The 56,369-nt window shown below is 48.9% G+C and carries 58 protein-coding genes, 2 tRNA genes, 1 other RNA gene, 2 pseudogenes and 1 riboswitch (2 of these 64 running past the window's edge); of the genes and pseudogenes, 37 read left to right on the top strand and 26 right to left on the bottom strand.

The genetic code is table 11. The annotated features are described in order from the left end of the window. Positions 1 to 218, bottom strand: the 5' end (the start) of a protein-coding gene (locus QUE61_RS05760; RefSeq protein ID WP_286306310.1) for an SDR family NAD(P)-dependent oxidoreductase. The gene continues 478 nt to the left of window position 1, outside the view; the window shows 218 of its 696 coding nt (coding positions 1-218); the start codon lies at positions 216 to 218; its stop codon lies beyond the left edge, outside the window. Between the two features lie 47 nt (positions 219 to 265). Here QUE61_RS05760 and QUE61_RS05755 point away from each other — a divergent pair, with 47 nt between their 5' ends. The 9 genes from QUE61_RS05755 (at position 266) to QUE61_RS05715 (ending at position 6,718) form a co-directional block, all read left to right on the top strand. Continuing rightward, entirely contained in the window at positions 266 to 520 is a 255-nt protein-coding gene (locus QUE61_RS05755) for a TIGR03643 family protein (RefSeq protein WP_286306309.1), read from the top strand. 4 nt (positions 521 to 524) lie between these two features. Beyond that, on the top strand, positions 525 to 902 hold the full coding sequence (locus QUE61_RS05750) for a DUF4149 domain-containing protein (protein WP_286306308.1): 378 nt from the start codon (positions 525 to 527) through the stop codon (positions 900 to 902). Between the two features lie 139 nt (positions 903 to 1,041). Then, entirely contained in the window at positions 1,042 to 1,929 is an 888-nt protein-coding gene (gene htpX, locus QUE61_RS05745; RefSeq protein WP_286306307.1) for a protease HtpX, read from the top strand. A gap of 51 nt (positions 1,930 to 1,980) precedes the next feature. Next, the gene (locus QUE61_RS05740) at positions 1,981 to 2,679 is read left to right on the top strand and encodes a pirin family protein (protein ID WP_286306306.1); all 699 of its coding nucleotides are present in this window, start codon (positions 1,981 to 1,983) and stop codon (positions 2,677 to 2,679) included. Positions 2,680 to 2,716: 37 nt separating this feature from the next. Next, positions 2,717 to 3,388: a DUF502 domain-containing protein gene (locus tag QUE61_RS05735; protein ID WP_286306305.1), complete on the top strand. Its 672-nt coding sequence runs from the start codon at positions 2,717 to 2,719 to the stop codon at positions 3,386 to 3,388. Between the two features lie 59 nt (positions 3,389 to 3,447). Continuing rightward, positions 3,448 to 3,777 (top strand): ArsR/SmtB family transcription factor, encoded by a 330-nt coding sequence (locus QUE61_RS05730; RefSeq protein WP_286306304.1) that lies wholly within the window; start codon positions 3,448 to 3,450, stop codon positions 3,775 to 3,777. Continuing rightward, on the top strand, positions 3,768 to 4,256 hold the full coding sequence (locus QUE61_RS05725) for an arsenate reductase ArsC (protein ID WP_286306303.1): 489 nt from the start codon (positions 3,768 to 3,770) through the stop codon (positions 4,254 to 4,256). The genes QUE61_RS05730 and QUE61_RS05725 overlap by 10 nt, the downstream gene beginning before the upstream one ends. After that, the gene (locus QUE61_RS05720; RefSeq protein ID WP_286306302.1) at positions 4,253 to 4,906 is read left to right on the top strand and encodes an aquaporin; all 654 of its coding nucleotides are present in this window, start codon (positions 4,253 to 4,255) and stop codon (positions 4,904 to 4,906) included. Before QUE61_RS05725 ends, QUE61_RS05720 begins: the two co-directional genes overlap by 4 nt. Positions 4,907 to 5,023: 117 nt before the next feature. Next, positions 5,024 to 6,718 carry a GMC family oxidoreductase gene (locus QUE61_RS05715; protein WP_286306301.1) on the top strand — a complete coding sequence of 565 codons (1,695 nt, stop codon included), beginning with the start codon at positions 5,024 to 5,026 and terminating at the stop codon, positions 6,716 to 6,718. On the opposite strand, the gene QUE61_RS05710 is transcribed toward QUE61_RS05715, so the two are convergent. After that, positions 6,715 to 6,987 (bottom strand): hypothetical protein, encoded by a 273-nt coding sequence (locus QUE61_RS05710; RefSeq protein ID WP_286306300.1) that lies wholly within the window; start codon positions 6,985 to 6,987, stop codon positions 6,715 to 6,717. The genes QUE61_RS05715 and QUE61_RS05710 overlap by 4 nt on opposite strands. A gap of 279 nt (positions 6,988 to 7,266) precedes the next feature. On the opposite strand from QUE61_RS05710, the gene QUE61_RS05705 reads away from it, so the two are divergent. From QUE61_RS05705 to QUE61_RS05690, 4 genes are all read left to right on the top strand, one after another. After that, positions 7,267 to 8,034 (top strand): substrate-binding periplasmic protein, encoded by a 768-nt coding sequence (locus QUE61_RS05705; RefSeq protein WP_286306299.1) that lies wholly within the window; start codon positions 7,267 to 7,269, stop codon positions 8,032 to 8,034. A gap of 251 nt (positions 8,035 to 8,285) precedes the next feature. Beyond that, the gene (locus QUE61_RS05700) at positions 8,286 to 9,533 is read left to right on the top strand and encodes a tyrosine-type recombinase/integrase (protein WP_286306298.1); all 1,248 of its coding nucleotides are present in this window, start codon (positions 8,286 to 8,288) and stop codon (positions 9,531 to 9,533) included. Between the two features lie 16 nt (positions 9,534 to 9,549). Continuing rightward, the gene (locus tag QUE61_RS05695) at positions 9,550 to 9,753 is read left to right on the top strand and encodes a hypothetical protein (RefSeq protein ID WP_286306297.1); all 204 of its coding nucleotides are present in this window, start codon (positions 9,550 to 9,552) and stop codon (positions 9,751 to 9,753) included. A 580-nt stretch (positions 9,754 to 10,333) separates the two neighbouring features. Then, positions 10,334 to 12,538: a beta strand repeat-containing protein gene (locus tag QUE61_RS05690; RefSeq protein ID WP_286306296.1), complete on the top strand. Its 2,205-nt coding sequence runs from the start codon at positions 10,334 to 10,336 to the stop codon at positions 12,536 to 12,538. A 120-nt stretch (positions 12,539 to 12,658) separates the two neighbouring features. On the opposite strand, the gene QUE61_RS05685 is transcribed toward QUE61_RS05690, so the two are convergent. Genes QUE61_RS05685 through QUE61_RS05675 form a run of 3 tightly spaced genes read right to left on the bottom strand, consistent with a single transcriptional unit; the run spans position 12,659 to position 14,690 of the window. Further along, positions 12,659 to 13,717 (bottom strand): hypothetical protein, encoded by a 1,059-nt coding sequence (locus QUE61_RS05685; RefSeq protein ID WP_286306295.1) that lies wholly within the window; start codon positions 13,715 to 13,717, stop codon positions 12,659 to 12,661. Between the two features lie 48 nt (positions 13,718 to 13,765). Beyond that, positions 13,766 to 14,236 (bottom strand): hypothetical protein, encoded by a 471-nt coding sequence (locus QUE61_RS05680; protein ID WP_286306294.1) that lies wholly within the window; start codon positions 14,234 to 14,236, stop codon positions 13,766 to 13,768. 40 nt (positions 14,237 to 14,276) lie between these two features. Next, positions 14,277 to 14,690, bottom strand: a complete 414-nt coding sequence (locus tag QUE61_RS05675) for a hypothetical protein (protein ID WP_286306293.1) — start codon at positions 14,688 to 14,690, stop codon at positions 14,277 to 14,279. Positions 14,691 to 14,975: 285 nt separating this feature from the next. Here QUE61_RS05675 and QUE61_RS05670 point away from each other — a divergent pair, with 285 nt between their 5' ends. Further along, the gene (locus tag QUE61_RS05670) at positions 14,976 to 15,311 is read left to right on the top strand and encodes a Rap1a/Tai family immunity protein (RefSeq protein ID WP_286306292.1); all 336 of its coding nucleotides are present in this window, start codon (positions 14,976 to 14,978) and stop codon (positions 15,309 to 15,311) included. Between the two features lie 213 nt (positions 15,312 to 15,524). Beyond that, positions 15,525 to 16,391, top strand: coding sequence for a YDG/SRA domain-containing protein (locus tag QUE61_RS05665; protein WP_286306291.1), 867 nt, complete (start codon positions 15,525 to 15,527; stop codon positions 16,389 to 16,391). 196 nt (positions 16,392 to 16,587) lie between these two features. On the opposite strand, the gene QUE61_RS05660 is transcribed toward QUE61_RS05665, so the two are convergent. The 6 genes and pseudogenes from QUE61_RS05660 to ltnD all read right to left on the bottom strand — a co-directional run bounded on the left by QUE61_RS05660 (position 16,588) and on the right by ltnD (position 21,836). Then, positions 16,588 to 16,663, bottom strand: a tRNA-Asn gene (locus tag QUE61_RS05660). 169 nt (positions 16,664 to 16,832) lie between these two features. Continuing rightward, positions 16,833 to 17,798: a Bug family tripartite tricarboxylate transporter substrate binding protein gene (locus tag QUE61_RS05655; RefSeq protein WP_286306290.1), complete on the bottom strand. Its 966-nt coding sequence runs from the start codon at positions 17,796 to 17,798 to the stop codon at positions 16,833 to 16,835. Positions 17,799 to 17,888: 90 nt separating this feature from the next. Beyond that, positions 17,889 to 18,548 carry a class II aldolase/adducin family protein gene (locus tag QUE61_RS05650; RefSeq protein ID WP_286306289.1) on the bottom strand — a complete coding sequence of 220 codons (660 nt, stop codon included), beginning with the start codon at positions 18,546 to 18,548 and terminating at the stop codon, positions 17,889 to 17,891. Continuing rightward, positions 18,541 to 19,901: pseudogene (gene otnK / locus QUE61_RS05645) on the bottom strand (3-oxo-tetronate kinase). Before otnK ends, QUE61_RS05650 begins: the two are co-directional and overlap by 8 nt. Before the next feature lie 2 nt (positions 19,902 to 19,903). Beyond that, positions 19,904 to 20,917 carry a D-erythronate dehydrogenase gene (denD, locus tag QUE61_RS05640; RefSeq protein ID WP_286306288.1) on the bottom strand — a complete coding sequence of 338 codons (1,014 nt, stop codon included), beginning with the start codon at positions 20,915 to 20,917 and terminating at the stop codon, positions 19,904 to 19,906. A 10-nt stretch (positions 20,918 to 20,927) separates the two neighbouring features. Further along, positions 20,928 to 21,836: an L-threonate dehydrogenase gene (gene ltnD / locus QUE61_RS05635; protein ID WP_286306287.1), complete on the bottom strand. Its 909-nt coding sequence runs from the start codon at positions 21,834 to 21,836 to the stop codon at positions 20,928 to 20,930. A 201-nt stretch (positions 21,837 to 22,037) separates the two neighbouring features. On the opposite strand from ltnD, the gene thiD reads away from it, so the two are divergent. Next, complete coding sequence (gene thiD, locus QUE61_RS05630; RefSeq protein ID WP_286306286.1) at positions 22,038 to 22,913, top strand: bifunctional hydroxymethylpyrimidine kinase/phosphomethylpyrimidine kinase; 876 nt, start codon at positions 22,038 to 22,040, stop codon at positions 22,911 to 22,913. Positions 22,914 to 22,918: 5 nt separating this feature from the next. On the opposite strand, the gene QUE61_RS05625 is transcribed toward thiD, so the two are convergent. The 10 genes from QUE61_RS05625 to QUE61_RS05580 all read right to left on the bottom strand — a co-directional run bounded on the left by QUE61_RS05625 (position 22,919) and on the right by QUE61_RS05580 (position 31,907). Further along, positions 22,919 to 23,830: a thiamine phosphate synthase gene (locus QUE61_RS05625; RefSeq protein ID WP_458574732.1), complete on the bottom strand. Its 912-nt coding sequence runs from the start codon at positions 23,828 to 23,830 to the stop codon at positions 22,919 to 22,921. A 27-nt stretch (positions 23,831 to 23,857) separates the two neighbouring features. After that, a complete protein-coding gene (locus QUE61_RS05620; protein ID WP_286306283.1) occupies positions 23,858 to 24,670 on the bottom strand; it encodes a thiazole synthase in 813 nt (270 codons plus the stop codon). A gap of 18 nt (positions 24,671 to 24,688) precedes the next feature. Then, positions 24,689 to 24,889: a sulfur carrier protein ThiS gene (thiS, locus tag QUE61_RS05615; protein ID WP_353506484.1), complete on the bottom strand. Its 201-nt coding sequence runs from the start codon at positions 24,887 to 24,889 to the stop codon at positions 24,689 to 24,691. Then, positions 24,886 to 26,001, bottom strand: a complete 1,116-nt coding sequence (locus QUE61_RS05610; protein WP_286306282.1) for an FAD-dependent oxidoreductase — start codon at positions 25,999 to 26,001, stop codon at positions 24,886 to 24,888. Before QUE61_RS05610 ends, thiS begins: the two co-directional genes overlap by 4 nt. Before the next feature lie 8 nt (positions 26,002 to 26,009). Further along, positions 26,010 to 27,911 carry a phosphomethylpyrimidine synthase ThiC gene (gene thiC, locus QUE61_RS05605; RefSeq protein ID WP_286306281.1) on the bottom strand — a complete coding sequence of 634 codons (1,902 nt, stop codon included), beginning with the start codon at positions 27,909 to 27,911 and terminating at the stop codon, positions 26,010 to 26,012. Between the two features lie 41 nt (positions 27,912 to 27,952). Then, positions 27,953 to 28,049: riboswitch (TPP riboswitch) on the bottom strand. Positions 28,050 to 28,097: 48 nt separating this feature from the next. Next, positions 28,098 to 28,922, bottom strand: coding sequence for an NUDIX hydrolase (locus QUE61_RS05600; RefSeq protein WP_286306280.1), 825 nt, complete (start codon positions 28,920 to 28,922; stop codon positions 28,098 to 28,100). A gap of 256 nt (positions 28,923 to 29,178) precedes the next feature. After that, a tRNA-Arg gene (locus QUE61_RS05595) sits at positions 29,179 to 29,253 on the bottom strand. A 6-nt stretch (positions 29,254 to 29,259) separates the two neighbouring features. After that, positions 29,260 to 29,418, bottom strand: a complete 159-nt coding sequence (locus QUE61_RS05590) for a hypothetical protein (RefSeq protein WP_286223082.1) — start codon at positions 29,416 to 29,418, stop codon at positions 29,260 to 29,262. 51 nt (positions 29,419 to 29,469) lie between these two features. Then, on the bottom strand, positions 29,470 to 30,693 hold the full coding sequence (locus QUE61_RS05585) for an MFS transporter (protein WP_458574707.1): 1,224 nt from the start codon (positions 30,691 to 30,693) through the stop codon (positions 29,470 to 29,472). Then, a complete protein-coding gene (locus QUE61_RS05580; RefSeq protein WP_286308304.1) occupies positions 30,690 to 31,907 on the bottom strand; it encodes a CaiB/BaiF CoA transferase family protein in 1,218 nt (405 codons plus the stop codon). The genes QUE61_RS05585 and QUE61_RS05580 overlap by 4 nt, the downstream gene beginning before the upstream one ends. A 59-nt stretch (positions 31,908 to 31,966) precedes the next feature. Between QUE61_RS05580 and QUE61_RS05575 the strand changes: the two genes are divergently transcribed. Next, a complete protein-coding gene (locus tag QUE61_RS05575; RefSeq protein ID WP_286306279.1) occupies positions 31,967 to 33,955 on the top strand; it encodes a DNA topoisomerase IV subunit B in 1,989 nt (662 codons plus the stop codon). An 8-nt stretch (positions 33,956 to 33,963) separates the two neighbouring features. Continuing rightward, positions 33,964 to 36,321 carry a DNA topoisomerase IV subunit A gene (gene parC / locus QUE61_RS05570; protein WP_286306278.1) on the top strand — a complete coding sequence of 786 codons (2,358 nt, stop codon included), beginning with the start codon at positions 33,964 to 33,966 and terminating at the stop codon, positions 36,319 to 36,321. Between the two features lie 43 nt (positions 36,322 to 36,364). Here the strand turns inward: parC and QUE61_RS05565 are convergent, their stop codons facing one another. From QUE61_RS05565 to QUE61_RS05555, 3 genes are read right to left on the bottom strand one after another with little or no spacing between them, the layout of a single operon-like run. Beyond that, positions 36,365 to 36,811, bottom strand: coding sequence for a hypothetical protein (locus QUE61_RS05565; protein ID WP_286224889.1), 447 nt, complete (start codon positions 36,809 to 36,811; stop codon positions 36,365 to 36,367). Next, positions 36,811 to 37,164, bottom strand: a complete 354-nt coding sequence (locus tag QUE61_RS05560) for a DUF6152 family protein (protein ID WP_286306277.1) — start codon at positions 37,162 to 37,164, stop codon at positions 36,811 to 36,813. The genes QUE61_RS05565 and QUE61_RS05560 overlap by 1 nt, the downstream gene beginning before the upstream one ends. A 45-nt stretch (positions 37,165 to 37,209) precedes the next feature. After that, a complete protein-coding gene (locus QUE61_RS05555) occupies positions 37,210 to 38,187 on the bottom strand; it encodes a helix-turn-helix transcriptional regulator (RefSeq protein ID WP_286224887.1) in 978 nt (325 codons plus the stop codon). Between the two features lie 130 nt (positions 38,188 to 38,317). Here QUE61_RS05555 and QUE61_RS05550 point away from each other — a divergent pair, with 130 nt between their 5' ends. Beyond that, a complete protein-coding gene (locus QUE61_RS05550; RefSeq protein ID WP_286306276.1) occupies positions 38,318 to 38,800 on the top strand; it encodes a TlpA family protein disulfide reductase in 483 nt (160 codons plus the stop codon). A 313-nt stretch (positions 38,801 to 39,113) separates the two neighbouring features. On the opposite strand, the gene ffs is transcribed toward QUE61_RS05550, so the two are convergent. After that, positions 39,114 to 39,211: signal recognition particle sRNA small type (gene ffs, locus QUE61_RS05545), an RNA gene on the bottom strand. 33 nt (positions 39,212 to 39,244) lie between these two features. On the opposite strand from ffs, the gene dnaX reads away from it, so the two are divergent. The 9 genes and pseudogenes from dnaX to QUE61_RS05500 all read left to right on the top strand — a co-directional run bounded on the left by dnaX (position 39,245) and on the right by QUE61_RS05500 (position 47,007). Next, the gene (dnaX, locus tag QUE61_RS05540) at positions 39,245 to 40,909 is read left to right on the top strand and encodes a DNA polymerase III subunit gamma/tau (RefSeq protein ID WP_286306275.1); all 1,665 of its coding nucleotides are present in this window, start codon (positions 39,245 to 39,247) and stop codon (positions 40,907 to 40,909) included. Between the two features lie 23 nt (positions 40,910 to 40,932). Next, positions 40,933 to 41,256: a YbaB/EbfC family nucleoid-associated protein gene (locus tag QUE61_RS05535; protein WP_286224883.1), complete on the top strand. Its 324-nt coding sequence runs from the start codon at positions 40,933 to 40,935 to the stop codon at positions 41,254 to 41,256. A 6-nt stretch (positions 41,257 to 41,262) separates the two neighbouring features. Beyond that, positions 41,263 to 41,895 carry a recombination mediator RecR gene (gene recR / locus QUE61_RS05530; RefSeq protein WP_286223071.1) on the top strand — a complete coding sequence of 211 codons (633 nt, stop codon included), beginning with the start codon at positions 41,263 to 41,265 and terminating at the stop codon, positions 41,893 to 41,895. A gap of 20 nt (positions 41,896 to 41,915) precedes the next feature. Beyond that, positions 41,916 to 42,701 (top strand): 5'/3'-nucleotidase SurE, encoded by a 786-nt coding sequence (gene surE, locus QUE61_RS05525; protein ID WP_286306274.1) that lies wholly within the window; start codon positions 41,916 to 41,918, stop codon positions 42,699 to 42,701. A 26-nt stretch (positions 42,702 to 42,727) separates the two neighbouring features. Next, positions 42,728 to 43,351: pseudogene (locus QUE61_RS05520) on the top strand (protein-L-isoaspartate(D-aspartate) O-methyltransferase); the annotation flags it as partial. After that, the gene (locus QUE61_RS05515) at positions 43,348 to 44,181 is read left to right on the top strand and encodes a peptidoglycan DD-metalloendopeptidase family protein (protein ID WP_286306273.1); all 834 of its coding nucleotides are present in this window, start codon (positions 43,348 to 43,350) and stop codon (positions 44,179 to 44,181) included. The pseudogene QUE61_RS05520 and the gene QUE61_RS05515, both read left to right, overlap by 4 nt. Positions 44,182 to 44,207: 26 nt before the next feature. Continuing rightward, the gene (locus QUE61_RS05510; protein WP_286308302.1) at positions 44,208 to 45,020 is read left to right on the top strand and encodes a 3'-5' exonuclease; all 813 of its coding nucleotides are present in this window, start codon (positions 44,208 to 44,210) and stop codon (positions 45,018 to 45,020) included. Between the two features lie 35 nt (positions 45,021 to 45,055). Beyond that, entirely contained in the window at positions 45,056 to 46,453 is a 1,398-nt protein-coding gene (gene rlmD, locus QUE61_RS05505) for a 23S rRNA (uracil(1939)-C(5))-methyltransferase RlmD (protein ID WP_286306272.1), read from the top strand. Beyond that, positions 46,450 to 47,007 (top strand): peroxiredoxin, encoded by a 558-nt coding sequence (locus tag QUE61_RS05500; protein ID WP_286306271.1) that lies wholly within the window; start codon positions 46,450 to 46,452, stop codon positions 47,005 to 47,007. Before rlmD ends, QUE61_RS05500 begins: the two co-directional genes overlap by 4 nt. A gap of 45 nt (positions 47,008 to 47,052) precedes the next feature. Here QUE61_RS05500 and QUE61_RS05495 read toward each other — a convergent pair whose 3' ends face one another. Beyond that, positions 47,053 to 47,754, bottom strand: coding sequence for a Bax inhibitor-1/YccA family protein (locus QUE61_RS05495; RefSeq protein ID WP_286223063.1), 702 nt, complete (start codon positions 47,752 to 47,754; stop codon positions 47,053 to 47,055). Positions 47,755 to 48,023: 269 nt separating this feature from the next. On the opposite strand from QUE61_RS05495, the gene ndk reads away from it, so the two are divergent. The 9 genes from ndk to hflX all read left to right on the top strand — a co-directional run. Beyond that, entirely contained in the window at positions 48,024 to 48,449 is a 426-nt protein-coding gene (ndk, locus tag QUE61_RS05490; RefSeq protein WP_286306270.1) for a nucleoside-diphosphate kinase, read from the top strand. Between the two features lie 7 nt (positions 48,450 to 48,456). Further along, positions 48,457 to 49,611, top strand: a complete 1,155-nt coding sequence (gene rlmN / locus QUE61_RS05485; RefSeq protein ID WP_286306269.1) for a 23S rRNA (adenine(2503)-C(2))-methyltransferase RlmN — start codon at positions 48,457 to 48,459, stop codon at positions 49,609 to 49,611. A gap of 18 nt (positions 49,612 to 49,629) precedes the next feature. Next, the gene (gene ispG, locus QUE61_RS05480; protein ID WP_458574706.1) at positions 49,630 to 50,907 is read left to right on the top strand and encodes a flavodoxin-dependent (E)-4-hydroxy-3-methylbut-2-enyl-diphosphate synthase; all 1,278 of its coding nucleotides are present in this window, start codon (positions 49,630 to 49,632) and stop codon (positions 50,905 to 50,907) included. Beyond that, a complete protein-coding gene (gene hisS / locus QUE61_RS05475; RefSeq protein ID WP_286306268.1) occupies positions 50,894 to 52,180 on the top strand; it encodes a histidine--tRNA ligase in 1,287 nt (428 codons plus the stop codon). Before ispG ends, hisS begins: the two co-directional genes overlap by 14 nt. 50 nt (positions 52,181 to 52,230) lie before the next feature. Continuing rightward, on the top strand, positions 52,231 to 52,884 hold the full coding sequence (locus QUE61_RS05470; RefSeq protein ID WP_286306267.1) for a YfgM family protein: 654 nt from the start codon (positions 52,231 to 52,233) through the stop codon (positions 52,882 to 52,884). Then, positions 52,884 to 54,014, top strand: a complete 1,131-nt coding sequence (bamB, locus tag QUE61_RS05465; RefSeq protein ID WP_286306266.1) for an outer membrane protein assembly factor BamB — start codon at positions 52,884 to 52,886, stop codon at positions 54,012 to 54,014. The genes QUE61_RS05470 and bamB overlap by 1 nt, the downstream gene beginning before the upstream one ends. 12 nt (positions 54,015 to 54,026) lie before the next feature. Next, a complete protein-coding gene (gene der / locus QUE61_RS05460) occupies positions 54,027 to 55,385 on the top strand; it encodes a ribosome biogenesis GTPase Der (protein ID WP_286224873.1) in 1,359 nt (452 codons plus the stop codon). 114 nt (positions 55,386 to 55,499) lie between these two features. Continuing rightward, the gene (gene hfq, locus QUE61_RS05455) at positions 55,500 to 55,748 is read left to right on the top strand and encodes an RNA chaperone Hfq (RefSeq protein WP_108508513.1); all 249 of its coding nucleotides are present in this window, start codon (positions 55,500 to 55,502) and stop codon (positions 55,746 to 55,748) included. Further along, a protein-coding gene (gene hflX / locus QUE61_RS05450; RefSeq protein WP_286306265.1) for a GTPase HflX crosses the window boundary here: on the top strand, positions 55,726 to 56,369 show its 5' portion. Its footprint extends 613 nt past the window's final position; 644 of the gene's 1,257 nt are visible here — the first part of the coding sequence; it begins with the start codon at positions 55,726 to 55,728; the stop codon falls past the right edge of the window. The genes hfq and hflX overlap by 23 nt, the downstream gene beginning before the upstream one ends.

The following is a 56,369-nucleotide window of genomic DNA, read 5'->3' as shown; positions in this document are numbered from 1 at the left end:
TTAATAATCAGATCAAAGGGCCGGTGGGCCGCCAGTGCTTCGACTGCTGTGGCGATCGTGCCTGGGTCAGCGTAATCAATGGATGGCACAGACCCACGATGGATCCCCATCACCTCAGCGCAGTTGGAATGCATTTGAAGGGCAGAGACCAGGGCGGAACCGATGGTCCCTGATGAGCCAATTACAAGGGCCCGAAATGGTTTCTGGAGTAGGGTCATGCGAAGTGACTGTACCTGATTTTGTAAATTCGTGTTTAATCCATAGGATGAGCACACGTGATCCATCTGAGTTATCGCGCATTGTTGAGATGGCGTGGGAAGACCGCACACCCTTTGAGGCGATTTATGCTCAGTTTCAGTTAACTGAGCCTGAAGTTAAAGCGTTGATGCGCAGTGTTCTAAAACCAAGCTCCTATCGTCTGTGGCGTGTGCGAGTTACAGGACGACAAACCAAGCATCGGCAATTGCGTGATCCAGATGTGCAACGGGCTTACTGTCCAACCCAATACAAATACAAATAAATCGATGAATCCTAATCTGAGCCTCTATCTCGTATCAGCTATGATCGGCATTATGGTGTTCTTCACCATCGCCGTGGCACCAACAGTATTTAAGGTTCTGCCCCAAGAGTGGGCAAGTAAATACGTACGTAATTTCTTTCCCAAGTACTACGCCTTCTTAGGAGCGGTCTCGATCATCGCCTCCTTCTTGGCAGCGGACACCTTGAGCATGGGATTGTTGGTGGGATGCGCCGCCTTATTTTTCATCTCCCTATGGGTACTGACTCCAGCAATTAACCGCGCATCGGATCGCGGGAATAAGAAAACGTTTGGAATCCTGCACGGCTTGAGTGTGGTGGTGAACTTTATTCAACTCGGGATCTTCCTCTACTTAGTTTGGTAAGCTTGAAACTGCCTCCCCAAAGACAGGGGACGGCTTGAATACAGCGAATAATTCCCCTAAAAATAGTCAGATAATTGGTTCTCAGCGTATTTAATCAATTCCTGATAGCGTAGTTCTATTGTTATAAGGAGTTCTGCGAATGAAACGGATTTTTCTCTTCCTCATTACCAACATTGCCATCATGTTGGTGATTACGATCATCATTAATGTCTTTGGCTTGGGCCAGGTCTTGGATGAGCAGGGCGTTGGCCTTGACCTCACCTCTTTACTGATGCTCTCTGCGGTTGTCGGCATGACCGGTTCTTTTATCTCACTGGCACTCTCCAAAACCATGGCTAAGCATTCTACCGGCGCCTATGTGATTGAGCAGCCCCGCAATGAACAGGAGCAGTGGTTGGTCAATACGGTGGCAAGGCAAGCTAAGGAAGCAGGTATTGGTATGCCCGAAGTGGCAATCTATGACTCGCCCGATATCAATGCCTTTGCTACGGGGATGATGCGTGATAGTTCCTTGGTTGCAGTGAGCACGGGCTTGTTGCGTGGCATGACCCGCGATGAGGCTGAAGCCGTATTGGCACACGAGGTGAGCCATGTGGCTAACGGCGATATGGTGACCTTGGCACTCATTCAAGGCGTCATTAATACCTTTGTCTTCTTCCTCTCACGAGTTATTGGTCACATTATTGACCGTGCCGTCTTTAAGACTGAGCGCGGGCATGGGCCTGCCTATTGGATTACTACCGTTATTGCACAGTTGGTCTTGGGTATCTTAGCCAGTGCGATTGTGATGTGGTTTAGCCGTCAGCGGGAATACCGTGCCGATGCCGGCGCAGCTTACCTTGAAGGGAAACAAAAGATGATTCGGGCGCTAGAGCGACTTCAAAAGTCGATCAATGAACCGCACTTGCCTGAGCAGTTAGAAGCCTTTGGTATTTCAGGGGGTATGGGCACCGGTCTCAAGCGTCTCTTTATGAGCCATCCACCATTGGATGAGCGCATTGCCGCCTTGCGTAATATGGCTGATTAGAGTTCTCTTCGGTTTGCGCTTATTAATTTCATTTTTTGTACCTTGACTTAAATGATGCAGATTCGTAAATCGCAGGAGCGGGGCTATGCAGACCATGGCTGGCTCAAGAGCTTTCACTCCTTCTCCTTTGCCAATTACTACGACCCTAAATTTATGGGGTGGGGTAATTTACGTGTAATCAATGAGGATCGGATTGATCCCGGAACTGGATTTGGTGAGCATAGCCATCGGGATATGGAGATCATTAGCTATGTTCTATCAGGTGAGTTGGCGCACAAAGACAGTATGGGTAATGTCAAATCGATCCCGCCTGGCGATATCCAGCGCATGAGTGCGGGTACCGGTGTCACCCATAGCGAGTTCAACTATGCCAAAGATCAAACGACACACTTTCTGCAAATTTGGATCCAACCCAAATTTACGGGGGTCAAGCCAGGCTATGAGCAAAAATCAATCCCAGCCCAAGATAAAGATGGCAAATTACGCCTCTTAGCCTCTATCGATGGGTCAGAGGACTCGATTACCATGAATGCGGATGCCAAGCTCTATGCCGGAACGTTTAATGACACTCAGCATGCAATACTTGCAATGGATCCCAGCCGTAAGGCTTACGTTCACCTCATCAAAGGCGTACTGACGGTGAATGGTCAGCGCTTAAGCGGTGGGGATGCTGCCATAATCGCCAACGAGTCATATATTAAGATCAGTCAGGGGCAAGGGGCGGAAGTGTTAGTCTTTGATCTTGCGTGAATTACACTAAGACAATAAAAGAGAACATCTAGTAGTTATGTCTCCAGCCCCATCTAAACTCGTTCGCCTATTCCTAACTGGTCTTCTGGCGGCTTTTCCTCTCATCGCAACGGCTTTGCTGATTGCCTTTGTGGTGGGGATTGTGATCCGTTGGCTTGGACCTTCAAGTGCCGTTGGAAGTGTGATGGCGAAAATGGGTCTTAATATCGCCGGCTTAGAGTGGGTCGGTTATGTGGTTGGTTTGGCGATTGTGATCCTATCGTTGTTGTTTTTGGGTCTGTTGGTTGAGAAGGGCTTGCAAAAGGGATTTTCAGCCATCATTAATGGCATCGTTCGTAAGATACCCATAGTGCGAACGGTCTATGACACCATTCATAGCTTTGTGAGCTTGGTTGCTAAGCGGGATGATGAAGAACTCAAAACGATGCGCCCGGTATGGGTGCATTTTGGTGGCTCAGGTGGTGTATCCGCTCTGGCTTTGCTCTCATCCCCCCAAGCCGTGATGGTGAAAGAGCAGGCCTGCTATGCGGTGATTGTGCCAACCGCGCCGGTACCCATTGGGGGTGGCTTACTCTATGTGCCAATTGATTGGGTCAGTCCTGCTGAGATTGGTATGGAAGAGCTAACCAGTATCTACGTATCGATGGGCGTTACATCACCGCAGTTTATGAAGACCCATCAAGATTCCACAAAAGTAATCCCGAAGTAAGTATTGAATCTTTCAGTTCCTGTCATAAACCAGTCATATATTTCTATATAATTGGAAATATGAAAAATACCGATGCCATCCAAGTCCTCCTAGCCCTTGGGCAGGAGACCCGCCTCAATATCTTCCGTCTGATCGTGCAACGCGGTGATATTGGCTTGACCCCTAGTCAGTTGATTGAAAAGTTAGGCATTCCCAATGCAACCTTGAGCTTTCATCTGAAGGAACTTTTTAATGCCAAGTTATTGCTGGTGGAGCGCCAAAGCCGAAACCTTATTTATCGCCCCAATCCAAACTTGATTGAGGATTTAAGTGGTTTCTTATTGGATAACTGCTGCCAAGGCCAATCCTGCGGTACGCCTAAATCTAAGAAAAAGGTCCAATGCTCATGAAAAAATACAATGTACTCTTTTTGTGCACCCACAACTCTGCCCGCTCAGTGCTCGGTGAGGCAATAGCCTCCACCCATCCTAGTGGTCTATTCGCGGGTTACTCTGCAGGGTCAACCCCAGGTACCCAAGTCAATCCCTTTGCTAAGGAGTTGGCCTTAGAGATGGGCTATGACCAATCCAAATTACGCAGTAAGAGCTGGGATGAGTTTGGTTTACCCAATGCCCCCAAGATGGACTTCATTATTACGGTCTGCGATAACGCCGCCGGTGAGGTATGCCCGATCTGGCCAGGTAATCCTGCTACTGCACACTGGGGTTTCTCTGATCCATCGCAAGTAAGCGGTACGGATGTGGAGAAGCGCCTTGCATTTATCGAGGTCATGAACGGACTTAAAAAGCGTGTTGATTTATTAGCCAGCATGCCGCTCGAGAAACTCGACTCGATGGCTCTTAAAGACATCCATCACAAAGCCTCATGAAGTCCTACGCGGCCGAGTTCGTCGGCACTGCATTACTGCTCGCGATTGTGGCGGGTAGTGGCATCATGGGTGAGACCCTCGCGAATGGCAATGCAGCCGTGGCTTTACTTGGTAATAGTATTGCAACGGGAGCGGGGCTCTATGTCTTAATCGTTCTCTTGGGTCCTATCTCAGGCGCACATTTCAATCCAGTAGTGAGCCTCATGTTTTGGAAGCTGGGGCATCTAAGCCTTAAGAGGCTATTTGCCTATTGGGCATGTCAGTTCAGTGGTGCGATTGCTGGCATCTGGGTTACCCACCTGATGTTTGGTCTGGCAATTTTGCAAGAGTCAACCAAGGTGCGAACTGGCCTTGGTATTTGGGCAAGTGAGCTGATCTCAACCCTTGTCCTGCTCTCGGTGATTCGGATTGGGGATCAAGGCACAAAAGATAAGGTGCCGATGTTGGTGGCGCTGACTGTCACTGCGGGCTACTGGTTCACCTCATCAACCTTCTTTGCCAATCCTGCGGTTGCTGTGGCCAGAAGTCTGACCAATACCTTTGTGGGAATTGCGCCTGCCGATGTGTTGGGCTTTGTCAGCGGTGAACTTATAGCTGCTCTCGTAATGGTGATACTGTTTTGTAAAGTCAACAATAAGATGAATCATTGATAGTGAGTAATTGGGATCTAAATGACCTCGTATTGGGCAAATAATCCCATTACATGAATGGTCTATAAAATCAATATTTGAAATCTTGATAAAACCCAAAAGACCCGCAGCACATCAATGACATCTTCTCAAGGGCTTCAATTCGACACCATCATTGTGGGCGCTGGCAGCGCAGGTTGTCTCTTAGCCAATCGCCTGTCTGCCGACCCAAGTCACCGGGTCTTATTACTTGAGGCAGGTGGAGAGGACGATTGGTTTTGGATCAAGATCCCAGTTGGTTATCTCTATACGATTGCTCATACAAGAACCGATTGGTGCTTTAAAACTAATCCTGACCCAGGCCTCAATCAACGCTCGATTCATTATGCGAGAGGGCGCGTGATTGGTGGTTCCTCATCGATCAATGCCATGATCTATATGCGCGGTCAGGCAAGTGATTATGCCCGCTGGGTAGAGTTAACTGGCGACCCTAGATGGAGTTGGGACACCACCCTTGAGACCTATAAATCCCTCGAGAACTATTTTGCTGGAGCCAATGCTTGGCACGGGGACCAGGGGGAGATGCGCGTTGAGCAGCCGCGGGTACAGTGGGAGATCCTGGACGCCTGGCGCAAAGCTGCCGCAGAGCAAGGTATTCCGTCGATTGAGGAGTTCAATCGGGGTGATAACGAAGGGTGTGCGTATTTTCAGATGACTCAAAAGAGAGGGGTGCGTTGGTCGATGGCCGATGCCTACCTTCATCCCATTCGCCATCGAAAGAACCTGACCATCCTCACTAAAGCCCAGGTCCTGCAACTGAATCTCGTTCCCACTCGACCCCAAACTCAGAATAATCCCCAGCAACAAAAGAACGCGTGGTGTGGCGCAGATTGGGAAGTGAACGGTCTAGATCTGTTACACGCCGGATCACGCCTGACTGCCCATGCCAGGGACCAAGTGATTCTGTCGGCTGGCTCGATTGGCTCACCTCAACTCTTGCAAGTCTCAGGAATCGGTGCACACCAGCATTTAGAATCCATCGGAGTCAAAACGAAGGTGGATCTTCCAGGAGTGGGCGAGAACCTACAAGATCATTTACAGATCCGCAGCGTGTATCAGGTTGAGAACTGTAAGACGGTGAACACCCTCTACAAAAACTGGTTTACCCGAATTGGGATGGGCTTGGAGTATGTATTCAAGAGAACGGGCCCATTGACGATGCCGCCCTCTACTTTGGGTGCATTTACTAAAAGCGATCCATCGCAACCCTCAGCCAATATTGAGTGGCATGTGCAACCCCTCTCATTACCAAAATTTGGAGAACCGCTGCATCCCTTTAATGCGATTACACCAAGTGTGTGCAACTTACGACCCAGCTCACGTGGTTGGGTGAGGGCTCAATCAGCAGACGCCCAGATCGATCCACAAATCCAATGCAACTATCTATCAACCCCAGACGATCTCAAGGTGGCAGTGGACAGCCTTCGCATCACGCGTCAGATTATGGAGAGTAAGGCTCTAAAGCCATATGTCCCCAAAGAGCTGCTACCAGGCGCACAGCTACAAAGCGAGCAAGACCTAGAACAGGCAGCACGTGCTTTGGGAACCACGATTTTTCATCCGGTGAGCACTTGTGCTATGGGGAGGGTTGATGCTCGAGGACAAGTCGATCATCCTAATACTGTCCTGGACTCCGAGTGTCGGGTACGGGGTGTGGCACGCTTGCGAGTCATCGATGCTTCAGCAATGCCTTGCATTACATCGGGCAACACCAATGCACCGGTGATGCTGATTGCTGAAACGATTGCCAGGCAAATCCTAGCGCAGCGCTAGGTTGAGCCACCGTATTTTTTTTGGCACACCTCGGCTGATAGCTCAGGGTGATTGCGCTTACAACGCTCAATCCGCTCCTCAGGGGTCATGTTCTTCATGTTTTGATACATCGAGCGACACTGATCAACACTCATCTCAGGATGGCGTTGGCGGCAATGATCAATCATGCGCTGTTCATTGCTCGTGTCTTGGGCTACTCCAGGACTGACCCAGATTATTAGGGTAACCCCAATAGTTAATATGGGTTGACTTATGCGAAATTGAATCATTTCAGTCTCCGTAGATAAAAAGTAGGAATGCATCAAATTAAGCAATCTGATGAATCGTACACCGAATGAACCGCAGCAGTTGACTAATTTACTGAAATTTTATTTGCTTCACTATTCCATTGCCATCAGGGGTGGCGCTGGCTCAATCCCCAATAATCACCATGTGGTAAACAGAACGCCTACCAGTACCAAAGGTTTTGGGGCCTACCTTGGGGTTAGTATTCAATCAGCCCAATAAGGTCAAGTATGATGAAGTCTCTAAACGAAAGGCTCTTAATCATGACCCGATATTTAATTACGATCCTTGTTACTTTATTCCTCGCCAATATCGCTCAGGCACAACAATGCAAAGCATTGGTTATCACAGGTCATCCGGCATATCCGCCAGTTGCTTGGGCGACTGACGGAAAACTGCAAGGGTCATCGGTTACTTTAGTAAGCAATATTGCCAAAGGTCTTGGAGTTGAGAAGGTGACCTCAATGGATTTTGGTTCATGGGAGAAGGCACAACAAGCCATTCGTGATGGTCGTGCAGATGTCATCTTTGGCATCTATAAAAACCCAGCCCGGGCAGAGTACATGCATTACATAGAGCCGCCTTACATGCTCGACCCAGTATCGGTCGTGATTCGTAAGGGTGACAACTTTAAGTTCACCCAATGGTCTGATCTAAAAGGGCATCGCGGCGTGACCAATCAAGGAGAAAGTTACGGCAGTCAATTTGATGCCTATATCAAAAGTGATTTGAATGTGGCTCGATCTAATGGCGTTGATCAGGCATTTACTCAGTTGCTCAATAAACAGGCCGACTACTTAATTATTGGAACCTACCCAGGCAAATTAGAGGCTAAGAAGTTAAATCTGGACTCCAAGGTCGTATTCTTGCCTAAGAGTGTACTAACAGCAGACATGTATATTGCATTCTCCAAAAAGTCGAAGTGTTATGCGCAATTAGAAAAGGGCTTTACCGAGGGGATTAAGAAAGCAGTTGCCAGTGGCGAGATCAATCAACTGATTGAGAGTGCCAATCAGCAGTTTTATAAGTAGTTAGAACAAAGAAAAAGGCTTACAAGTCAATTAACCTGTAAGCCTTACTGAATTTGGCTCCCCGACCTGGACTCGAACCAGGGACCTGCGGATTAACAGTCTTAAAACCAGCTTCATATCCACGATAGATTTCCTAATAAAACCATATAATTAATGGCTTATAAGGCTACATACAATATTGACATTAATGTAGTCTGAGTGTAGTCTGGGCTCAATTGTAGTCTAAATGTGGTCTAAATTCTGGAGGTCTTTTGGATTGGATTAAAGATAAATCCCTACCAGGTCTTTATCGTCGACCTAGAAAAGATGGAAGGGATGTCTGGGCTGTTAAGGCGAGGGTTAAAGGCGGTAAACCTGTAAGTATTACGCTCGGTAAGGCTAATTACATAACTGCTGCCGAAGCTAGAAAGCTAGCAAAACCTGTTTTAGCAAAACTATCTCAGGGCATTAATCCAAATCAAGAGCAAGTTAAAGCTAAAAAGGTTGCTGAGGCGAGGGGCTTTACTCTTGGTCAGGCGATTGAGCAATATTCCGAACTGGCTCATTGGAAATTAAAAACAAGGAAAGATGCTTTATCAACCCTACAAAGACGATTCGGAGACTGGTATCGAAAGCCATTGGCATCCATTACAAGGGAAGATATTTTGAAGCGTTTTACAGCAATCAAGAAGGAGGTTGCTCAAAAGAAGGAAGATGTAGCTAATCGGCGTCGAAAGCAGGGCTTGAGTGTTTATGAGACTCCTAATGAAGTAGGCTTAGGAGAGGCACAAAGAGCATTTCGCTACCTTTCCGCAGTATTTAACTCATTTGCCTCAGATGATGCTGCAGGCGAGAAGCTGATACCACAGGGAAACCCAGTTCTAGTCCTTAAAGATAAAAAGCTAAGGCGTGCATTGCAACCAAAAGAAAGGTATTTGGATAGCAAGGCAAGACAGGCACTACTTGAGCAGCTTACCCAATGTTCGCATTATCAATACGCTGGCTCAATCAATCAGGAAGATGCGGATCTTGCGTGGCTATTAATTCATACGGGACTTAGGCTGGATGAAGCAAGACTCCTTAAATGGTCTGAGGTATCTTTGACCGATCGGTTCTTTACGGTATTGGATACAAAGAATCATCAAAAACATACCTTGCCGATGACAAATGCAATTTATTCAATGCTTAGCAGAAGGCTTGAATACAGAGCTTCTCAGGCTAAAAGCATTCAAAGTCCCTATATATTTCCAAGTCCGCTTGATCCTAAGAAGCCAACTAGTGCGAGTAGAACATTTGATCGTCTTTCCAGTGAAATTGGATTTGAATTCACCGCCCATGATTTACGCAGGACAGTTGCAACGGTAGCCGCAGATTTGGGGTATGACCTAGATGCAATTGGTGCAGTCTTAAACCATAAGAAGAAGGGCGTTACTGCGGGATATATTCAAAAAACATGGAAGAGGCATTTGGGAATTCTTGAGGATATTCAAAATGGACTATTTGAAGAGCCTTATGACTGAAATAATTTAATTCCAAATGATTGCCGTAAAGCACAACTCAGAAATCCACGAGTTTGAAACTCTTGATCAAGCGATGGCTTGGGCAAAGGAATTAGGCGAATTCGTCAGGATTGAGTTTGATGGAATGAAAGTTGTCGGGAAATTTGGAGCAGATGGCATTCTAGACGGCAAATTTCCAAATGGTGAAGCCTACACATGGAGAAAGCGTAGAAGACAGTAACTTAGCTAATCGCCCTCAACAGCGCTAATCTAGATCATCAACAGTAACTAAGAAAGGAATAAATTCATGGAAATCACTAGCGTAACGCTTGGACTCATATTCTCAGGTGTAGGAATAGCTACATTACTCATCATCATTTTTGGCAGCCGTGGATCAAACGACAAGGATCATTAAGTCTTATGAGCAATGTCGAAATTCTCGGAAGACCCCTATATCGTCCTGTTAAGCATAAGTTACATGAGAATCGGAATCCCTTAGATCAACTCAAATATAAAGAATCAAATAAATCTCTTACCTACTCCGACATTGAATATGTAAGAGACGAAAAGGATTGGTGGTCGTGCGAGGATGTATGACTAGCGAATTCTAATTATTTGCTTGTGGTGAAAGATTGTTCTCTGTAATAATTAGTGCTTTAACCATATAGACCAGTATGAAAAGTAGGTTTCAACATATCTTTCAGATACTCCTTTTAGGAGGGCTTGCAGTAGGTGCTTCGTCAAATACTATTGCTCAAGTATGTACATCAATCTCATCTAATACGAATACTCCATTTTCATTTACCTCTAATAATGAATGTTTGGAGATTACTGCTAGCGGATCTATTGGGCAGTCAGGTAGCCCATTAGCTTCCGATGCGGTAACAAATGGCGGTTATAGCGGTCTACGCATTTCAAATACCGGAAATATCTATGTGGTTGGTTGGTCAGGAATTGTAAATCTTATTGGTGGCACGATTACTGCTCTAAATAACTCGATTACTGGCACTATCTCAGCAGGAAATGGTGGAACTGGAATAGCTAATTTTTCAAGCATTATTACTACATTAAATAATCTTGGAACTATCCTGTCAGGAAATGGTGGGACTGGAGTTTTTAACGATAGAGGCACCATTGGGACACTAAACAACTCTGGCTCTATTAATGTGGGAGTTGGCAGTATTGGAATACTCAATCATACTGGTAGCACAATTTCGACTCTCAGTAATACTGGAACTATAGGAGCTAGTGATAATGGAAATGGAATTGTTAATAGTAGTGGCGGCACCATTATTAGTCTGGATAACTCAAGCACCGGAACTATCTCAGGTGGATTAGCAGCGATTTCTAATATTGGCGTCATTACAAATATGACAAACAGCGGGACTATCCAAGGCGCTGGAGGCAATGGTCTCTACAATTCTGGAACTATTATTGACCTTACCAATTCGGGAACTATTAGAAGTTTTGGAATGGGCGGTCAGTACGGAATAACTAATTCAGGAAACATCTCTGCCTTAAACAATACTGGAGTTATATCAGGACTCACTTCCGGCTTAGATAATAATTTTGGCGCAACCATCACAACACTGCTAAATGCTACTGGCGGAAGTATTGGGGGCGGAGGGACTGGCATTAATAATGCGGGAACTATAGATACGCTTCTGAACAACGGTCAGATCTCTTCCTCATTCAGTACGGGATTATTTAACTCAGGAAACTTAGGTGTTATTACGAACATAGGTCAAATTCTTGCTCCATTCGGAAATATGATTTCTAACTCTGGAGGAATTTCAACTCTAAACAACCTTAATGGAGGTGTTGCATTAACTTACACAGGAACACTTCCATCAAGCTACAACATTATTATTAATAGTTCGACGCAGTTTGGAAAGTTAGCAGGATCAGCAATAAGTGGTATCACGACTTTCGGTATTTATGCTAGCTCAAGTGTCCAAAAGGGTACTTACAGCTCTGTACTTTCAGGATTTACCTCCAGCAACCTTTCCAACACTTCGGGTACATTCAATGGCTTCCGTTGGAGTCTCACTAATTCGTCGTCAGATATTTGGGATTTAATTGTCACCGGCGCATCGACAACCGACACTCAACAATCCCTCGCAAATACCGCCTCAGTCTTGCAAGGCACCTACACCTTGCAAAACTCTGTGATGGTCAATGGCTTTACCTACGACTGCTCCTTATTTGATAAGTATGGTATTTGCGTCAGTGCAGGTGGTCGTAACACCACCGTTCAAGCCCAAGGGATTAACAACACCAGCGGTCTCTTGATTGCTTCCTACCGTTTAAGTAAGAACAATAGCCGCATTGGTGCGTGGGTGGATCAGAACTTATCAGCAAGTGGTCCCGGCACCGTTCAATTGGGTAATAGCACCCCGATGATTGGTGTATTTGGCGTGTGGAGCCAACGCCCTGATGGCGTGGGCGCCGAAGTCAAAGTCTCAGCGGCTTATGGACAAAAAGACACGACTATTACTCGACAAATTGTGGGTACTAGTGAAGCGGGTACTGGTAGCTCGCAACTGATTAGCCAAGGCGCTCAAGTGGTGGCTAAGTATGGCTTTGCTGTAATGCCTGATGTGGTTGTGTCCCCATACGCCGGGGTTCGTTACACACAGAACAACATGGGTGGTTATACCGAAGCCACTTCCAGTGCAGTAACTGCGCCGCTTACCTATTCAGCACTGAATACCAATGCCACAACTGCCTTAGCAGGAGCTGAAGCCAGATACCGTGGTATCCCCAAGACCACGCTTTTTGCCAGTGCGGGAGTGGAGACGGATACCAATACCAGTAACGGTTCATATTCGGCAACCGGTGTGGATGGTTTAACCCCATTGAACTTCAATCCCAATCCAGTCAAGACCAGACCTACTGCGACTGTTGGGGGGTACTACGACATCCTCAAGAACCAACGCATAGGCATCACTGGTATCTATCGTCAGGAGCCATTCCAAGCCGTATCAACCACTACAGTACTGGCAACTTATATCATTGGTTTATAAGTAAAGTCATTTGCTTATTTGGGACTAAGAAATCCTGTAATAGAGCTATGTAAACATATAAGGGGAAGAGGTGTGGGGGTGGGCTAAGCACCCTATTTTGTTAATTATTAACAGAATTAGCTACAAAGGAATTTCTGCATCCTCATCGTCAATATTTAGTTTTTGAGGCGATTCTTTCTGTTCTTTAAAGTGCCGTAAGACCGCCTTTTTCTTCCAAACTTCAGAGTAAGGCTGACCGTGCAGACATGCTAATGACTGGGTGATGAGATATTTCTTAAATGCTTTTTTCTCCCTGTCAAAACCTATAAATTTGAACTTAGAGTTGTAAAAGCTATCCCATTCCTCATGCTCCAAATATTCCAGAGCAGTTAATAGAGGATTTCCAATCTTTAATCGATTTAGCTCATCCATTAGAACCATATTGATTTCCGCTGGAGAGGCAGTCATGTGGAAATAGCCAACATCCTCATCATTAGCAATTGCTTGCAGCTCTTTAAGATTCAAATCTCGCAATCTTTCCTCGTGATAGCCAGCCTTCTTTAAAGATCTGATTAACCCTTGCTTTTGGGTCAAAGTAATGTTGTGCTTCCCGAGCCAAGCATCAAAGTCAGCTCCAATGTACTTTCTAGCTAATGCGAGAATCTCCTGAGAACTGGAGTTATCTCGAATACTCCATTGGGGATTAAGAATAGACCTAGGAATGGACTCACCAAGGTAACCGCAAGAGGGCAGCTTTGTTGAATGCTTTCGATTGAACTCTTTAGGTGCAATTGTTAGATTTTTAGGGCTTAGAAGTCCAATGTGCTTGGATTGACTATTTCCGACTGGGTAAATGTGACTTAACTCGTAAGCCCCCAGGGATTCGCCATCTTTGAAGCCAGCTGCAGAGGTACAACGCCTCTTGAGGCTTACCAAATCAGCTAGTGACGCTGCCGTATGCCCATGCAGGATTTGAACCGTTCCAGCCCGTCTAATCTCTCTAACGAGGAATTTCCCAAATGCACTGGCTGAAAGAATACCTAGTTTCTTCTCTAGCCTCCTAGAGAGCTTTTTCTTTGTCTCTGAAGCCTTTTTAGCCTTGAATTTGAGCTTTCGGCAGGTGTCTGAGCAGTAGATATGCCCCACCCGAAGGGGTTGAAATAGCCCTGCGCAGTACTTACATGCTTGCTTTCGCAGCATCTCGCGTCACCTATTTAGTAATCAGCTGTCCTCATTGATTTTAGAGTGTTAGTTTTGGAATGATGGATAAAAAGTTGAGATAGTAACAGCCATATCTTTACCATCAAGCGGCTTACGCTTAGCCCAATCAAAATGGTTATCCAATACTGCTACACAACCACCCCATCCCTCACTTGGCGCCAGAATTCTGTCAATTGAATATGAAGTATCGTAATTGAGTTGGGTTGAATGTCCTGCCTTTGTTACTTTGACATAAATAGTCACTTTATCTACAGTCTTTTTTGAGTTATTCACGACGCCAATGAACAAAGGATATTCTTTAGTACATTTTTCGGAATCAAACGAAGCAAAAGCCTCTACCTTTAATCTATGTCTATCAATCGAATACCAATCATAAAAAGCAGCTAAACCATAAATAAGGAGTCCAATACTAAGAAGCAACAGGATAAAAATAAGTATCCATTTCGAGATTCTCTTTATAACAATTAAAATTGCCTCAGCTGTTTCATTTGCAGACATCTTATTTCACCAAATAATAGTTCTTGCTAGTTATTAGTTTTTATTTACATTTACCAATACTTTTCTCAATCCTATTATCAGGAAAGATGGTTACTTGTCTTGTAACTTCTTTGGCATCTAAGTCATAGAAGTAGGTAAAAACATAAACTTTTCGATTAAAACCTTTGCCACTATCTCTGGCATTTGCCATGACGAGATATGAATCCGATTTTGAGATTGTTGTAGGTTTAAATTCTTTTAACTCTTTTCCGTTCACTAAAAACTCGGTCTTTGAGTATTTAAAACCACCAGAAGTTTCGCCTTGCTCATAGATAAGCTTCTCGTTTAATTTGGGGTTCACCGTTAATGTCTCTATCGAAAGCCCTGATGTCGAGCAGTCAATTACAAGACTACTTTTAGTCTGACTAAAAACATGAAATGGAAGTAACAACAAGAATCCTAGGAATAAATTCATTCGCAGCCTTATGGTAGTTACTCTAAACATTAAAAATGGGAGAAGTAATAATTATGATTATGTTAGCCTATTGGTTATGAAAATTAAAGTCATCTCATTTTTTGTGTCGATACTTTTTTTTAGTGGCTTAGCTGCTCAGGGGAAACCCGTAAAAATGAGCAACTCAGGCATTTGCCATGCACCGAATACGACATACTACGATCAAACTAAGAATTTCACACCTTATAAGACTTTGGATGACTGTTTAAAAGCTGGCGGAAGGATGCCTAAAAGATAAGGGCGAATATGAAAAAGGCTACTCTCTTTATTTTTTTACTCTTTTCTTACAAAGTATGTACAGCGAGTTTTGAAACTGGAAATACTATATATGCTGGATTGGAGGATTGGAAACGAGATTCTACAACTAGTCCTATCAAAGCTGGTCAAAGTTTTGGATATGTAATTGGCGTTCACGATGCCCTTGATGGCTCTGTAATATGCACTCCATCAAATGCATCAAAAGGTCAATTAGTTGACATTGTTTTTAATTATCTCCGTGATAATCCTCAGATAAGACACAAATCAGCCGATGAATTAATAACTCAAGCCTTAATAAAGTTTTATCCTTGTAAAAGAAAGTGACCTGCTAAGGCTAAGTCTTCGATAATGACAGGAATAAAGATTGAACTGCTAGTAGAGTTTGCTGTCATTCTTCTTGCCCCAATCATTCACACCTACTATCTTTGGAAGTTCAAGAAAGTTGAGAAAAAAGAGCTGATTAAGAATATAAAGATATTTGCTAGTCTATATTTATTGTTTAGTTTGGTAGGACTTTTTCTTTTAATAAAGTGATCTATGGCAGATAGAATCTTTGGGGAAATTCAAGGTATACCTGCTGGGACTACTTTTCAATCAAGAAAAGAAGCCGCTTCGGCTGGCGTTCATAAGCCTTTGCAAGCTGGAATTTCAGGTTCAAAGGACGATGGAGCCGACTCTATAGTTATATCAGGTGGATATGAGGATGACTCCGATTCAGGTGATGTCATTATTTATACAGGCGAAGGCGGTCAGAACGAGAATGGTCGTCAGATTGCAAACCAAGAATTAACTCGGGGTAATTTAGCGCTTGCCAAAAGTGAAATTGATGGCTTGCCCGTAAGAGTTATCAGAGGTGCTGATAAAAAGAATCCTTATGCTCCAGAAAACGGATATAGATACGATGGTTTGTACCAAGTTGAGAGCCATTGGCACGATGTCGGAAAGTCTGGTTTCCTTGTTTACCGATTTCGATTGGTCAAACTAGACTCTGAACTACCGCCAAATAAGCTATCTAATGGCTTAATTCCGCTCCCATCAGGCAGCGATGCTCCTAAAAGAACGCTTGTTAATTCAGCAAGAATTATTAGAGACTCTAAACTTGGTCGTGAGCTGAAGAGGCTTTATAAACATAAGTGCCAAGTTTGCTCAATTGAAATTACAACTAATGCAGGTCCATATGCAGAGGCTGCGCATATAAAGCCAGTAGGAAAACCTCACAACGGTCCAGATAGACCCGAAAACTTGCTTTGCCTATGCCCCAATCACCATCTAATGCTGGATAAAGGTGTCTACATGATCGGAGATGATCTATCGCTTATTGGGATTGAAGGCAGCCTTATTAAGCATCCAGAACATGAAATTTCGATCGAATACATTCGCTATCACCGAATGCTTTTTAATTAAATCTGGCTTTCTTTTTTGTGAGGAGAGGCGGTATCCGTAAATAACATGTCAACGCCTTACCCCACACCCCCCATGTTGAATTTGACGGGCATTATTTCGACTCTGTTTAAGGTTGTTAGATGTAGTCTATATGTAGTCTATAACGCATAAACAAAAAAGGCTTACAAGCTAATGAACCTGTAAGCCTTACTGAATTTGGCTCCCCGACCTGGACTCGAACCAGGGACCTGCGGATTAACAGTCCGTCGCTCTACCGACTGAGCTATCAGGGAATAATTTGCCATTTTACAGCATTTTTTCTAGCAGATTAGTTGTCCCGAGCCCCTAGGTTCGATAGTAACCGAGGTTCTCTGATTGCATTTAGCTTTATTGGGTAATAAATGATTACCATCAAAGAATAAAGGGGATCATTTGATCCCCTTTGTGCATTAAAGGTTTTGTCTAATCCATTTGGATCTTAGCGTAGTCAATCACCTTACGCCAGCGATCAGTATCGGTCTTCATAAATTGAGCGGCACGCTGCGCATTCATGAAGGTGACAGTAGCACCTAACCGGGAGATTGCCTCAACCATTTCCTTGCGTGCCACAATTTTCTCCAAAGTGGCTTGCAGGCGTTGACTGGCGCCATCAGGGATACCCTTAGGAGCAGCAATACCAAACCATGCTGAAACCTCGAAATTAGGATATCCAGCTTCAATCATGGTTGGTACATTAGGAAGAGCGGGATTACGGGTGGCAGTAGTAACAGCTAGAGGCTTTAACTTACCACCATTAATCAGACCAAGTGCAGGTGGTAAGTTATCAAACATAAAATCCACCTCTTTTGATACTAGTCCAACATTTGCAAGCGCCGAGCCACGATAAGGAATGTGAACCACATAGATCCCCGCCTGGTTCTTTAACATCTCGGCACTGAGATGTAGTGACGTGCCGTTACCATTGGAAGCATAGTTGAGTTTTCCAGGATTTCCCTTTGCTCGTTTGACTAAATCTGCAACAGTATTAATCCCCGACTCTGGGTTGACCAATAAGACATTCGGAAGTTGTCCGAGAACCGCAATGGGTTCAATATTCGCTGGGTTATAGGGCAGAGTCTTATATAGAGCGGGACTAATGCTCAGAGGAGCAGAGGCCATTAAAAGGGTGTAGCCATCCGGACTTGCTTTGGCAACTTCGGCTGCTCCTAAATTACCACCCGCTCCTGGTTTATTTTCAATTACCACGGGTTGACCCAACTCTTTTGAGAGTTCTGGACCAATCAAACGTGCTGCATTATCAATTAAGCCGCCCGGCGGAAAGGGTACAACTAACTTAATAGCGCGATTGGGATAGTTTTGTGCATGGCTCGCAGTAAAAGGAGCAAAACTAAGTAAGAAAACAAAAAAACTAAGTAGCAAGGAGCGCATGAGTGATTCCTTAATTTAGAGAGATATGTCTTTTTATCATTAAATAAATGTACATTAGCTAGTGGTTTACCTTTATTGATTGCAATCGGTTTACCAAATTGCACCAAATGTACTTCGTAAAACTTCAATTTGTTCATCGTTAAGTGGCGCTGCCTGGCAATTTGACATCAACCAAAGCTTAGCGGTTTCCTCCAACTCCTCAAGAACAGCACTAGCCATGGAGGGTGATTGATGCCACACCACAGGGCCAAGTCGGTCAAGCAAGACACCTCGGATCGGTTTTCCTGTCTTAATAGCTTTATTAATGCATTCAATCACCATAGTAGCTACCTCGGGATCACCAGGGCGTCGATAGCTAATAAAAGGGATGTGACCAACCTTCATGACGTAATACGGAGTAATGGGGGGCAATATATCCGCCTCATTCCAGATCCCTCTGATACTCAAACTGACTAAATGGCTGGCATGAGTATGAATGACGCAAGACACTTGATTATTTGCTGAGTAAATACCACGATGCAGTAATACCGTTTTTGAGGCGGGGGATCCATTGATTTGCTCGCCACCAGAATTAATGAGTGCAAGCTCGTGGGGTATTAAATTACCAAGACAGGCATCCGTAGGGGTAATTAAAATATTTCCATCATCTAGTCGAACACTAATATTGCCTGCACTGGCATGCACGTAGCCACGCATATAAAGAGATGTGCCTATCCTACATATTTCTGCACGTGCTTGTGATTCATTCATGATGTAAGTTCGATAGGTGAGTAAATGATTTTGTAAAAAAATCGATAGAACCAAAGTTTCCAGATTTTAGGGCTAAGTGAATAGTCTCATCCTGACAGCATGGAGAGCTTGCTGACATCCATGGCACCCCCGAATCAATTTGTGGGCCGATGGTCATCTGTTTAATTCCTAATGCTTGTACAACAGCGCCTGAGGTTTCCCCACCGGCGACCACCAATTGGCGAACGCCATTTTGAACCAAGCCCTTTGCAATCTCTGCGAGTATTTTTTCAATATGCTCACTTGCCTTAATTGCTCCCAATTTTTCTTGTATTGATTTCACAATATCAGGCTGTGAAGTGGTATAAAAAAGCATTGGACCATTCTTCAGATGTTTTTCTGCTAACGCAATCGCTTGTTGTGCAATATTGACATGAGATACATCGGCAAGTGGATCGATTGCAAAAGCAGGTAACCCCCTTTGACAAAAGTCTCGGACTTGCGCATTGGAGGCCTCTGAACAGCTACCCGAGATCACGGCTTGATAGCCAGAAGCTGGAGGAAGCATGTCAGAGCTATCGTTTAAATCGAATAAACCTCGAATCTGCCAATTACTCGGTAGGCCAATTGCAAGACCTGAGCCTGCAGTAACAAGGGGCATATCCGCAGTAGCAAGAGCAATCGACTTCAAATCTTGATTACAGGTGACATCAACCACAGCAATCCCAATACCTTGATTTTGAAGCGCATGGAAACGAGCGCGAATTTCATCAGGACCAGCGCGTACATAGTCATAATTTACAAGGCCTACAACGCGTTGTGTTTGTGCTTGCATAACTCGAACTAAATTTGCGTCCGTCATCGGAGTCAGTGGGTGATTTCGCATTCCGCTTTCTGAAAGAAGTTCATTTCCAACAAAAAGATGACCATTAAATATGGTTCGTTTGGCCTCTGGGAATGCAGGACAGACAATTGTGAAGCCTTTACCTTCTCCGAAAATTTCATCCATTAGGGCTTCTGTAACTGGGCCGATATTACCCTGTGGTGTTGAATCGAAGGTTGAGCAATACCGATATTACCCTGTGGTGTTGAATCGAAGGTTGAGCAATATTTAAAATAAAATTGTTCAACACCTTGTACTTTTAACCATTCATATGCCTGTAAAGACTGTTTGATGGCCTCATGTTTAGAAATGGTTCGAGATTTGAGAGAAATGACGATCGCATCTGCATTCAGTTTTTGTGATTCTGCTGGTATACCAATTGTTTGAATGGTTCGCATTCCTGCACGAACTAAGTTATTTGCTAAATCACTTGCTCCCGTGAAATCATCTGCAATGCAACCCAGTAATGGCCGTAGATTAGGTTTGATCATTATTATTTTCTTACAGAGCAGGATACAGCTTGCGGATGTCTCATTACATATGCTCGAATTAAGTCCTCAACCGAAGAGTCTGGGTTTAATCCAAGTTGGCTAGCCCGAAGATGACTAAACTGACTTGGCCACGAACTCACAATTGCATGAACTTGAGGGTCTACCTTCCATTGGAGTAAATTTGCAACTTCTTTACCAGCCAACTCTTGCAATGCCTCTGCCATCTCACCCACGGTGGTGCTGAGTGCGGGGAGGTTAACTGCTGTGGGTGCACCCCATATCGAGGATGGAGATTCAAGTGCACAAAATAAACCCTCAAGCGTTTTATCTAGGGAGGAAAGGGCAACACGCGTTTCTGGTGGGACTGGAACTACGCTGTTCTGTCCTGCTAAAGGTTCTCTCAGCATTCCGCTTAAAAAGCTTGATGCAGCACCATTTGGTTTTCCGGGACGAATGGAAACAGTCATTAAGCGAATATTACGGCCATGAATAAAGCCTTTCCGCGAGAAGTCAGCAACTAACTGCTCAACCATAAATTTCTGAATTCCATAGCTACTTTGCGGTGTGGGCTGATCGATATCGGAGATTTTGCTTGGCAAAGAATGATCAGGAGATGCCCCATAAACTGCAACAGAACTTGGAAATACAAAAACAGGGCGTTGTGATTGATGACGAATTGCTTGCAGTAAATTTAAACTTACCAGTAAATTACTTTGTAAACCGAGGTCTAGGTTAGCCTCACATTCTGCACTGACAGCAGCAGATAAATGAATAACGGCATCAATCTTATTTAGTGGAAGGGTTTTAGAAGTAATTAACTCATTTAAGTCGCCAATAAATGGGATAACACGGCTCTCTGCAGCAAGATCATCAGGTATTTTGTGTAAATCAGTTAAAAAGAGAGTGGAGAGTGGCGCAGGGGATCTACCCTCAATCCTGATGAGAGACTTCTTTAAAAGCTCACGAGCTAGACTCGCTCCCAAGAAACCACTGCCTCCAGTAATTAGAATATGCATCTCTTATAAACTATTTTGCATCTGGTAATTTAATACCCGGAAATATTTTAATGACAGCTGCATCGTCTTCGCGACCATACCCTGCCGCAGAGGCTTGCATAAACATTTGATGGGCTGTCGCCGCCAAAGGGAGTGGAAACTTGCTTGCGCGAGCAGTATCGAGAACAAGACCTAGGTCTTTTATAAAAATATCCACTGCGGATAGAGCTGTGTAGTCTGCCTGTAAGACATGGGCCATTCGGTTTTCAAACATCCAGCTATTACCAGCACTATGCGTAATAACTTCATAAAGAGCAGCGGGATCTACTCCTTCACGAATGCCTAAGGCCATTGCTTCGGCTGCTACAGCAATATGAACGCCAGCCAATAGCTGATTGATAATTTTCACCTTACTACCAAAGCCTGCCCGATCTCCTAATTTGTAGATATTACTTGCCATAGCCTCTAAGACATTTTCTGCTTTTTGGTATGCATCAATATGACCAGAGGTCATCATTGTGATTTGGCCAGAGGCTGCTTTTGCAGCGCCGCCAGAAATAGGGGCATCTAAATACAGAAATCCTAAGTCATTTAGCCGTCTCTCAAGCGAAGCAGACCAATTAGGATCAACTGTTGAGCACATGATAAAGAGTGACTTTTGCTTCATTTCATTTATTGCGCCATGTTCACCAAACAGGATAGTTTCTGTTTGTTCCGCGTTTACAACTACGCTAATGATGATGTCAGATACTTTTGCTAGCTCAGCAGGCGTTTTATAAGCCTGTCCCCCTGCCAATGCAAAATTTTCAGCTACTTCGAATCGCACATCGCAAACATTAAGGGCATGGCCGTTACGACGTAAAGAGCTAGCCATACCTAATCCCATGGCACCAAGACCAATGAGACCTATAGATGATGAGTTTTTGGAATTAGTAGTCATGGATCCTAGCTAAAATATGAAGGGTTGAGTAAACATAAATCCCATTGTATGTCTGATACAAAGTTTATTAAATTGATCCTCTTGACGCTGTAAATTTAGGAAATCCATATACTTTTAATAGCGAAGATTTTTCCTAGGTCGTAGGTTAATTTTTTCTTTCCTAAGCCATAATAGCGAATATATTCCAAGGACATCATTTTCATGAAGCTCACTAAACCCAACCCCATCCTGATCCCCAAGGTATTGAGTATTGCGGGCTCTGATAGTGGTGGTGGCGCAGGCATCCAGGCGGATCTAAAGGTGATTACCGCCTTGGGTGGATTTGGGATGACTGCCATTACGGCGATTACCGCACAAAATACTCTGGGTGTAACCCGTATCCAAGATATTGACCTTGATGTGATTGAAGCGCAAATTGATGCAGTCGTTACGGATATTGGTGTGGATGTGGTCAAGATCGGCATGCTGGCCAGTCCCGCCATTGTAAAAACGGTGGCCGCCACACTCAAGAAACACGGTATTTGTAAAATCGTATTGGATCCGGTCTTGCGGGCTACCTCTGGAGCCAGTTTGGGTGGTGACGACACAGCGCGCACCATGGTGACCGAGCTCTTTCCACTTGCCACCATCATTACCCCCAATTTACATGAAGCTTCGATCTTATTGGGACGTCCGATTGTGGCGGTTGATCAATTCAAGACAGCTGCTGAAGAACTATTAGCCCTTGGCCCACGCGCGGTCTTGATCAAAGGTGGACACCTGGAAGGTGAGCCCAATGAGCTAGTCGACTATTTAATCTGGCATGATCGCAAAGACGATGTACCAGTGGTGTTTCATAAAGAGTTTAAGCATCCACGCATACCGACGGTGAACACCCATGGCACAGGCTGCTCACTCTCAAGTGCTATTGCAACCTACTTGGCTGACAAGCATGATCTCAGTCACTCGGTAGCGAAAGCAATCTCATTTGTGAGTGCAGCAATTGAAGCAGGGCAGCGTTTAGAAATTGGTAAGGGTCCCGGGCCGCTGTGGCATATGCATGACTTCTATCCCACCCAACTACCTGACCAACAATAGCTTGCTTAGTTAGTTTTCATGAGCTCTTGTAAGCGCTTGACCGCCGCTTTGGGGTCATCGCTGGCCACAATCGCACGCACGACTGCAACTGAGCCGACACCACTTTGTGCCACCGCATGAATACTTCCCTCATCAATGCCACCAATCGCGACGAGTGGATAGTGCTGCATCAGCTTGGCATAGGCGTATAAGCGTCCTAAGCCTTGAGGTGCAGTGGGCATCTTCTTCAGATTGGTCGGGAACACCGCACCCATGGCAATGTAACTTGGGCAATAGCGATCCGCAATCACCAGCTCAGCGTAGCCATGGGTACTCAGCCCCAAACGCAGTCCAGCTTCACGAATCGCATCCAAATTGGCGCTTACTAAATCCTCCTGACCCAAGTGCACTCCATAGGCGCCAGCTGCAATCGCTTCTTCCCAATGGTCATTGATAAACAAGAGGGTCTTGCTACCTTTAACTGCCGCAACCGCCTCACGGATTTGTGTGCGTATTTGGGTTACATCATCGGATTTAAATCGCAACTGTGCGGTAGGGAGCTCAGCATCGACCATGCGCTTAATCCAATCGGCATCGGGGAACACTCCGTAAAGACCCAAGCGCTTGGGACACTCTTTAAAGGCTTTTGGATTCGAATTGCGCGAGTAGGGCAACATCTCAAAATACTCTGGGCGTGAGGGCCAGAGCTTGGGATTAAAGTCACCCACGTCTTTGATCATACGTGACCAGGCTTTGCCTAAAACGCGCGCATCACTCTCAATAAAGCCCATCTCAATCGCCGCAATCGTGCCAGCAAGTTCGTATTGATCTTGACTGGTCTCGGTCTTAATCGTGGGCGGTGGTTGATCTGGACTAAAGCTTGGCAGAGGCAGGCACAAATCATCATGGCAATGCGCCGTCACAATTTGCTTCGCCATCTCCCGAATATGACTCACACTATCTTCCTATTCGTGATGCCAAAAAGGGGTTCCCACTAATGGGGTACTCGCTTGCGCTGAAGCTTGTGGTTGCATCGCTCCCGATAAGAATGCCTGCCGACCGGCATGAACTGCGCCCGCGAACGCGCAAGCCATGGTAACAGGATCCTGAGCGAGTGCCACTGCGGTGTTGAGGAGCACACCATCAAAGCCCCATTCCATCACGGTACAAGCATGGGATGGCAAGCCTAAGCCCGCATCTACCAGCAAGGGAACCGACAATCGCTCACGCAGTAAGCGCATGGCGTAGGGATTGAGTGGCCCTTGACCAGTACCAATCGGTGCCGCCCAGGGCATGACGGCTTGGCAACCAACATCAACCAAGCGCTGACACAAAATGAGATCCTCGGTGCAATAGGGTAGAACCTTAAACCCATCTTTGATGAGATGCTCGGCAGTTTGTACCAGACGCAAGGTATCGGGTTGCAGAGTGTAATCATCCCCAATCAGCTCTAACTTGATCCAATTGGTCTCAAATACCTCGCGTGCCATCTGCGCGGTGGTAATCACCTCTTGTGGGCTGTGGCAACCAGCGCTATTGGGTAATACCGGTACTGCCATTTTCTTGAGGAGCTCCCAAAAGCCACTGTGTGCTTCGGTTGCAGCGGAGCCCTGACGGCGTAAGCTCGCTGTAATCATCGCTGGGCGAGCGCGTTGCACGGCGGTCTCCAGCACCTGAGGCGAGGGATAGCGTGAGGTACCCAAGAGTAAGCGACTGGCAAACGACTCACCATACAGAATGAGGGGATCGTTGAGGTGGGTAGGTAATGGAGCGGTCATGAGGTGTAAATAAATAGTTTAACCACCGGTCACCGGTGAAATAATTTCAATGGAGTCGTTATCATGCAAAACATACTCCGCATGCTGTGATTTGGGAACGAACTGCAAATTAACCGCCACGGCATACGGCGGTTTGGCATCGAGTACTGTTAAGAGATCGCTCACCTTGCTCGCAGGGGGAAGCTCACGGATCTGTTGGTTGACGAGCACGCGCATCATACGAGGGATCCACTCAAGCTAGCTTGCTGGATCTGCAAATCAAAGCGTTTCGCAAGCATTTGGGATTCGCCCTGTAGTACTTGCAGTGCCGCATCCATCATGGCTGGCGCAATTAAATAACCATGGCGATAGAGCCCATTGATTTGCATGAGCCCAGGCTCAGGTATGCAAATCTCCGGCAAATTATTTTTGAGGGTGGGCCTGCATTGCGTCGCCGCTTCCACAATCCGTGCCTCGGCAAAGCCCGAGTGCACCGAGTAAGCGGCTGAGAGCAACTCCATGGAGGAGCGTACACTCACGGGCGAGAGATCATCGGACTCGATCTCAGAAGCCCCAATCACATACAGATCGTTCTCTTTGGGGGCAATATAGATGGGATAGCGGGGATGGATTAAGCGCGTAGGGCGCTTGAGCTTGACCTCGGGCGCATACACCCGAATCACCTCCCCTCGAACCCCACGCAGGGGATTGCGAGTATCGGCCCAACTGGCTCTGGCCCCCAAGCCACGGCAATCAATCACCCAATCAAAGCCACGGCTACGTAGGTCATGGGGCTCCACCGCCTGATGCCAATGCATCAGCACCTGCGCTTTGGTTAAGAACTCCAATAGAGCGCTTAAGAGTTGGCGATTATCGAGCTGGCCCTCGCGAGGCAAAAAGAGACCTTGGGTAAAGCGTTCCGCCACGGCAGGCTCAAGCTCGGTGAGTGCCTTGCTATCGAGATGCCAGGGAGTGGCTAGCGCTGGGTTCATGCGCACATTGCGCTCAAGATGCTCCGCAAAGCGCTGGGCCTCGGGTGCATCAAGGCGATGCCACAAAACCAGGGTGCCGTCTTGCTGAAAGTAGGTCTGTTGAGATACTTGCGTATTCAGTTCAGTAATGAGCTGCTTCCAACGATCAAGACCGTATAAGCCCATGCGCACCACGGGTGCTTCGGTAATCGCGGATTCGGCAAGAGGCGCTAGCATCGACGCGGCAACCCGTGCTGCCGAGTGCTCCGCATCGGGGCCGCTCCGTTCGAACAGTTCAACGCGTGCACCAGATTTGGTGAGGGCATACGCCATCATCCGACCCATGAGGCCGGCACCGACGATGGCATACGACATGCTCATTTCAAGACCTACTGATAGATCGCGCTGCCGCGTTTGCGGAACTCGATCGATTTCTCTTCCATGCCCTTGGCAGGGTCAACACCTTCTTTGAGGCTCGCGGCGTAATCACGCACATCTTGAGTGATCTTCATCGAGCAGAACTTGGGGCCACACATTGAGCAGAAGTGTGCAATCTTCGCACCTTCAGCAGGGAGGGTGGCATCATGGTACTCACGCGCCCGCTCGGGATCCAAGCCTAGATTGAACTGATCTTCCCAGCGGAACTCAAAACGTGCTTTGGAGAGCGCGTTATCGCGCAATTGCGCACCCGGAAAGCCCTTCGCAAGGTCAGCGCCATGGGCAGCGATCTTGTAGGTGATGATGCCCTCGCGCACGTCCTCTTTATCAGGTAGACCTAAATGCTCTTTGGGGGTTACATAGCAGAGCATTGCGGTACCGTACCAACCAATTTGCGCTGCACCCACACCACTGGTGATGTGATCGTAACCAGGCGCAATATCGGTGATCAAGGGTCCTAGGGTGTAGAAGGGGGCCTCTAAGCAATGCTTGAGTTCTTCGGTCATGTTCTCTTCAATGCGTTGCATGGGAACGTGACCAGGACCCTCAATCATCACTTGCACATCGTGCTTCCACGCTTTGGCAGTAAGTTCACCCAAGGTATGCAACTCACCAAACTGAGCGGCGTCATTGGAGTCCGCGATGCAACCTGGACGTAAACCATCGCCAAGACTAAAGGACACGTCATAGGCTTTCATGATCTCGCAGATCTCATCAAAGTGGGTGTAGAGGAAGTTCTCTTTGTGATGCGCTAAGCACCACTTGGCCATGATGGAGCCACCGCGTGAGACGATGCCGGTAATCCGATCAGCAGTGAGTGGCACATAACGCAACAATACGCCCGCATGGATCGTGAAGTAATCCACACCTTGCTCGGCTTGCTCTACCAGGGTGTCACGGAACATTTCCCAGGTGAGGTCTTCGGCAATGCCGCCGGTCTTATCGAGGGCCTGATAAATCGGCACCGTACCAATTGGTACTGGCGAGTTCCGAATAATCCACTCACGCGTTTCATGAATATGCTTGCCGGTGGAGAGATCCATGATGGTGTCGGCACCCCAACGGATCGCCCAGACCATTTTCTCAACCTCTTCATTGATCGAGGAGGTCACTGCGGAGTTACCTAGATTGCCATTGATCTTCACACGGAAGTTACGGCCAATGATCATGGGCTCCAACTCTGGGTGATTAATATTGGCGGGGATAATGGCACGACCTGCAGCAATCTCCGAGCGCACAAACTCCGGAGTAATCACATCCGGAATATTCGCACCAAAGGATTTGCCAGGATGCTGCTTGAGGATCTGTTGATAGCGAGGATCTTGACGAAGTTTCTCAAGGCCCATGGACTCGCGTAGAGCGACATACTCCATTTCAGGGGTGATGATGCCTTTGCGGGCGTAATGCATTTGACTCACGTTTGCACCCGACTTGGCAACCCGTGGTGCGGCAATGTGCGAGAAGCGTAAATGGGCGGTGGCTGGATCATGCGCACGGGCCACACCGTATTCGGACGAGGGGCCAGCAAGTTGCTCGGTATCACCACGCTCACTAATCCATTGGCCTCTTAATTTAGGTAGACCCTTTTCTAAATTGATCACGATATCGGGATCGCTGTAGGGGCCTGAGGTGTCATACACCGGAATGGGCGGATTAGCAGATTCAGTCTCACCCGTTTTAGTCGGCAACTGTTCGATCACCCGAATCGGTGCCTTCACATCAGGACGCGATCCTTGCAAATAGGTTTTGGTGGAAGCCGGATAGGCAAACTTTTGCCCAAAGTCTCGCTCCAAACTCTTCAGACTGGGGATTTCTGGTTTGGCCTTCTTTTGATTCTCGGTGCTAACGCTCATGTCCATCTCCTCGCAATATTCATAGAGTGGACGAAACCGGGTGCCGGTTTGATGGAACTCCCCACGCCAGCATTACCTGGATCGGGTTCGAGGGTCTTTCTCAGCACCACCGCAGTGGGGGCACCCCTGTTTCATCCTTGTGACCCTATTTAACCACGAATCCCCCAAGCCCATCCTTGAGCTTCATCAAGCCATCCGGTTGCGGCGCAATATCAAGTCGGCGGTTACCAAGGCGGCATCGGTCGTGAACTCATCGGCCAGGATGCGGGCGGCAGCCTCCGCGAGATCTAGTTGGATAAAGCCACTAACCTCACCATCGTGATTCATGGGAACTAATTGCGAAGGCAAGACAAGATCAAAGATGAAGAGGCTTTCATGGTGGATCCCATGCGGTGGGTGAGGGCGGCTAATGAGTAGCTTGCCTGCTGGAGTAATGGCACTGGCGATCGGCTCGGGAATACCTGCTTCTTCCCAGAGCTCCCGAATGGCGCAATGCACCACGGTCTCCGAGGCGCTAATACCGCCAGCGGCGAGGTTATCAAGCTTGCCGGGATCAATTTGCTTACTCTCGCTGCGTCTCCCCACCCACAGTTGGCCATTGGCAGCAACGCCATTGATGTGCGCCGCTTGACTTTGCACCCCAAGACTACGAAACGCCGCGCGCTCGACCCGAAAGTACTCATGACCATCAGCACCATAGAATGCAAACTCCTCATTACGCCACGCGGGGATCAATCCAGCGTCACGCATCCTCATCGCCAAGACGCGCAAACTGGCACTGAGGTGGGCAGGAGGAACTGCTGCTAAAGACAAACCACGCGCACTCACATTCAGATGGGCAATCGGGTCGTTTTGTAAACTCTCGATCACGAAGGGGGTAAATTCAGGGACGAGATGACCGACGGTGCGATCACCCAACAGAATCGGTAAGCACGCGTGGGGCAAATGGCAACTCGCGTTTTGCAACATCTCTTCGAGAGCGGCGAGTGTGCTTACAGGGATTGTTGACATGAGTCAAGTTTAAGCCAACTTATTTACTAAGAAATAATGTTGGGTAACGCATGCTCAAATTTTGAGCATGCTAGCTCACTCGTTTAAAAATCAGCACTTAGGAAAATTTTTATCATCTTGTCCACACACGCTGTGGATAACTTCATCACTAATCGATCGCGCATGAATTCAAAGACGTAACAATTGCGTGACACATTGGGATTGAATCAGCTCAGTAGTTTTCCTAATTCAACAATCAATGCGTTATGACTAAATTTGGTCCCCCTGCCAGGAGTCGAACCTGGATCTATCGCTTAGGAGGCGATTGCACTATCCATTGTGCTACAGCGGGAGGGGATTACCAGCCACACAGGGCCCATGCTTGCTCAGCTAAACCAATCACAACCTCTGGAATGAAGTAGAGCGCAAAGACCAGCATTAGAAGGATCACAACAACTGCGTAGAGAGCAATCTTCTTTCTAGTCAGAGTTGAAGTCATTGATGCGGATTGGCTCATGAATGCATTCTACCGAAAGCAGGTGGTCATCGCCACAGAATCACTACGTCCTCATGCGCTTGCCGGGCGCTGCAAGGGTTCCTCGCGGATCGGTAAATTAATCAGACCGGCAAAGACCCCGAGGGCCATGGCAATGCCCCATACGATCTGATAAGAGCCGGTGAGATCGTAGAGGTAGCCACCAAAGTAGGCACCACAAAAGCTCCCTAATTGATGGGAGAAGAACACCACCCCCGAGAGCATGGTGAGGTACTTGACCCCAAAAATCTGAGCGACGATCGCATTCGTCAGTGGAATGGTGGAGAGCCAAAGTACCCCCATCACGGCAGCAAATACATAGGTGCTCATCGAGGAGAGGGGTAACAATAAAAAGAGGGCAATCGCTAGCGAGCGTGTGAAGTAAATGCCTGAGAGTAAAAACCGCTTAGGGAAGCGTGCACCCAAGACCCCAGCGTAGTAGGTACCAATCACATTAAATAGTCCAATCAAGGCCAAGGCAGTGGTGGCAACCGTTGCACCGTTGATGCCCGGATAGATCGCCGACATATCCTTGAGATAGGGCGCGAGGTGAACCGAAATAAAGATCACCTGAAAGCCGCACACAAAGTAACCCATCATCAAGAAACGAAAGTTGCGATTACCAATCGCTTCGTTAAGAGCCTGTCGGATGGTTTGATCACCCGCTTGATTGGGCGCAAAACCGGTCTCGCGTAAGAAAAACGCAATCGGGATCATGAGTGAAGCCATGAGTCCTAAATAAATGAGTGCTTCGCTGGCTCCAAAGTTGCTAATCAAGCCTTGCTCAAGCGGCATCATCAAAAACTGACCAAAGGAGCCGGCCGCTGCAGTAACCCCCATCGCCCAGACGCGTTTCTGGGGTGATACATTACGACCAATAATGCCGTACACCACGCTGTAGGTCGTCGCCGCTAGACCAATACCAATTGATAGGCCACCTGCCAAATGAAACAGCAAAGGATCATTAGTGAGCGCCATACCAATCAGACCCACGGCATATAAGAATCCACCCAGAATCATGATCTTGAACGGACCATAGCGATCGGCAAGCGCACCAGCGACGGGTTGAGCAAATCCCCAAATCAAATTTTGTAGGGCAATCGCTAATGCGAAGGTCTCACGCCCCCAACCGTTGGCGGAGGTGATGGGCATATTAAAGAGACCAAAGCCATGACGAATCCCCATGGAAAGGGTCACCATCAAACTGCCAAAGATCAGCACTTGAAGCATCGATAGGCTGGGCGCGCGTTGGGTCACACAATGCCTTTCTGGTGCAGCTCGCTAATTTGTGAAGCACTCATACCCAGTTCGTGCAAGACCTCATCGGTGTGTTGTCCCAACAGTGGGGGTGGCATGCGTATTTCTGCAGGAGTTTTAGATAGACGCATTGGGCTGGCGACCAATTTCATGGTGCCGGCGGTTGGATGGGGCACGCGCATCTCAATCCCACGCGAGATCACTTGCTCGTTCTCAAACACCTCTTGCAAGTTATTAATGGGCCCACATGGCACACCTGCCGTCTCCAATAAAGAAATCCACTGCGCCTTGGTCTTCTCCTTCACCATCTCGGCTAACAGTGGGATTAATGCAGCGCGGTGCTCAATGCGCGCGGGGTTGCTTGCAAAGCGCGGATCGTCAGCAAGAGCCTCGCGGTTACCAACTTTCACGAAGTTACGAAACTGACTATCGTTACCGACTGCCACAATGATCCAACTGTCTGAGGTCTGAAAGGTTTGATACGGCACCACATTAGGGTGAGCATTGCCCCAGCGATGCGGCGAGACTCCGCTGCATAAATAATTACTGGAGATATTGGCAAGCATCGCTACTTGAGTATCGAGGAGAGCCATATCAATGTATTGACCTTCACCGCTGCGATCACGATGAATCACCGCCGCAAGAATCGCGGAGCTGGCATACATCCCTGTAAATAAATCCACAATCGCAACCCCAGCCTTTTGAGGGCCGCCACCCGGTAAATGATCCGCTTCACCGGTAATGCTCATGAAGCCACCCATGCCTTGCAAGATAAAGTCATAGCCAGGGCGATGTTGATAAGGGCCAGTTTGACCAAAGCCGGTGATCGAGCAATAAATGAGATTGGGCTTGATCGCACATAATGATGGATAGTCAAGACCGTACTTCGCTAACTGTCCCACTTTGTAGTTCTCAATCACCACATCGGAGGTCTTGACCAGATCGCGCACAATCGCTTGACCCTCGGGGGTGCTGATATCGAGCGTGATGGATTTCTTATTACGATTAATCGAGATGTAATACGCTGACTCGGTGGTGTCTTGACCATTGGGGTCTTTAGCAAAGGGAGGGCCCCAATGGCGGGTATCGTCACCTGCGCCCGGGCGCTCCACTTTAATCACCTGAGCACCCAAATCAGCTAAGTTCTGAGCACACCACGGACCCGCTAATACCCGGCTCAGATCTAATACTCGAATATGACTTAATGCTCCCATGGGCTTATTTTCCCACGCTTTTGTCACACGCCTTTGGGATATGACTACAATTTCTGCGCATGGCGACTCGTAAACCATCCCAATACAGCGAATCCTCGATCAAAGTCTTAAAAGGCTTGGAGCCGGTGCGTCAGCGCCCGGGCATGTATACCCGTACCGATAATCCTCTGCATATTATTCAGGAGGTCTTAGATAACGCCTCTGACGAAGCACTTGGTGGTTACGGTAAAGAAGTGGTGGTGACCTTACACACCGATGGCAGTGTGAGCGTGGAGGATGATGGCCGCGGCATTCCCGTGGGGATGCACCCTCAAGAGAAAAAACCCGTCGTTGAAATCGTGTTTACCCAATTGCATGCCGGTGGTAAGTTTGAAAAGGGCAGTGGTGGTGCGTATGCATTCTCTGGCGGCTTGCATGGGGTTGGTGTGTCGGTTACGAACGCACTCGCTAAACGCCTAGAGGTCACAGTGTGGCGTGAGCAACAGGTCTCGAACATCACCTTTGCCGATGGTGATGTGATCGAGAAACTCAAATCCAAAGCGGCTACCAAAAGCGATAAAGCGCATGGCACCAAAGTGCGTGTCTGGCCCAATCCCAAGTACTTTGATAGCGCCACCATCCCCATGGCCGACCTCGAACGTCTCTTGCGCTCCAAGGCAGTGCTCTTGCCGGGCGTCAAGGTCACGCTCGTACATGAGAAAAACGGTCAAAGCCAATCCTGGCTCTACACCCAAGGACTAAAAGGTTACCTCGATGAAGCCTTGGCACAAGGTGGCCATAGTGCCCCAGTGATTCCTGCGTTTGAGGGCGAGCATTACGCCAGCGGCACAGGGGATGAAGAAGCCTTTGCCGAAGGTGAGGGCGCCGCTTGGGTGGTGAGTTGGACCGAAGAGGGTGCGCCGGTGCGTGAGAGTTACGTGAACCTTATCCCCACTCCAGCGGGCGGTACGCATGAGAGCGGTTTGCGCGAAGGACTCTTTAATGCGGTCAAAAGTTTTGTCGAGATCCACGCTTTACAACCCAAGGGTGTGAAGCTCATGCCGGAAGATGTCTTTGCTCGGGCCTCATTCATATTGTCTGCCAAAGTGTTAGATCCCCAGTTCCAGGGACAGATCAAAGAGCGCCTGAACTCCCGCGATGCCGTGCGCTTGGTCTCTGGCTTTGTGAAGTCAGCACTTGAGCTCTGGCTCAACCAACATGTTGATTACGGCAAAGCACTTGCAGAGCTCGTCATTAAGCAAGCGCAAGCGCGCACCCGCGCTGGGCAAAAGGTGGAAAAGAAAAAATCTTCGGGTGTCGCGGTACTGCCTGGCAAGCTCACCGACTGTGAGAGCGAAGACATTCTTTTAAATGAGATCTTCTTGGTGGAGGGCGACTCCGCCGGTGGTTCCGCCAAGATGGGTCGTAATAAAGAGTACCAAGCGATTTTGCCCTTACGCGGTAAGGTGTTAAATACCTGGGAGACCGAGCGTGATCGGCTCTTTGCGAACAATGAAGTGCACGATATTGCAGTAGCGATTGGGGTTGATCCCCACGGGCCCGGTGATGAGCCCAACTTGGGCAACTTACGCTACGGCAAGATTTGCATACTGTCCGATGCCGATGTGGATGGCTCGCATATTCAGGTGCTGCTGCTCACACTTTTTTATAAACACTTCCCACGCTTGGTCGAGAACGGTCATGTCTACATTGCGCGACCACCACTGTATCGCGTGGACGCACCTGCGCGTGGTAAGAAGCCCGCACAGAAGATCTACGCACTTGATGAGGGCGAACTAACTGCCATTGAAGATAAGCTGCGCAAAGACGGTGTGCGCGAGGGCGCCTGGCAAATCTCGCGCTTTAAGGGCTTAGGTGAGATGAGTGCTGAGCAACTGTGGGATACCACCTTGAATCCAGATACTCGTCGTCTCTTGCCGGTGACCTTGGGCGAGATGAGTGAGAGCGAGACCATTAAGACCATGGACATGTTGATGGGCAAAGCAGAATCTGGCGCACGCCGCGATTGGTTAGAAGAGCGCGGTAATGAAGTAGAAGCCGACATTTAGGACACAGCATGGCGACTAAAAATAAGAAAGCAATTCCTGAGCAGGGGGATCTCTTTACTCAAGAGCGGCCCAAAGCAAATCCCGCTAACCCTGAGGAGTTCTTATCCTTAGGCATCTACGCTGAGCGTGCGTACCTTGATTACGCGATTAGTGTGGTCAAAGGGCGCGCATTACCCGAAGTTGCTGATGGCCAAAAGCCCGTGCAACGTCGCATTCTGTTTGCCATGAACGAGATGGGCTTGCGTGCTGATGCGAAGCCAGTTAAGAGTGCGCGCGTGGTTGGTGATGTCTTAGGTAAGTTCCATCCACACGGCGATCAATCGGCCTACGATGCCCTGGTGCGCTTGGCACAGGATTTCTCGTTACGCTATCCACTCATTGATGGTCAAGGCAACTTCGGCTCGCGCGATGGTGATGGGGCTGCGGCGATGCGTTATACCGAAGCACGCTTGACTAAGATTGCGAGCCTGCTGCTATCTGAGATTGATGAGGGTACGATCGATTTTGTGCCCAACTACGATGGTTCGTTTAAAGAGCCGAAATTACTCCCAGCACGTCTGCCATTTGTTTTACTCAATGGCGCCTCCGGCATTGCCGTGGGTATGGCGACCGAAATTCCATCGCATAACTTGCGCGAGGTGGCAAGCGCCGCCGTGGCTTTGATGAAGTCCCCTAAAACCAGTTTGGACGATTTGCTCAAGCACATCCCAGGTCCGGATTTTCCAGGGGGTGGCCAAATCATCTCGCCGGCCAGTGAGATCGCCCAGATCTATGAGGGTGGGCGTGGTTCGGTCAAGGTGCGCGCCCGCTGGACCATTGAGGAGCTTGCCCGTGGGCAATGGCAGGTGGTGGTTAATGAGTTACCACCCGCGACCTCGGCACAACGGGTCCTGCAAGAGATTGAGGAGCTCACTAATCCCAAGGTGAAGCTGGGTAAGAAGTCGCTCACCACTGAGCAAAACAATCTCAAGCAAACGATTCTGAACGTCTTGGATGGTGTGCGCGATGAGTCGAGTCGTGAGTCCCCGGTACGTTTGGTATTCGAGCCTAAGAGCAAGAATGTGGAGCCGAGTGAGTTCATCACCTTACTACTTGCGCATACCTCGCTCGAGTCGAATGCCTCGATTAATTTAGTGATGATCGGCAATGACGGCCGTCCCCGTCAAAAAGGATTAAAAGAGATCCTCACCGAGTGGATTGAGTTTCGAGTCGAGACCGTCACTCGTCGTACCCAGCATCGTTTGGGCAAGGTCAAGGACCGGATGCATATCTTGGAAGGGCGCAAGATCGTCTTTCTGAACATTGATAAGGTCATTAAGCTGATTCGCAATAGCGATGAGCCAAAACCCGATCTGATGAAGGCGTTCAAGCTCACCGAGCGTCAAGCAGAAGACATCTTAGAGATTCGTTTGCGCCAGTTAGCGCGCCTGGAGGGGATCAAGATTGAGCAGGAGCTCAAAGAGCTCAAAGGGCAAAAGGCAGAACTTGATGAGTTACTCAGTAACGAGTCGGCATTGCGTAAACACATCATCAAAGAAATTGAGAGTGATGCCAAAGAGTTTGGTGATGCGCGTCGTACCCTCATGAAAGAAGATGAGCGTGCAGTGGCCGAGGTGAGGGTGATTGATGAGCCGGTGACTGTGATCGTATCCCAAAAGGGATGGGTGCGAGTTCGTCAGGGCCATGAGCACGATCCCCAACAGTTCACTTTCAAAGCGGGCGATGCTCTCTACGATACCTTCGAGTGCCGCACTGTCGATCAAATGTTGGGCTTTGGTAGTGACGGTCGGGTCTATACGGTCGCTGTGAGTGAGTTACCCGGTGCACGAGGCGATGGCTCACCACTCACAAGCTACGTCAATCTCGCGCCAGGCTCGCAAATGGTCGCCTACTATGCGGGTCACGCCGATGATCTGGTCCTCATCTCCACCAAAGGTGGTAATGGGTTCTTAGCGAATGTCGCAGACATGATCACTCGCAATAAAGCGGGTAAATCGTTTGTGGGTCTGGATAAGAAGACGCCCGGTGATGCACCTCTTGGTGCTGCCAAGGTAAACGAGGGGATGCGTCAAGTCGCTTGCTTATCCGAGAACGGCCGACTCTTGGTATTCCCACTCGATGAGCTCAAGCGTCTACCAACTGGTGGTAAAGGTGTGATCCTGATGGGACTTGATCCTAAAGAATTCATGCGTTCAGCAATTGCTGTGGGCGCCGATGGTGCGAGTTATTCTGGACTTGGTCGCGGTGGCAAACTAACCGATACGCATCTGGATGCCAAAACGCTGAAGGGCTTTGCAGGCAACCGCGCACGTAAGGGCCACCTCGTTGAACCCCGACTCAAAGAAGCAAGACTCAAAGCAATCTAAACATACCCAATATGGGTAGGGTCATACCCAAATTGGGTATTGATCAAACGTAGGCCAACCAACGCCCCATCCCAATGACACTCGCCCAACCGGTGAGTGATAGAAGGGCTTGTAATTTACTGATTCCATTTGTTACTGTGCGCATACGCAGAATCATGGCATTGGCGAGTAATAGGAAGATAAGGCACATCTTGAGGATAAATAAGCGTGAGCTAATGAGCTCAGAGGCTTGCGCAATAAACATCAGCGACCCAGTGAGAACCGCTAGACCAAAGCCGATAAATGCAACCAAGACGCCCAAGCGAGATAGGTCCGACAGATTGAGTTTGTTGCCAAACCCTAAGACCCGTAAATCCATGATGACCACGCTTCCAAAGAGCATGCCAATGCCCCAGATGTGCATGGTCTCAACCGTAGGGTAGAGCCAAGTCGAGTGCTTCATGGCCTGAGCTAGCCATAAGCCCTCCAAGGCCATGACGGGACTACTCATTAGCGCAGTTCAATGGTTTTAGAGCCAGCAGTGATGCGCTCGGCACGCAGTTCATCGGGTTGGGTGCGATTGATATAGCCCTCCACCGTGATTTGCGAACCATTAGCAATATCACTTTTACTCAAGCCCCGATTTTCCATCCGAAAGGGTGGGGCCAGCACGATGGTCCACGACTTGCCATCGGCATTTAACTTAATGACTCCATGCGGATGCTCATAGCCGCTTTGAGTAATCGTGCCGGTGAGCTTCACGGTCTTGGTTTGATCATATTCAGACCAACCGTGATGGGCATGAGCAAGACCAAGATTGAATAATAAGCAGCTCAGAATGATTCGTTTAATGATTGGGATCATATGCACCTCGTTCGGATAATTGATTTTATGGTGAGATGGCACGCATCACAATGATTGATAGCGCTTGGCGGCCTTTAGAAGCTCCTCGGCAACACGTTTACGCAAACTGGCAGGCGCCAGCACCTCAACACCATCCCCATGCTTCATGATCTCCATGATGAGTTCCGGATCTTGGTTGTAATCAAACTCAAGGAGGTAATTGCCTTCTTTATCGAAGCTACTTACTTGCTGGCCATGCCAGGTCTCCGCAGCAACCCAGCGGGCTTTCTCTGGGGTAAAGCGTAATTTGGCGCGTTGCGTGGCCTTACCAGAGAAGATGCCATAACTCTCTGCAAAGTTTTCATGTAATTCTTTTTCGGGAACCTCAATTGCCTTTTCATCTAATACATGGGCTGCCTGAATTCCATCCATGGCAAAACTTCGTAGACCTTTGCGTAGATGGCAATACGCATCGAGGTACCAGTTATCCCGATAGAAAATTAAGCGCTGTGGTGATACATCACGCTCGGTTGATTCATCCTTACCCTTGGAGTAATAGGACAGGTGTAAGCGCTGGCGCTTTAGGAGTGAGATACCGACCTCTTCAAAGTTCTCGAGCACATTCTTGCGGGCTGACACACCAAAGACCTTAATGCGTTTACGTAACTCTTTTGCAGAGATCTCGGATTGTCCTAAGATGCCATCAATGATATTTATTAGCGGTGCAATATGGGGGCTCAGTAAGCCATTGGTATCTAGATTGGATAATAGGTGTTGCATCAGAACGAGGGCAGTCGCCTCCTTTTCAGAGAACCACAAGCCGGGTAACTCAAACTTATCACCAGCATTGGGCTTATCAAAGCGATAGCCACCCATAGCGCGGTTGTAGACAATTGGCGCGTTCATGCGATCACGCAGATAGTCAAGATCGCGTTTGAAGGTTGCGCGCGAGATTTCTAAGCCACTCAAGAAATCCTCAATCGGCACGCAACCCCGACTCTGGATCATGTACTTAATCTTGTGCAAGCGCTCCATATCGCTCATGAGCAATCTTTCATAACTAAATAGGCATTAGCATGGGCCATAAAAGGCTCACTATATGAGCCAGTTTAAGGTAAGTCAATGACGCCATATACGAGCCCCAGGTGCTAATCACTTCAGTTAGCATTGGGGTATGAGAATCTTCAAACTCCTGATCGTGTGCCTCATGCTTCTGCCAAGCTTGGCCCTGGCGCTGACGGTTGGCCAAACCATTGAGTTAGGGCCAATGCAAACACTCAATAGCGTGCCGTATGCCATACCGGCCAACAACACCAAGAACACCTTAATCCAGGTATGGGCCACCTGGTGCCCATTTTGTAAGAAGCAAAATGCTTACCTTGAGAAACTCTATAAAGAGTTACCACCCAACTCACTGAACGTCATTACCATCTCCATTGATAAGAACCCATTACTTGCCAAGCAATACATGGAGAACAATAAGTACACATTCCCAGCAGCGATGATGACTCCGGAACTGCAAAAATCAATGGGCAAGGTGAAGGGCATACCCATCCTCATTATTCTGGACAAGAACAACAAAATTATTTACCGGGAAATCGGCGAGATATTTCCTGAGGAGTATGCAGACCTTAAGCGCTTTGCGAAAGTTCAGTAAATAATCAAGTAATACCTACTTACTACTTCCATTGTGATTACAAACATTTAGCCCCAACCTTCTTCACAAACCATATACATGCTAATAATCTAGTAATTATTAAATCCAAAAGGTTAGGCATTCAGAATGGTGTTTTTAATCGAACTTACTCACAATCGAGCCAAAATATTCCGTATTGAGTTTGGCTCTCGCTTGCTCATGGCAATCACAATCCTAGGAATTACCTATTTGACCTTCAAAAGTTTACTTGGGGTATTTCTCGGATTATTTAGCAAATAGCTAAACGATCGATTCATTTGCATCACTAGGAAATAAGGACGAGCCCGACCCTCGGCACTGATAGTATTTGGGTATGGCTGCTTCGTTCCCGACCTGACCAGGTTGCCAAGCCACCATGCGAGGAGGCCCGTCCATTCTTATTGTAGCCTTGTTAGAATTGAGTCCATGACTGCACTTGCACTGGCTCGTAAATGGCGCCCTAAAACCTTCACTGAACTGGTGGGTCAGGATCACGTAGTGAAAGCCTTAACCCATGCCTTAGATCAAGGCCGCTTACACCACGCATGGTTATTCACGGGCACCCGTGGAGTCGGTAAGACCACCATCTCTCGCATCATGGCCAAAGCCCTCAATTGCACCGGAGTAGATGGCAAAGGGCAAATGACCTCAGAACCTTGTGGCCAATGCCAAGCCTGCACCGAGATTGATGCCGGACGTTTTGTTGATTACATTGAGATGGATGCGGCGAGTAATCGTGGTGTGGATGAGATGGTCTCATTATTAGAGAAAGCCGCTTATGCACCCAGCAGTGCTCGCTTTAAGGTCTATATGATCGACGAGGTGCATATGCTCTCTACGCATGCCTTTAATGCCATGCTCAAGACCTTGGAAGAGCCACCGCCGCATGTGAAGTTCATCTTGGCGACCACCGATCCCCAAAAGGTACCGGTCACCGTACTCTCTCGCTGCTTGCAGTTCAATCTTAAGCAAATGCCAGTCCCTTTGATCGTAGAGCACTTGCAGCAGATTCTGGGTTCGGAGTCAGTGACTGCTGAACCGAATGCCTTGCGTGTGATTGCAAAAGCCGCCCAGGGATCCATGCGCGATGCACTATCGCTTACCGACCAAGCAATTGCCTATGCAGCAGGACCGGTCACAGAGGCCGCGGTCCGCACCATGTTGGGCACGATTGACGAGACCTATCTCATCAAGATCTTAGATGCTCTACAGAATAAACATGGCAAAACTCTAAACGACATTGCGGAAGAGATGGGTCTGCGCAGTATGTCCTTCTCCTTAGCGCTCCAAGATCTCGCCAGTCTCTTACACAAAATAGCCACAGCCCAGATCGTGCCTGACTCCGTATTGGAGGATTGGCCAGAGGCAAATGAGATTCGTAGGCTTACGAAGGCGTTTACTCCCGAAGAGACCCAACTCTTTTATCAGATCGCTATTACCAGTCGTGCTGATTTGTCATTGGCCCCCGATGAGCAAGCTGGATTTGCAATGGCGCTTCTACGAATGTTAGCCTTCAAACCCGGTGGCAGTGGTAGCACTTCAGTAACAGCGAACAGCATACCCAAGCCTGCTACGCAAGCAACTCCTAAATCAGCCGCTCCTGTAAACAAGTCAGTAGAAGCAAAGCCGGTTGCAAAGACTGTTGCGAGTACTGTTACAAATACTGCACCCGAAACCGCCACCCATACGCCGAACCTCAATAGTGAGATCAAACCCGATTGGCATGCGATGGTACGTAATTTGCCATTGCGAGGACTCTTGCAACAACTGGCTCACCAAACCGAACTGGTGGAGTGGCGCGACACCCCAACGACACTCTTTATTACTCTGACGACCGCAATGCCTCAGCTGGCGACGGATGATGCGCTCGCCCGTTTTGGGGAGACCCTCCGGGCGCAGTACGGTAAACCCGTGAAGCTGCAATTGGGTGAGGGTAAGGCTAATCACACGATTGCTAAAGTAGATGCCCAAATTTACGAAGAGAAAAAACTCAATGCCGAAGAGCAACTTGCTGAAGACCCATTCCTAAAAGAGCTGGAGCGTGAGTTCGGAGCCAAAGTGGTCTCAGGCTCAGTTCGTCCCATTAATTAATTTCAATAGCGGAGAAGCACACCATGATGAAAGGTCAAATTGCGGGTTTAATGAAGCAAGCCCAGCAAATGCAAGAGAAGATGAAGCGCGCCCAAGAGGAGCTCAATGCCTTGGAACTCACGGGCCAAGCCGCTGGCGGCATGGTGAAGGTCACGATTAGCGGCAAGTATGAGATGAAGCGGGTGCAAATTGATCCGGCAGCAATGGATGATCGCGAGATGCTCGAAGATCTGGTGGTCACTGCCTATACCGATGCATTCAAGCAGGCTGAAGCCGCTAGCCAAGCCCTCATGTCGGGCGCAACTGCTGGGATGCCCATGCCCCCCGGATTTAAGTTACCGTTTTAAAGTCTGATGAGCCGGACCAAAGCACCAAACGAGCCTCAAGACGCACTTAGTCGTTTGGTGGAGGCCCTGAGGGTCTTGCCAGGCGTTGGCCCCAAATCAGCGCAACGTATGGCGTATTACTTATTGCAACATGATCGCAATGGCGCCGCGGTTCTAGCTCAGTCATTGGGTGAGGCAGTCGAGTCCATCGGCCATTGCCAGCGTTGTAATACCTTTACTGAACTCGAGCTTTGTACGACCTGCAGCGATTCACGTCGCGATCCCGCCTTACTGTGCGTGGTGGAGACCCCGGCCGATCAAGTGATGGTTGAGCAAACCATGAGCTTTAAGGGTCAGTACTTCGTGCTGATGGGGCGTATCTCACCACTGGATGGCATGGGCCCCAATGAGATTCATTTTGATCGCCTCCTTGATCGGATCGAGAAACCGGAGTTTGGTGGACCCGTGCGTGAAGTGGTCCTTGCTACCAACTTCACGAGCGAGGGTGAGGCCACCGCCCATTACATTGGCGAGGTCTTAAAGATCAAAGGCATTAAAGCAACCCGCATTGCCCGCGGCATTCCGGTGGGTGGCGAGTTGGAGTATGTGGATGCTGGCACCTTGGCTCGCGCCTTACTCGATCGCCGCTCCATCAGCTAAATCCATTAACGAAAGCATTTATGAGTAAAGTCCCACACATCTTAGTGAGTAATGACGATGGCTATTTAGCCCCCGGCTTACTCGCTTTGGTCAATGCCTTACGTCCCTTAGGCAAGTTAACGATTGTGGCGCCCGAGCAAAACCACAGTGGCGCATCGAACTCGCTGACACTCTCACGACCCTTGAGTATTCATCGGGTCGCCGGTGGTGAGCGCGATGGATTTCTGTTTGTGAACGGCACGCCCACCGACTGTGTACACATGGCCATGACCGGATTTTTGGAGAGTAAACCCGATCTGGTGGTCTCCGGAATTAATCAAGGCGAGAACATGGGAGAAGATGTCCTCTACTCAGGCACCGTCGCCGCTGCAATTGAAGGCGTGATGTTTGGGGTACCGGGTATTGCATTCTCACAAGTAGATCGCGGCTGGGCTCAAATTGAGGATGCTGCAAAGGCGGCGCGCGACATCGTGACCCAGGCTCTGCAAGAGCCGATGGAGCGAGTCGATGGCATCGCCACCTTACTAAATGTCAATATTCCCAATGGCCATTATGAGCAACTCAAACGCTGGCGGGTGACGCGCTTAGGAACACGCCATCACTCGCAACCCGTGATCGTGCAACAAAATCCTCGTGGTGAAAACATTTATTGGATTGGTCCCGCAGGCGAAGCACGTGATATCTCTCCAGGGACGGATTTTCATGCGATTAATGAGGGATGCATCTCAATTACGCCGATGCAACTCGATCTCACACACCATGCGCGTCAAGCCAGTATGCGCGCATCCGGTTGGGACCGCGAATGAAAGCAGCCGAGCGCTTCGCTGGGCATCGCCAAGACCTCGCACGCAAGGTGCATGCGGTGGGGATTAAGAACCCGCAGGTCTTGCAAGCCATTGCCACCGTACCACGCCATTCATTTGTGGATGCTGGATTGCACGCGCAAGCCTATGAAGACTCGGCATTACCGATTGGTCATCAGCAAACCATCTCGAAGCCCTCGGTGGTGGCGCGCATGATTGAGCTCTTGCATAAAAACAAACAACCCTTGGGCAAGGTGCTAGAGATTGGTACGGGATGTGGCTACCAAGCAGCGGTGCTGAGTTTGTTAGCGCAAGAGGTTTACTCGATTGAGCGAGTTCGTGCTTTGCATGATCTGGCTCGCACCAAATTACGACCCTTCCGCATCGCCAATTTGCGCCTCATCTATGGCGACGGAATCCGCGGGCTAGCGCAAGCGGCACCTTTTGACGGAATCATCCTGGCAGCGGCGGGGTTGGGGGTGCCCGACCCCTTATTGGATCAACTGGCGATTGGGGGGCGCTTAATTGCGCCGGTCTCTAAAAGCGAGACCGAGCAACAGCTCTTACTCATTGAGCGGGTGAGCTCCCACCGCTATCAAAGGACCGCACTTGATGAGGTCTTTTTTGTGCCCTTACAATCAGGGGTGATATGAACCCATTGCATGACAGCCCACAATCCCGATACACGATTCGCGTCGGCCAGACCGCTCTCGTAGCGGTTATCGCTTTTGGGCTTGCAGCATGCTCGACCCCTCCAAGAACCAAGCCAGCCACCATTACAGATCGCAGTGCGCCGGTAGCCAGCATACCTGCTCAAGAGCCAGTGCCGCCTGGGTTCTATCGGGTTAAGCGCGGGGATACCTTGATTCGGATTGCGCTCGATAACGGGCAGTCCTATCGGGACATTGCAGCATGGAACAACATCACCGACCCTAATTTGATTGAGGTTGATCAGGTCTTGCGGGTTAAGCCACCGCCTAGTGCCGCTCGGGTAACAACCAAGCCCATTGAGCCAATCAAACCCGCTGACAGTAAAGCGCCAGCCGACAAGAAAGTGGTTGCCAAGAAAGCCGATGAGAAAGAGGTCGCTGTTGCTGAACCCAAAGCCGATGTTGTGGATCCACCCATTAAGCTCTCATGGCCCGCGAAGGGCAAAGTGGTTGAGGAGTTCAATGAGGCCAAGAACAAGGGTATTGATATTGCCGGCAAGATGGGTGAGCCCATTCAAGCGGCAGCCGATGGCAAAGTGGTTTATGCCGGCAACAGTCTGCGAGGCTATGGCAATCTGGTGATCGTCAAGCATGACAACACCTATCTCACGGCCTATGCCCATAACCGTACACTCTTAGTGAAAGAGGGTGAGAACGTGCGCAAGGGCCAACGGATTGCTGAGATGGGCGACTCCGATGCCAATATGGTGAAGTTGCACTTTGAGGTGCGCATGAACGGCAAACCCGTTAACCCGATGCAGTATTTGCAATAACTGTAATCACCCGTTTGGCTAAATCGATCCCCAGCGTACTGGTTTTTGATATTGAGACCGTTCCGGATGTAGCGGGTCTACGGTTACTTAATTCTTATCCAGATTCGATGAGCGATGCTGAGGTCGCAAAGGCTGCGATGGATGAACGTGCTGCCCAAACCGGCCACGAGTTCTTACCCCTCTATTTGCAAAAGATCATTGCGATCTCGTGCGTGATTCGCAGAACCACCAAAGAGGGCTTACCGCAATTTAAGGTTGGTAGTCTCGGAACCGCAGCCGATGATGAGAAAACCCTTGTGCAAGCCTTTTATGAATTGATTGAAAAATACACTCCCCAGTTGGTGTCATGGAATGGTAGCGGCTTTGATCTACCGGTCTTGCATTATCGGGCGCTGTTAAACCAAGTGGCCGCGCCGCGCTACTGGGAGATGGGTGAGAGTATGGACAGCGATAGTAAAGACTTTAAGTGGAATAACTACATTAACCGCTATCACATGCGCCACATTGATCTGATGGATGTTTTGGCCAAACACAATGCGCGCGCTAATGCACCGCTCGATGCGCTAGCGAAGCTGTGCGGCTTTCCTGGAAAACTGGGCATGGATGGCTCGCAAGTATGGCCTGCGTATCAACGCGGTGAGATTGAGCAAATCCGACAGTATTGCGAGACCGATGTGGTCAATACCTATTTGGTCTACTGCCGCTTTCAACAGATGCGTGGTGGCTTTACTGCTGATGAGTATGACGAAGAACTCGTCTATGTGAAGCAGCAACTCGAGCAGGATGCCAAGCAAGGTAAAGCCCCTTGGGCCGAGTACCTCGCCGGCTTTAGTCACTAGCATCCATCACGTTCAGAATGAGTACGGAAGCACCGATGCCAAAAGCATCTCCGATCGTCACGATTGACTCTTTAGATCTCGATGCACAAGGCGTTGCGCGGCAATCGAATGAAGAGGGCGGTAAAGTACTGTTTATACGGGGAGCATTACCCACCGAGCAAGTGACCTACACCATCACGCGGGAGAAAGCGCGTTTTGCCAAAGCCAAACTTCATGAGCTGATTAAACCCGCGGTCTATCGCACCACACCTCGCTGCACCTATTTTGTGACCTGCGGAGGATGTAGTATGCAGCATCTGGATTTTGCTGCGCAGATTGCGATGAAGCAGCGGGTCTTAGAGGATGATTTGTGGCACATCGGACGGATTAAGCCTCAAGAGATCTTACGACCGATTGCAGGACCCGCTTGGCACTATCGCCATCGAGGACGCTTAAGTGTGATCGATCGCTCGATTAAGAAGGGCACAATCTTGGTGGGTTTTCATGAGCACAACAGTAGTTATGTGGCAGACATGCTCACCTGCGAAGTCATCCCCAAACGCATCTCCGATCTTTTGGTGCCGATGCGGGAACTGGTGGGCTCACTGAGTATCCGGGATCGCGTTCCGCAAATCGAGTTTGCTGTTGGAGAAGACACAAACCAACCGGGCGTCACTCAAATTGCCTTAGTGATTCGTCACTTGTTGCCGCTGACCCCCGCCGATTTAAAGAACCTAGAAACATTTGCCAAACATCATCAGGTTGGTATTTGGTTACAGCCTCAAGGGCCTGAGACCGCTAAACCGTTTTACCCCACCGAGCAACCCCTTAATTACACCCTGCCAGAGTTTGGGATCAGCTTACCGTTTCTGCCGACGGACTTCACCCAAGTTAATCACGCAGTCAATCAAGTCCTCATCAGTAAGGCCATCGCATTACTGGATATTCAAAGAAGTGATCGTGTGATTGATCTCTTCTGTGGCATTGGTAACTTCACACTGCCCATTGCAACCCTAGCCAAGGAAGTGCTTGGCATTGAGGGTAGTAAGACCCTAACTCAGCGTGCCTTGCAAAACGCCCGTCATAACCAACTCGATCACAAAACCCAATTTAGTCAGAGTAACCTCTTTGAGGTCACGGCCACTGATCTCAATGGTTGGGGCAAGGCCGATAAATGGCTGATTGACCCACCGCGAGAGGGCGCTATGGAGATTTGTAAGGCGATGCAAGATCTACCAATAACAGCGCTACCGAAACGCATTGTGTATGTCTCATGCAATCCCAAAACACTGGCACGCGATGCCGCAATCCTGACGCACGAACTAAATTACACCCTAAGCAAAGCAGGAATCATCAATATGTTTCCTCACACCTCGCACATTGAATCGATTGCGGTGTTTGATCGATCGGAAAAAAATGGGTATTCTGTAATTCGTTGTAACGACATTCCATGACCAACCTCAACCAGTTGCCCACCGATTTACCAGCCCCTCAAGATGATGGGGCTTGTAAACATTTGGTCGGAATGGCTTTACCGAATGTGGCTTTGTTAGCAACCGATGGGTCGATGGTGAACCTTTCACAACGATCTGGTCGTACAGTCATCTATTGCTACCCCATGACCGGGCAGCCCAATGTGTCATTGCCCGAAGGGTGGGATCAAATCCCAGGCGCGCGTGGCTGCACACCCCAAAGCTGTGCTTATCGTGATCACTATCAAGAACTCCAAGCCTTAAATGCCAATGTGTATGGCCTCAGTGTGCAGAGTACGGATTACCAACGCGAGATGGCTACGCGTTTGCATTTGCCATTTCAGGTGCTCAGTGATGAGCAGTATCAGTTCCAGCAGGCCCTCAACTTGCCAACCTTTGTAGCGGCAGGGATGACCTTACTCAAACGCGTGACCCTGATTAGTAATGACGGGCATATCGAGGCAGTGCATTACCCAATCTTTCCAAGTGATAGTGATCCTGCTTGGGTATTGGATTATCTAAAGATCAGAAAATAAAAAGGGCGCCGCAGCGCCCTAAGTTACCGCATGACGATGTTGCTATTAGTCGCGGTCTCCACCAAAGATGCCCAGAAGAGCCAAGAGGTTGGAGAAAATGTTGTAGATGCTTAGGTAGATGCCCAAGGTTGCAATGATGTAGTTGGTCTCACCACCATTAACCACGCGCTGCACATCCACTAAGATGAACGCGGAGAAGATGGCAATTGCTACAACCATCAAAGTGAGCATCAGGGCAGGGATCTGCAACCAGATGTTGGCCAAGGAAGCCAAGATCAACAGAATGACGCCTACGAATAGGAACTTGCCCATGCCCGAGAAGTCTTTCTTGGAGACCGTGGCAATCGACGCCATCACGGTGAAGATTGCAGCTGTGCCACCAAAGGCACCCATGATCAGAGCAGCGCCATTGCTGTAGCTACCTAGGGTCATGCCGATCAAGCGCGAGAGCATCACGCCCATAAAGAAGGTAAACGCCAGCAAGAGCACGACGCCCATACCGGTATCTTTGTTCTTCTCGATTGCCCAGAAGAAACCAAAGGCAACGGCCAAGAACAAAATCGCGCCCATAAATGGACTACCCTCAAAGAAGGTAAAGCCCATGGCCACACCCAGCCACGCACCAATCACGGTAGGCACCATCGAGAGTGCCAAGAGGGCGTAGGTGTTTCTTAGGACACGGTTACGGGATTGGGCAGTTGCAACTGCAGCACCACGACCAAAACCATACGAATTCAGATCACTCATTGAGTAGCTCCTTAAAGTAAGTCCAACATGGACTTGATAGTGATTAAGTATAGACAAAACATATAAAAATCAAGACCTTTGTGACAGGAAGGTCGTTCGCATCAGGGTCTTTAGGTGATATACCTAAGAAATTCAATGGCTTAGGACTAAGAATAGGGGATAAAACCCTAAAAACAACGTATAATTTCGCATCGCAATACCGAGTATTGCTGACAAATGATTCAATAAAACCGAAAAACCGTTTCACACAACCTCATTGGAGTTTTTGCATGGCAATTCAGCGCACCTTATCCATCATCAAACCTGACGCAGTCGCGAAGAACGTGATTGGCCAAATCTATGCTCGTTTTGAGCAGGCTGGTTTGAAGATCGTCGCCGCCAAAATGGCGCACCTCTCAAAAAATGAAGCTGAGCAGTTCTATGCCGTGCATAAAGAGCGTCCTTTCTTCAAAGACCTCGTGAGCTTCATGATCTCGGGTCCGGTCATGATTCAGGTACTTGAAGGTGAGAACGCGATTGCTAAAAATCGTGAGCTGATGGGTGCTACCGATCCCAAGAAAGCCGACAAGGGCACGATCCGCGCTGACTTTGCAGATAGTATTGATGCTAATGCCGTGCATGGTTCCGATGCATCAGAGACCGCTGCAGTGGAAGTCGCCTTCTTCTTCCCCGGCATGAACATCTACGCACGTTAATTCACCATTGAATTCAAGCCGCACGAACTTACTCAATTTTGATGCTGCCAAGATGGCAGAGTACGTTGCGGGATTGAATGAGAAGCCCTTTCGGGCCAAGCAACTCTTGCAGTGGGTTCATCAGCGTGGCGTCTCTGACGTGGCGCTGATGACCGATCTAGCTAAATCCTTTCGTCATCAACTCGCAGAAGAAGCAGAGGTGATTAGTCTGCCAGTTATTCAGGATATGAAGGCTGGTGATGGCACCCGCAAGTGGTTATTGGATGTTGGGGCAGGTAATGCCGTTGAGATGGTGTACATCCCAGAGGATGATCGCGGCACATTATGCATCTCCTCCCAAGCGGGTTGCGCCGTCAACTGCCGATTTTGTTCCACCGGTCACCAAGGCTTTGCGCGCAATCTAACTGCTGCGGAGATTATTGGACAACTCTGGTTTGCTGAGCATCATCTGCGGGACGACCCTCATGCGATTCGCAGGCTGGATGATGATTGTGCGGAGCAAGCACAGGGTCGTGTCATTACAAATGTAGTGATGATGGGTATGGGTGAGCCTTTGCTCAACTACGATGCGGTACTCGTGGCATTGCGGTTAATGCTCGACGATCACGCCTACGGTCTATCACGCCGCCGTGTGACTGTCTCCACCTCGGGTGTGGTCCCCATGATGGATCGCTTGGCCCAGGATTGCCCAGTGGCTCTCGCTGTATCCTTGCATGCCCCGAACGACGCTCTGCGCGATGAGCTTGTGCCGCTCAATCAAAAATACCCTCTGAAAGAGCTGATCGCTGCGTGCGATCGCTACTTACCATTTGCACCGCGCGACTTTATTACCTTTGAGTACTGCATGCTCGATGGCGTCAATGACCAAGACCAGCATGCCAAAGAGCTAATCAAACTCTTAAAGGGCTTGCGTTGCAAATTAAATCTCATTCCCTTTAACCCATTTCCAGCCTCGGGCCTCAAGCGTTCACCCGCAGAGCGCGTCAAACAGTTTGCCCAAATTTTGCAAGACGCTGATTTAGTAACCACCGTGCGTAAGACCCGCGGTGACGATATTGCGGCTGCCTGCGGCCAGTTGGCAGGCGATGTGATTGATCGAACCCGCCGCGCGGAGCGCATGCAAGCACTCAATGAGCAGGTGATTCAGTTTCAGGGACGATAATGAACGCAATTGGATGCCATGATGAATAAGATCGAGCCAGGCTGTTTGCCACCATTACCCCTCGGACCATTACCGCGCCGCGTATCGCGCCAGTCGGTGGTGGCGTGGGGCGATAACCGCGTCACAGTTGGTGGAGATGCTCCGGTGCGGGTGCAATCGATGACCAATACCGATACCGAGGATGCGATTGCAACCGCGATTCAGGTAAAGGAGTTGGCGCGTGCCGGATCGGAACTGGTGCGTATTACCGTGAACACCCCAGAAGCCGCAGCACAAGTGCCCTATATTCGCGAGCAACTCGATAAGATGGATGTGAAGGTGCCACTGATCGGTGACTTTCATTACAACGGCCACACCTTACTCAAAGAGTATCCCGATTGCGCCAAGACCTTGTCCAAGTACCGTATTAATCCCGGTAATGTGGGAAAGGGTGCAAAGCGGGACCCGCAATTCGCGCAAATGATCGAGGCGGCTTGCCATTACGACAAGCCAATTCGGATTGGGGTGAACTGGGGCAGTCTCGATCAAGATCTGCTAGCGCAGATCATGGATGAGAACGCCAAGCTGGCCACTCCCAAGACCTCTCAAGAGGTGATGATTGAAGCCTTGATTCAGTCGGCACTTCAATCGGCCAGTAAAGCGGTTGAGCTCGGCATGAACCCTGATCAGATTACGCTCTCGTGCAAAGTGAGTGGTGTACAAGATTTAATTGCGGTCTATCGTGATCTCGCCAGACGTTGCGACTATTCCTTGCATCTCGGGCTCACCGAAGCGGGCATGGGTAGCAAAGGTATCGTGGCATCAACTGCTGCACTTGCAGTGCTCTTACAAGAAGGAATTGGTGACACCATTCGTATCTCCTTAACACCTGATCCTGGTGCACCGCGTGAGAATGAAGTGATTGTTGGCCAAGAGATCTTGCAAACCATGGGATTGCGCAATTTCACGCCGATGGTAATTGCTTGTCCTGGATGCGGTCGCACTACGAGCACCACCTTCCAAGAACTGGCTGCCAAGATTCAATCGTATCTACGTCAACAAATGCCAGTGTGGAAGAAAACCCATCCCGGTGTTGAGAACATGAATGTGGCAGTGATGGGTTGTATCGTCAATGGTCCAGGCGAGAGCAAGCACGCCAATATCGGCATCTCTTTACCAGGAACTGGTGAGAGCCCCGCAGCCCCAGTGTTTGTCGATGGTGTGAAGGTCAAGACCCTACGCGGTGAGGGCATCGCCGAAGAATTTCAACTAATCGTCGACGAGTACGTTAAAGCCAATTACCATGCAAAAAATTAATGCCATCCGCGGCATGAACGATTTGCTGCCTAAGGATGCAGCAGCTTGGTCTTATCTCGAGCGCACCTTAGCGGATCTCACCCGAGCCTACGGCTACGAGCAGATTCGGACACCCATTGTGGAATCCACCGCACTATTCCAACGCGGTATCGGTGAGGTGACTGATATTGTCGAGAAGGAGATGTACTCCTTTGAAGATCGGCTTAATGGCGAACAACTCACACTGCGCCCCGAGGGAACCGCAGCAGTCGTGCGCGCTACGATTGAACACAATCTAATTTATGACGGCCCCAAACGGCTTTGGTACACAGGACCCATGTTTCGGCATGAGCGCCCACAGCGTGGACGCTATCGCCAGTTTCATCAATTTGGGATTGAGGCACTGGGATTTGCAGGACCAGACATTGATGCCGAGATCATCTTGATGGGCCAACGCCTGTGGGATGAACTGGGTTTGCAAGGCGTGCGTTTGGAGCTCAATTCCCTGGGCGAGGCGCCCGAACGCGCTGCGCATCGCCAAGCACTCGTCGATTACTTTACGCAACACCACGCACAATTGGACGAGGACTCGCAGCGGCGTTTGCAAACCAATCCACTGCGGATTCTGGATTCGAAGAATCCAGCAATGCAGACTCTGATTGAGGGCGGCCCCAAACTCTTGGAGTTTTTGGGTTCAGAGTCCTTGGCTCACTTTGAAGCAGTACAAACGCTCCTAAAGGCCAACAACATTCCATTTAAGATCAATCCACGATTGGTGCGCGGCTTAGACTATTACAACCTGACCGTGTTTGAGTGGACTACTGAGGCATTGGGTGCCCAGGGTACGATCGCCGGCGGTGGTCGCTACGACCCCTTGATGGAGCGTATGGGTGGTAAAAGTGCCCCAGCCTGTGGATGGGCGATGGGCATGGAGCGTGTGCTCGATCTGATGGCGATCTCCAAGAGCATTCCCGATAGCGAGCCTGTGTGTGATGTGTATGTCTTGCATCAAGGCGGCGATACTCTGGTGCAAGCAATGATTGCCGCAGAGGCGCTGCGTAGTGCCGGAATTGATGTGATTTTGCATTGCCCACCCGATGGGCAGAGTGCGAGCTTTAAATCCCAAATGAAGAAAGCCGATGCCAGTGGTGCGCAATTGGCTCTGATTATTGGTCCTGATGAACTCGCTCGTGATGAGGCCCAGTTAAAGAATCTACGTGGCACGGGTGAGCAACATGCCGTTCCACTATCTGGCTTATTGGTGGCCGTGGTGGATGCTTTGGTGGATTCTTAGTCACACAGCATAAAATAAGCGTTTAAACAATCGAAGAAAGCAGTATTGGCATGGCACTTGACCTCGAAGAACAAGAAAACCTAGCGAACCTGAAATCGTTTTGGGCCCGCTATGGCAATTACATCATCGGTGTCATTACCGTGGCATTGCTTGCCTATGCAGCTTTCAATCTTTGGGGCTGGTATCAGCGCAGCCAAGCAGCCGATGCGGGTAAGTTGTACGAGACCCTGATTAATGCGGTTACCAAGAACGAGAAAGATAAAACCTATCTCGCTGCTGATGATCTGCAAAAGAAATACGGCGGCACCACGTATGCTGCCATGGGTAATCTCGTGGCCGCCAAGATTGCGATGGATAGTAATGACCCTGCAAAAGCACAAGCGTATTTGAAGTGGACCGCCAATAAAGCCAGTGATGATTCATTTCGGGCGTTGGCGCAATTGCGACTTTTGGGACTCCTGATTGATCAGGGCACCGAAGCCAGCCTGAAAGAGGCCGATCAACTCCTCAAAGAAAAAGCCGTCAAAGGATTTGAGCCCTTATGGATCGAGCGCCGCGGTGATTGGTATTTGGTGCAAAAGAAGATTCCGGATGCTCGTACCGAGTATCTCAAGGCAATGAAGATCATGCAAAGCGATAGAGCCTTTCCGGAAGACGCACGTGGTTTATTGAAAGTGAAGATTGATGCCGTAGGGGGTATGTAGTGCAACTGTTGCGCTGGGGCGCCATCGTATCTCTTTCACTTGCATTGATTGCCTGTTCTGGCTCATCCAAAGTTCGTAAACCCGCTGAGTTAGTCAACGTCAGTAATCAAGTGGAGCTTGCTGAGGTTTGGTCAACCAATGTAGGTAGTTCGATACCCGCTAACTTCCGCCCCGTGGTTGCTGACGATCATGTGTTTGCCGCATCCGCCCGTGGCACCCTGAGTAAGTTAAATATTCAGAATGGACGTGTGGTGTGGGAGGTGAGTGTTCCCGAGAAACTTTCCATTGGTCCAGGGTCGGATGGCAAGACTACGGTTGTGGTGAGCACGGAAGGCACTGCTTATGGCTACGATGAGTCGGGTAAGAATATTTGGAAGCATCTGATTGGAAGCGAGGTTCTTTCTGACCCAATCGTCGCCGCTGGTGTGGTGGTGATCCGTACCTTGGATCATCGCTTTATTGGTCTGGACGCAGCGACCGGGAAACGGCGTTGGATCTATCAGCGGCAACAGACTCCCTTATCGCTGCGCGTTGGCTACGGCATGCTCTTAGTGGGCAATGATGCGGTGGTGACTGGATTCGGGGGTGGTCGCTTTGGAGCGCTTGCGCTCTCCAACGGTGGTCTCATCTGGGAATCTGCCGTCTCCTTCCCCAAAGGCTTTTCTGAGATCGAGCGCTTAAACGATGTCACCAGTCGACCCAGCTTAGAAGAGGGGCGTCTTTGCGTGGTCTCGTATCAAGGCAAGATCGGATGCGCAGAACTGCGCAGCGGTAATTTAGTGTGGTCGAAGGATTTCTCAAGCTATACCGGCACCACCCAAAGTACGGAGTTTGTGTTTGCTGCCAATGAAAAATCCCATGTGTATGCCTACCGTGCAAGTGATGGCGTACAGGTTTGGGAGAACACCCAGTTAACCTGGCGCGACGTTGGTGAGCCATTAGCGATTGGGCGTGTGGTCATGATGGGTGATAAACAAGGCTATGTGCATCTCCTCAATCAAAATAGCGGTCAGATGGTCTCGCGTATTCGTCACGATAGCTCTCCGGTTACGGCAGCACCGATTGCAGCCGGTGGCGTGATCATCATTGCTTCTCAAGGCGGCAAGATTGCGGCGTATCGCCCGCGCTAAGACCAATCACTCATGAAACCCGTTATTGCCATCGTGGGCCGACCCAATGTCGGTAAATCCACCTTATTTAATCGCCTGACCAAATCCCGTGATGCCCTGGTCGCCGATTTTCCAGGGCTTACGCGTGATCGCCACTATGGCAATGGTCGAGTGGGGGATCGGGAGTTCATTTGCATTGATACGGGCGGCTTTGAGCCCGTTGCCAAGACCGGCATCATGGCCCAGATGGCCAAGCAAACGAAGCAAGCCGTCGCCGAATCGGATCTGGTGATCTTTTTGGTCGATGGCCGACTGGGGCTTGCACCGCAGGATCGTGTGATTGCGGATTTCTTGCGCAAGACCGGACGCCCAGTGATCTTGGCGGTCAATAAGACCGAGGGCATGTCCGCCAGCGTGGTCACGGCGGATTTTCATGAACTGGGTCTAGGTCAGCCTGAGCCCATATCTTCTGCGCATGGCGATGGGGTGCGGGCTTTAATTGAAGAAGCCCTTGATCAATTGCAGATTCCTGAACCCGAGCCCGATGATGCCGCCGTTGCCGATGGCACCCGACCGATGAAGATTGCGGTGGTCGGTCGACCCAATGTCGGCAAGTCGACCTTCATTAATACCTTGCTTGGCGAAGATCGGGTGATTGCTTTTGACCTCCCCGGCACCACGCGCGATGCCATTGAAGTCGAGTTTGAACGCAATGGCAAATCCTATGTCTTGATTGATACCGCAGGACTGCGACGGCGTGGCAAGGTCTTTGAAGCGATCGAAAAGTTCTCGGTGGTTAAAACTTTGCAAGCAATTAATGATGCCAATGTGGTGATCTTGATGCTTGATGCTCAGCAAGATATCTCGGAACAAGACGCACATATTGCTGGCTATATTGTGGAAGCAGGGCGCGCTCTGGTCGTGGCGGTTAATAAATGGGATGGCATTGATGCTTATGTGAAAGAACGCGCGCGGGTTGAGATTGCTCAAAAGCTACGCTTTCTAGACTTTGCTAATGTGCATCCCATCTCGGCCAAAAAAGGATTTGGCATTAAGGAGTTGTTCAAGGATGTGGATAAGGCTTACCAAGCTGCAATGGCGAAGCTCTCGACGCCTAAACTCACCCGCGCCATGATCGATGCAGTGGCTCATCAGCAGCCCAAACGGGTGGCCAAAGGCCGACCCAAGCTTCGCTATGCCCATCAGGGTGGCATGAACCCGCCAATCGTGATTATTCATGGGAGCGCCTTGCACGGCATCACCGATAGCTATAAACGGTATCTCGAAGGGCGTTTTCGGGAGATCTTTGAGTTGCGCGGCACCCCTTTGCGGATTGAGTTCCGGACTGCGGCAAACCCTTATGTCAAAGATGAAAAACCACGCCGTAAGTAGGATTTGTCACACAAATAGAGAAATCCATTATTTAAGGTTAATATCCTTATAGAAACCATCCGTGTTGTATACAAAAGCAAGACTCCCTAACTTAAAAAACGATTAAGGAGCAGTATGAATACCAAACAAGTCCAGTTGCTGCAGGACCCTTTCCTCAATGCCTTGCGTAAAGAGCACATTCCAGTATCCATTTATTTGGTGAACGGAATTAAGTTGCAAGGCAATGTGGAGTCCTTCGATCAATACGTGATTCTGTTACGCAATACCGTGACCCAAATGGTTTACAAACATGCGATATCGACTGTGGTACCCGCCCGAGCTGTGAGCTTTAGGGCAGACGATGAGGACGCTCCAGCTGCATAACACCGGAGTCGAGGAGGTCCGCGCGGTATTGGTTGGAATTGATACCGGCAAAGACGATTTCCCAGAAAGCATGGCCGAGCTTGCACTCTTGGCAGAGAGTGCCGGTTCCATTCCAAGTGCCTCGGTGATTGGTCGCCGCGGCAGTGTTGATCCTTCCTTATTTATTCGTTCGGGTAAAGCCAATGAATTGCTTCGGGCCATGAAGGAGCACGATGCTGAACTTGCGATTGTTAATCATGCGATTTCACCAACCCAACAACGCAATCTTGAACGGCATCTGGGCAAGCATGTGATCGATCGCACCGGGCTGATTCTGGATATCTTTGCCCAACGTGCGAAGAGTCATTTGGGTAAGACCCAAGTGGAGCTCGCCAATGTGCGCTATCGCATGTCACGGCTGGTGCGCGCCTGGAGTCACTTGGAGCGTCAAAAGGGTGGTATTGGTCTGCGTGGTGGACCGGGTGAGACCCAGATGGAATTGGATCGCCGGATGCTCGCCACCAAAGCAAAACGCTTAGAGGCAGAGCTTGCAAAGTTGCAACGTCAGCAGCGCACACAACGGCGGGCACGTGCTCGCAATGAGGTGTTCTCGGTGTCATTGGTGGGATATACCAATGCCGG

The sequence above is a fragment of the Polynucleobacter sp. HIN5 genome (assembly GCF_030297555.1).
Lineage (GTDB): Bacteria > Pseudomonadota > Gammaproteobacteria > Burkholderiales > Burkholderiaceae > Polynucleobacter.
Note: the sequence above shows the minus strand (reverse complement) of the source record. Positions and strands in the feature narration are given on the sequence as shown.

Bases quoted from the DNA above. Each gene is read 5' to 3' on its own strand.
- QUE61_RS05755 (WP_286306309.1), top strand. From the start codon at position 266: ATGAGCACACGTGATCCATCTGAGTTATCGCGCATTGTTGAGATGGCG.
- QUE61_RS05750 (WP_286306308.1), top strand. From the start codon at position 525: ATGAATCCTAATCTGAGCCTCTATCTCGTATCAGCTATGATCGGCATT.
- htpX (WP_286306307.1), top strand. From the start codon at position 1,042: ATGAAACGGATTTTTCTCTTCCTCATTACCAACATTGCCATCATGTTG.
- QUE61_RS05740 (WP_286306306.1), top strand. From the start codon at position 1,981: ATGATGCAGATTCGTAAATCGCAGGAGCGGGGCTATGCAGACCATGGC.
- QUE61_RS05735 (WP_286306305.1), top strand. From the start codon at position 2,717: ATGTCTCCAGCCCCATCTAAACTCGTTCGCCTATTCCTAACTGGTCTT.
- QUE61_RS05730 (WP_286306304.1), top strand. From the start codon at position 3,448: ATGAAAAATACCGATGCCATCCAAGTCCTCCTAGCCCTTGGGCAGGAG.
- QUE61_RS05725 (WP_286306303.1), top strand. From the start codon at position 3,768: ATGCTCATGAAAAAATACAATGTACTCTTTTTGTGCACCCACAACTCT.
- QUE61_RS05720 (WP_286306302.1), top strand. From the start codon at position 4,253: ATGAAGTCCTACGCGGCCGAGTTCGTCGGCACTGCATTACTGCTCGCG.
- QUE61_RS05715 (WP_286306301.1), top strand. From the start codon at position 5,024: ATGACATCTTCTCAAGGGCTTCAATTCGACACCATCATTGTGGGCGCT.
- QUE61_RS05710 (WP_286306300.1), bottom strand. From the start codon at position 6,987: ATGATTCAATTTCGCATAAGTCAACCCATATTAACTATTGGGGTTACC.
- QUE61_RS05705 (WP_286306299.1), top strand. From the start codon at position 7,267: ATGACCCGATATTTAATTACGATCCTTGTTACTTTATTCCTCGCCAAT.
- QUE61_RS05695 (WP_286306297.1), top strand. From the start codon at position 9,550: ATGATTGCCGTAAAGCACAACTCAGAAATCCACGAGTTTGAAACTCTT.
- QUE61_RS05685 (WP_286306295.1), bottom strand. From the start codon at position 13,717: ATGCTGCGAAAGCAAGCATGTAAGTACTGCGCAGGGCTATTTCAACCC.
- QUE61_RS05680 (WP_286306294.1), bottom strand. From the start codon at position 14,236: ATGTCTGCAAATGAAACAGCTGAGGCAATTTTAATTGTTATAAAGAGA.
- QUE61_RS05675 (WP_286306293.1), bottom strand. From the start codon at position 14,690: ATGAATTTATTCCTAGGATTCTTGTTGTTACTTCCATTTCATGTTTTT.
- QUE61_RS05670 (WP_286306292.1), top strand. From the start codon at position 14,976: ATGAAAAAGGCTACTCTCTTTATTTTTTTACTCTTTTCTTACAAAGTA.
- QUE61_RS05665 (WP_286306291.1), top strand. From the start codon at position 15,525: ATGGCAGATAGAATCTTTGGGGAAATTCAAGGTATACCTGCTGGGACT.
- QUE61_RS05655 (WP_286306290.1), bottom strand. From the start codon at position 17,798: ATGCGCTCCTTGCTACTTAGTTTTTTTGTTTTCTTACTTAGTTTTGCT.
- QUE61_RS05650 (WP_286306289.1), bottom strand. From the start codon at position 18,548: ATGAATGAATCACAAGCACGTGCAGAAATATGTAGGATAGGCACATCT.
- denD (WP_286306288.1), bottom strand. From the start codon at position 20,917: ATGCATATTCTAATTACTGGAGGCAGTGGTTTCTTGGGAGCGAGTCTA.
- ltnD (WP_286306287.1), bottom strand. From the start codon at position 21,836: ATGACTACTAATTCCAAAAACTCATCATCTATAGGTCTCATTGGTCTT.
- thiD (WP_286306286.1), top strand. From the start codon at position 22,038: ATGAAGCTCACTAAACCCAACCCCATCCTGATCCCCAAGGTATTGAGT.
- QUE61_RS05625 (WP_458574732.1), bottom strand. From the start codon at position 23,830: ATGGCGAAGCAAATTGTGACGGCGCATTGCCATGATGATTTGTGCCTG.
- QUE61_RS05620 (WP_286306283.1), bottom strand. From the start codon at position 24,670: ATGACCGCTCCATTACCTACCCACCTCAACGATCCCCTCATTCTGTAT.
- thiS (WP_353506484.1), bottom strand. From the start codon at position 24,889: ATGATGCGCGTGCTCGTCAACCAACAGATCCGTGAGCTTCCCCCTGCG.
- QUE61_RS05610 (WP_286306282.1), bottom strand. From the start codon at position 26,001: ATGAGCATGTCGTATGCCATCGTCGGTGCCGGCCTCATGGGTCGGATG.
- thiC (WP_286306281.1), bottom strand. From the start codon at position 27,911: ATGAGCGTTAGCACCGAGAATCAAAAGAAGGCCAAACCAGAAATCCCC.
- QUE61_RS05600 (WP_286306280.1), bottom strand. From the start codon at position 28,922: ATGTCAACAATCCCTGTAAGCACACTCGCCGCTCTCGAAGAGATGTTG.
- QUE61_RS05590 (WP_286223082.1), bottom strand. From the start codon at position 29,418: ATGAGCCAATCCGCATCAATGACTTCAACTCTGACTAGAAAGAAGATT.
- QUE61_RS05580 (WP_286308304.1), bottom strand. From the start codon at position 31,907: ATGGGAGCATTAAGTCATATTCGAGTATTAGATCTGAGCCGGGTATTA.
- QUE61_RS05575 (WP_286306279.1), top strand. From the start codon at position 31,967: ATGGCGACTCGTAAACCATCCCAATACAGCGAATCCTCGATCAAAGTC.
- parC (WP_286306278.1), top strand. From the start codon at position 33,964: ATGGCGACTAAAAATAAGAAAGCAATTCCTGAGCAGGGGGATCTCTTT.
- QUE61_RS05565 (WP_286224889.1), bottom strand. From the start codon at position 36,811: ATGAGTAGTCCCGTCATGGCCTTGGAGGGCTTATGGCTAGCTCAGGCC.
- QUE61_RS05560 (WP_286306277.1), bottom strand. From the start codon at position 37,164: ATGATCCCAATCATTAAACGAATCATTCTGAGCTGCTTATTATTCAAT.
- QUE61_RS05555 (WP_286224887.1), bottom strand. From the start codon at position 38,187: ATGAGCGATATGGAGCGCTTGCACAAGATTAAGTACATGATCCAGAGT.
- QUE61_RS05550 (WP_286306276.1), top strand. From the start codon at position 38,318: ATGAGAATCTTCAAACTCCTGATCGTGTGCCTCATGCTTCTGCCAAGC.
- dnaX (WP_286306275.1), top strand. From the start codon at position 39,245: ATGACTGCACTTGCACTGGCTCGTAAATGGCGCCCTAAAACCTTCACT.
- QUE61_RS05535 (WP_286224883.1), top strand. From the start codon at position 40,933: ATGATGAAAGGTCAAATTGCGGGTTTAATGAAGCAAGCCCAGCAAATG.
- recR (WP_286223071.1), top strand. From the start codon at position 41,263: ATGAGCCGGACCAAAGCACCAAACGAGCCTCAAGACGCACTTAGTCGT.
- surE (WP_286306274.1), top strand. From the start codon at position 41,916: ATGAGTAAAGTCCCACACATCTTAGTGAGTAATGACGATGGCTATTTA.
- QUE61_RS05515 (WP_286306273.1), top strand. From the start codon at position 43,348: ATGAACCCATTGCATGACAGCCCACAATCCCGATACACGATTCGCGTC.
- rlmD (WP_286306272.1), top strand. From the start codon at position 45,056: ATGCCAAAAGCATCTCCGATCGTCACGATTGACTCTTTAGATCTCGAT.
- QUE61_RS05500 (WP_286306271.1), top strand. From the start codon at position 46,450: ATGACCAACCTCAACCAGTTGCCCACCGATTTACCAGCCCCTCAAGAT.
- QUE61_RS05495 (WP_286223063.1), bottom strand. From the start codon at position 47,754: ATGAGTGATCTGAATTCGTATGGTTTTGGTCGTGGTGCTGCAGTTGCA.
- ndk (WP_286306270.1), top strand. From the start codon at position 48,024: ATGGCAATTCAGCGCACCTTATCCATCATCAAACCTGACGCAGTCGCG.
- ispG (WP_458574706.1), top strand. From the start codon at position 49,630: ATGATGAATAAGATCGAGCCAGGCTGTTTGCCACCATTACCCCTCGGA.
- hisS (WP_286306268.1), top strand. From the start codon at position 50,894: ATGCAAAAAATTAATGCCATCCGCGGCATGAACGATTTGCTGCCTAAG.
- QUE61_RS05470 (WP_286306267.1), top strand. From the start codon at position 52,231: ATGGCACTTGACCTCGAAGAACAAGAAAACCTAGCGAACCTGAAATCG.
- der (WP_286224873.1), top strand. From the start codon at position 54,027: ATGAAACCCGTTATTGCCATCGTGGGCCGACCCAATGTCGGTAAATCC.
- hfq (WP_108508513.1), top strand. From the start codon at position 55,500: ATGAATACCAAACAAGTCCAGTTGCTGCAGGACCCTTTCCTCAATGCC.